The 56,344-nt window shown below is 60.9% G+C and carries 52 protein-coding genes (1 of these 52 cut by a window edge); 20 read left to right on the top strand and 32 right to left on the bottom strand.

The annotated features are described in order from the left end of the window. The 4 genes from RNA01_RS04290 to RNA01_RS04275 all read left to right on the top strand — a co-directional run. Positions 1 to 1,304, top strand: the 3' portion of a protein-coding gene (locus RNA01_RS04290) for a putative bifunctional diguanylate cyclase/phosphodiesterase (RefSeq protein ID WP_147178726.1). It extends 790 nt beyond the left edge of the window; the window shows 1,304 of its 2,094 coding nt (coding positions 791-2,094); its start codon lies off the left edge, out of view; its stop codon occupies positions 1,302 to 1,304. Positions 1,305 to 1,439: 135 nt separating this feature from the next. After that, positions 1,440 to 2,399, top strand: a complete 960-nt coding sequence (locus RNA01_RS04285) for a helix-turn-helix domain-containing protein (RefSeq protein WP_147178725.1) — start codon at positions 1,440 to 1,442, stop codon at positions 2,397 to 2,399. A gap of 140 nt (positions 2,400 to 2,539) precedes the next feature. Continuing rightward, on the top strand, positions 2,540 to 4,054 hold the full coding sequence (gene adh / locus RNA01_RS04280) for an aldehyde dehydrogenase (RefSeq protein WP_147178724.1): 1,515 nt from the start codon (positions 2,540 to 2,542) through the stop codon (positions 4,052 to 4,054). Positions 4,055 to 4,159: 105 nt separating this feature from the next. Then, positions 4,160 to 4,558, top strand: a complete 399-nt coding sequence (locus RNA01_RS04275; RefSeq protein WP_147178723.1) for a DUF779 domain-containing protein — start codon at positions 4,160 to 4,162, stop codon at positions 4,556 to 4,558. Positions 4,559 to 4,623: 65 nt separating this feature from the next. Here RNA01_RS04275 and RNA01_RS04270 read toward each other — a convergent pair whose 3' ends face one another. The 7 genes from RNA01_RS04270 to lgt all read right to left on the bottom strand — a co-directional run bounded on the left by RNA01_RS04270 (position 4,624) and on the right by lgt (position 13,064). Then, positions 4,624 to 6,903: a methyl-accepting chemotaxis protein gene (locus RNA01_RS04270; RefSeq protein WP_147178722.1), complete on the bottom strand. Its 2,280-nt coding sequence runs from the start codon at positions 6,901 to 6,903 to the stop codon at positions 4,624 to 4,626. Between the two features lie 119 nt (positions 6,904 to 7,022). Further along, on the bottom strand, positions 7,023 to 7,955 hold the full coding sequence (locus tag RNA01_RS04265; RefSeq protein WP_147178721.1) for a ribose-phosphate pyrophosphokinase: 933 nt from the start codon (positions 7,953 to 7,955) through the stop codon (positions 7,023 to 7,025). Between the two features lie 116 nt (positions 7,956 to 8,071). Beyond that, positions 8,072 to 8,905: a hypothetical protein gene (locus RNA01_RS04260; protein ID WP_147178720.1), complete on the bottom strand. Its 834-nt coding sequence runs from the start codon at positions 8,903 to 8,905 to the stop codon at positions 8,072 to 8,074. A 119-nt stretch (positions 8,906 to 9,024) separates the two neighbouring features. Then, complete coding sequence (locus RNA01_RS04255) at positions 9,025 to 10,176, bottom strand: M24 family metallopeptidase (RefSeq protein ID WP_147178719.1); 1,152 nt, start codon at positions 10,174 to 10,176, stop codon at positions 9,025 to 9,027. Position 10,177: 1 nt separating this feature from the next. Further along, positions 10,178 to 10,972 carry a peptidoglycan editing factor PgeF gene (pgeF, locus tag RNA01_RS04250; RefSeq protein WP_147178718.1) on the bottom strand — a complete coding sequence of 265 codons (795 nt, stop codon included), beginning with the start codon at positions 10,970 to 10,972 and terminating at the stop codon, positions 10,178 to 10,180. Between the two features lie 124 nt (positions 10,973 to 11,096). Continuing rightward, positions 11,097 to 12,197 (bottom strand): class I SAM-dependent methyltransferase, encoded by a 1,101-nt coding sequence (locus RNA01_RS04245; protein WP_147178717.1) that lies wholly within the window; start codon positions 12,195 to 12,197, stop codon positions 11,097 to 11,099. Between the two features lie 21 nt (positions 12,198 to 12,218). Continuing rightward, positions 12,219 to 13,064: a prolipoprotein diacylglyceryl transferase gene (gene lgt / locus RNA01_RS04240; RefSeq protein WP_147178716.1), complete on the bottom strand. Its 846-nt coding sequence runs from the start codon at positions 13,062 to 13,064 to the stop codon at positions 12,219 to 12,221. A 191-nt stretch (positions 13,065 to 13,255) separates the two neighbouring features. On the opposite strand from lgt, the gene RNA01_RS04235 reads away from it, so the two are divergent. From RNA01_RS04235 to RNA01_RS04220, 4 genes are all read left to right on the top strand, one after another. Then, positions 13,256 to 13,516, top strand: coding sequence for an accessory factor UbiK family protein (locus RNA01_RS04235; protein WP_147178715.1), 261 nt, complete (start codon positions 13,256 to 13,258; stop codon positions 13,514 to 13,516). Positions 13,517 to 13,985: 469 nt separating this feature from the next. After that, positions 13,986 to 14,486, top strand: a complete 501-nt coding sequence (locus RNA01_RS04230) for a type III secretion system chaperone family protein (protein ID WP_147178714.1) — start codon at positions 13,986 to 13,988, stop codon at positions 14,484 to 14,486. Between the two features lie 2 nt (positions 14,487 to 14,488). Then, positions 14,489 to 15,307 carry a pyrroline-5-carboxylate reductase gene (gene proC / locus RNA01_RS04225; RefSeq protein WP_147178713.1) on the top strand — a complete coding sequence of 273 codons (819 nt, stop codon included), beginning with the start codon at positions 14,489 to 14,491 and terminating at the stop codon, positions 15,305 to 15,307. Further along, positions 15,304 to 15,663, top strand: a complete 360-nt coding sequence (locus tag RNA01_RS04220) for a tRNA-binding protein (protein ID WP_147178712.1) — start codon at positions 15,304 to 15,306, stop codon at positions 15,661 to 15,663. Before proC ends, RNA01_RS04220 begins: the two co-directional genes overlap by 4 nt. Positions 15,664 to 15,756: 93 nt before the next feature. Here the strand turns inward: RNA01_RS04220 and RNA01_RS04215 are convergent, their stop codons facing one another. Genes RNA01_RS04215 through RNA01_RS04205 form a run of 3 tightly spaced genes read right to left on the bottom strand, consistent with a single transcriptional unit; the run spans position 15,757 to position 18,347 of the window. After that, on the bottom strand, positions 15,757 to 17,136 hold the full coding sequence (locus tag RNA01_RS04215; protein WP_147178711.1) for an ATP-binding protein: 1,380 nt from the start codon (positions 17,134 to 17,136) through the stop codon (positions 15,757 to 15,759). 31 nt (positions 17,137 to 17,167) lie between these two features. Further along, a complete protein-coding gene (locus RNA01_RS04210) occupies positions 17,168 to 17,869 on the bottom strand; it encodes a response regulator (RefSeq protein WP_147178710.1) in 702 nt (233 codons plus the stop codon). 1 nt (position 17,870) lies between these two features. Continuing rightward, positions 17,871 to 18,347 carry a MarR family winged helix-turn-helix transcriptional regulator gene (locus RNA01_RS04205; protein ID WP_235916427.1) on the bottom strand — a complete coding sequence of 159 codons (477 nt, stop codon included), beginning with the start codon at positions 18,345 to 18,347 and terminating at the stop codon, positions 17,871 to 17,873. A 293-nt stretch (positions 18,348 to 18,640) separates the two neighbouring features. Here RNA01_RS04205 and RNA01_RS04200 point away from each other — a divergent pair, with 293 nt between their 5' ends. After that, entirely contained in the window at positions 18,641 to 19,288 is a 648-nt protein-coding gene (locus RNA01_RS04200; RefSeq protein ID WP_147178708.1) for an MBL fold metallo-hydrolase, read from the top strand. Positions 19,289 to 19,365: 77 nt separating this feature from the next. Here RNA01_RS04200 and RNA01_RS04195 read toward each other — a convergent pair whose 3' ends face one another. The 6 genes from RNA01_RS04195 to RNA01_RS04170 form a co-directional block, all read right to left on the bottom strand. After that, positions 19,366 to 19,794, bottom strand: a complete 429-nt coding sequence (locus RNA01_RS04195) for a BA14K family protein (RefSeq protein ID WP_147178707.1) — start codon at positions 19,792 to 19,794, stop codon at positions 19,366 to 19,368. Positions 19,795 to 19,939: 145 nt separating this feature from the next. Further along, complete coding sequence (locus RNA01_RS04190; protein ID WP_147178706.1) at positions 19,940 to 20,155, bottom strand: cold-shock protein; 216 nt, start codon at positions 20,153 to 20,155, stop codon at positions 19,940 to 19,942. Between the two features lie 458 nt (positions 20,156 to 20,613). Then, positions 20,614 to 21,504 carry a DMT family transporter gene (locus tag RNA01_RS04185; RefSeq protein ID WP_147178705.1) on the bottom strand — a complete coding sequence of 297 codons (891 nt, stop codon included), beginning with the start codon at positions 21,502 to 21,504 and terminating at the stop codon, positions 20,614 to 20,616. Between the two features lie 102 nt (positions 21,505 to 21,606). Further along, complete coding sequence (locus RNA01_RS04180; RefSeq protein WP_170253351.1) at positions 21,607 to 22,773, bottom strand: PQQ-dependent sugar dehydrogenase; 1,167 nt, start codon at positions 22,771 to 22,773, stop codon at positions 21,607 to 21,609. Positions 22,774 to 22,997: 224 nt separating this feature from the next. Beyond that, entirely contained in the window at positions 22,998 to 23,459 is a 462-nt protein-coding gene (locus RNA01_RS04175) for a hypothetical protein (protein WP_147178704.1), read from the bottom strand. Between the two features lie 162 nt (positions 23,460 to 23,621). After that, entirely contained in the window at positions 23,622 to 24,545 is a 924-nt protein-coding gene (locus RNA01_RS04170) for an EAL domain-containing protein (RefSeq protein ID WP_147178703.1), read from the bottom strand. A 216-nt stretch (positions 24,546 to 24,761) separates the two neighbouring features. On the opposite strand from RNA01_RS04170, the gene RNA01_RS04165 reads away from it, so the two are divergent. Then, positions 24,762 to 25,964, top strand: a complete 1,203-nt coding sequence (locus RNA01_RS04165) for a pyridoxal phosphate-dependent aminotransferase (protein WP_147178702.1) — start codon at positions 24,762 to 24,764, stop codon at positions 25,962 to 25,964. A 75-nt stretch (positions 25,965 to 26,039) separates the two neighbouring features. Here RNA01_RS04165 and RNA01_RS04160 read toward each other — a convergent pair whose 3' ends face one another. After that, the gene (locus tag RNA01_RS04160) at positions 26,040 to 27,260 is read right to left on the bottom strand and encodes an OpgC family protein (protein WP_147178701.1); all 1,221 of its coding nucleotides are present in this window, start codon (positions 27,258 to 27,260) and stop codon (positions 26,040 to 26,042) included. Positions 27,261 to 27,439: 179 nt separating this feature from the next. Continuing rightward, on the bottom strand, positions 27,440 to 28,525 hold the full coding sequence (locus RNA01_RS04155; RefSeq protein ID WP_147178700.1) for a calcium:cation antiporter: 1,086 nt from the start codon (positions 28,523 to 28,525) through the stop codon (positions 27,440 to 27,442). A gap of 146 nt (positions 28,526 to 28,671) precedes the next feature. Between RNA01_RS04155 and RNA01_RS04150 the strand changes: the two genes are divergently transcribed. Then, positions 28,672 to 28,938, top strand: a complete 267-nt coding sequence (locus tag RNA01_RS04150; protein ID WP_147178699.1) for a DUF2188 domain-containing protein — start codon at positions 28,672 to 28,674, stop codon at positions 28,936 to 28,938. Here the strand turns inward: RNA01_RS04150 and RNA01_RS04145 are convergent. Beyond that, a complete protein-coding gene (locus tag RNA01_RS04145) occupies positions 28,935 to 29,411 on the bottom strand; it encodes a bleomycin resistance protein (protein WP_147178698.1) in 477 nt (158 codons plus the stop codon). The genes RNA01_RS04150 and RNA01_RS04145 overlap by 4 nt on opposite strands. A gap of 11 nt (positions 29,412 to 29,422) precedes the next feature. Beyond that, on the bottom strand, positions 29,423 to 30,313 hold the full coding sequence (locus RNA01_RS04140) for a LysR family transcriptional regulator (protein ID WP_147178697.1): 891 nt from the start codon (positions 30,311 to 30,313) through the stop codon (positions 29,423 to 29,425). Between the two features lie 88 nt (positions 30,314 to 30,401). Between RNA01_RS04140 and RNA01_RS04135 the strand changes: the two genes are divergently transcribed. After that, on the top strand, positions 30,402 to 31,454 hold the full coding sequence (locus RNA01_RS04135; protein WP_147178696.1) for an NAD-dependent epimerase/dehydratase family protein: 1,053 nt from the start codon (positions 30,402 to 30,404) through the stop codon (positions 31,452 to 31,454). A 132-nt stretch (positions 31,455 to 31,586) separates the two neighbouring features. Here the strand turns inward: RNA01_RS04135 and RNA01_RS04130 are convergent, their stop codons facing one another. The 4 genes from RNA01_RS04130 to trxB form a co-directional block, all read right to left on the bottom strand. Next, positions 31,587 to 32,687 carry an alkene reductase gene (locus RNA01_RS04130; RefSeq protein ID WP_147178695.1) on the bottom strand — a complete coding sequence of 367 codons (1,101 nt, stop codon included), beginning with the start codon at positions 32,685 to 32,687 and terminating at the stop codon, positions 31,587 to 31,589. A 60-nt stretch (positions 32,688 to 32,747) separates the two neighbouring features. Then, a complete protein-coding gene (locus RNA01_RS04125; RefSeq protein WP_147178694.1) occupies positions 32,748 to 33,041 on the bottom strand; it encodes an ArsR/SmtB family transcription factor in 294 nt (97 codons plus the stop codon). Between the two features lie 386 nt (positions 33,042 to 33,427). Continuing rightward, complete coding sequence (locus RNA01_RS04115; protein ID WP_147178692.1) at positions 33,428 to 34,324, bottom strand: LysR family transcriptional regulator VtlR; 897 nt, start codon at positions 34,322 to 34,324, stop codon at positions 33,428 to 33,430. 19 nt (positions 34,325 to 34,343) lie between these two features. Beyond that, a complete protein-coding gene (gene trxB / locus RNA01_RS04110; protein WP_147178691.1) occupies positions 34,344 to 35,318 on the bottom strand; it encodes a thioredoxin-disulfide reductase in 975 nt (324 codons plus the stop codon). A gap of 223 nt (positions 35,319 to 35,541) precedes the next feature. Here trxB and RNA01_RS04105 point away from each other — a divergent pair, with 223 nt between their 5' ends. Genes RNA01_RS04105 through RNA01_RS04095 form a run of 3 tightly spaced genes read left to right on the top strand, consistent with a single transcriptional unit; the run spans position 35,542 to position 37,581 of the window. After that, entirely contained in the window at positions 35,542 to 36,009 is a 468-nt protein-coding gene (locus tag RNA01_RS04105) for an Lrp/AsnC family transcriptional regulator (RefSeq protein WP_147178865.1), read from the top strand. Between the two features lie 19 nt (positions 36,010 to 36,028). Next, positions 36,029 to 36,874, top strand: a complete 846-nt coding sequence (locus RNA01_RS04100) for a glycosyltransferase (RefSeq protein WP_147178690.1) — start codon at positions 36,029 to 36,031, stop codon at positions 36,872 to 36,874. A 56-nt stretch (positions 36,875 to 36,930) separates the two neighbouring features. Then, positions 36,931 to 37,581, top strand: a complete 651-nt coding sequence (locus tag RNA01_RS04095) for a glycosyltransferase family 29 protein (RefSeq protein ID WP_170253350.1) — start codon at positions 36,931 to 36,933, stop codon at positions 37,579 to 37,581. Positions 37,582 to 37,590: 9 nt separating this feature from the next. Here RNA01_RS04095 and RNA01_RS04090 read toward each other — a convergent pair whose 3' ends face one another. Further along, on the bottom strand, positions 37,591 to 38,613 hold the full coding sequence (locus tag RNA01_RS04090) for a polysaccharide pyruvyl transferase family protein (RefSeq protein WP_147178688.1): 1,023 nt from the start codon (positions 38,611 to 38,613) through the stop codon (positions 37,591 to 37,593). Between the two features lie 163 nt (positions 38,614 to 38,776). Here RNA01_RS04090 and RNA01_RS04085 point away from each other — a divergent pair, with 163 nt between their 5' ends. Beyond that, positions 38,777 to 39,700 (top strand): glycosyl transferase, encoded by a 924-nt coding sequence (locus RNA01_RS04085; protein WP_147178864.1) that lies wholly within the window; start codon positions 38,777 to 38,779, stop codon positions 39,698 to 39,700. Here the strand turns inward: RNA01_RS04085 and RNA01_RS04080 are convergent. The 4 genes from RNA01_RS04080 to RNA01_RS04065 all read right to left on the bottom strand — a co-directional run bounded on the left by RNA01_RS04080 (position 39,658) and on the right by RNA01_RS04065 (position 43,839). After that, complete coding sequence (locus RNA01_RS04080) at positions 39,658 to 40,851, bottom strand: capsular polysaccharide export protein, LipB/KpsS family (RefSeq protein ID WP_147178687.1); 1,194 nt, start codon at positions 40,849 to 40,851, stop codon at positions 39,658 to 39,660. The genes RNA01_RS04085 and RNA01_RS04080 overlap by 43 nt on opposite strands. 11 nt (positions 40,852 to 40,862) lie before the next feature. Then, on the bottom strand, positions 40,863 to 41,915 hold the full coding sequence (locus RNA01_RS04075) for a glycosyltransferase family 4 protein (protein WP_147178686.1): 1,053 nt from the start codon (positions 41,913 to 41,915) through the stop codon (positions 40,863 to 40,865). Between the two features lie 22 nt (positions 41,916 to 41,937). Then, positions 41,938 to 42,414, bottom strand: coding sequence for a transcription elongation factor GreA (greA, locus tag RNA01_RS04070; RefSeq protein WP_147178685.1), 477 nt, complete (start codon positions 42,412 to 42,414; stop codon positions 41,938 to 41,940). Between the two features lie 135 nt (positions 42,415 to 42,549). Continuing rightward, positions 42,550 to 43,839 (bottom strand): T6SS phospholipase effector Tle1-like catalytic domain-containing protein, encoded by a 1,290-nt coding sequence (locus RNA01_RS04065; protein WP_147178684.1) that lies wholly within the window; start codon positions 43,837 to 43,839, stop codon positions 42,550 to 42,552. A gap of 121 nt (positions 43,840 to 43,960) precedes the next feature. Between RNA01_RS04065 and RNA01_RS04060 the strand changes: the two genes are divergently transcribed. Next, the gene (locus tag RNA01_RS04060) at positions 43,961 to 45,004 is read left to right on the top strand and encodes an endonuclease/exonuclease/phosphatase family protein (RefSeq protein ID WP_147178683.1); all 1,044 of its coding nucleotides are present in this window, start codon (positions 43,961 to 43,963) and stop codon (positions 45,002 to 45,004) included. 28 nt (positions 45,005 to 45,032) lie between these two features. On the opposite strand, the gene RNA01_RS04055 is transcribed toward RNA01_RS04060, so the two are convergent. The 3 genes from RNA01_RS04055 to RNA01_RS04045 all read right to left on the bottom strand — a co-directional run bounded on the left by RNA01_RS04055 (position 45,033) and on the right by RNA01_RS04045 (position 51,800). Continuing rightward, entirely contained in the window at positions 45,033 to 45,488 is a 456-nt protein-coding gene (locus tag RNA01_RS04055; protein ID WP_235916411.1) for an SRPBCC domain-containing protein, read from the bottom strand. Positions 45,489 to 45,631: 143 nt separating this feature from the next. Then, positions 45,632 to 49,129 (bottom strand): carbamoyl-phosphate synthase large subunit, encoded by a 3,498-nt coding sequence (carB, locus tag RNA01_RS04050; protein ID WP_147178682.1) that lies wholly within the window; start codon positions 49,127 to 49,129, stop codon positions 45,632 to 45,634. Positions 49,130 to 49,427: 298 nt separating this feature from the next. Beyond that, positions 49,428 to 51,800 (bottom strand): methyl-accepting chemotaxis protein, encoded by a 2,373-nt coding sequence (locus tag RNA01_RS04045; protein WP_147178681.1) that lies wholly within the window; start codon positions 51,798 to 51,800, stop codon positions 49,428 to 49,430. Positions 51,801 to 52,011: 211 nt separating this feature from the next. On the opposite strand from RNA01_RS04045, the gene RNA01_RS04040 reads away from it, so the two are divergent. The 3 genes from RNA01_RS04040 (at position 52,012) to RNA01_RS04030 (ending at position 56,331) form a co-directional block, all read left to right on the top strand. Further along, a complete protein-coding gene (locus RNA01_RS04040) occupies positions 52,012 to 53,496 on the top strand; it encodes an amidase (RefSeq protein ID WP_147178680.1) in 1,485 nt (494 codons plus the stop codon). Between the two features lie 349 nt (positions 53,497 to 53,845). Next, on the top strand, positions 53,846 to 54,772 hold the full coding sequence (gene ypfJ, locus RNA01_RS04035; RefSeq protein ID WP_147178679.1) for a KPN_02809 family neutral zinc metallopeptidase: 927 nt from the start codon (positions 53,846 to 53,848) through the stop codon (positions 54,770 to 54,772). Positions 54,773 to 54,930: 158 nt separating this feature from the next. Then, the gene (locus RNA01_RS04030) at positions 54,931 to 56,331 is read left to right on the top strand and encodes an MATE family efflux transporter (protein ID WP_147178678.1); all 1,401 of its coding nucleotides are present in this window, start codon (positions 54,931 to 54,933) and stop codon (positions 56,329 to 56,331) included. Positions 56,332 to 56,344 lie beyond the last annotated feature (13 nt).

Here is a 56,344-nt window from a genome sequence, read left to right as displayed (position 1 = left end):
GCATGGGTTTTCTTGAACACACCAGCCGCTTGCTTGCCGGACCGAACGGTAATGCCGTCAGGCTTGCGATCCTGTCCTTTGATCTTGATCGGTTCAAGGAGATCAATGACGTCCACGGCCATGCCATGGGTGATGACGTGTTGCGGGTTGTCTCGGAGCGTCTTTCGGCCAAATTGCGGGATGGTGAGTTTCTGGCACGCATCGGCGGCGATGAATTCGTCGCGGTCTCCTCCCGCTATTTCAACCGCGGTGACGCCACCCAATTGGCCCAGCGCCTTATCCGTGAAATCAGCCGGCCGATCGTACGCAATGGGGTCACGGTGAATGTGGGATCGAGTTTTGGTATTTCGGTTTATCCGGACAATGGCGAGACATTGGACGATCTTCTCGCGCAGGCGGACGTCGCCATGTATCGCGCCAAGGCGAGCGGGACGAATGAGATCTGCTTCTACGACATATCGATGGACAGGCAAGCCCGCGAGAGAAATGCGCTGGCCATGGAGATGCGCGAGGGGTTGGAGCGTGGCGAGTTCGAACTGGTCTACCAGCAGCAGAACAATGCCAAGAGCGGTGAGGTCATCGGCTTCGAGGCCCTCTTGCGTTGGAACCATCCCAGTCGCGGGCGGGTGCCGCCGTGTGATTTCATTCCGATCGCCGAGAAGAATGGTTTCATCATGAAACTTGGCGAGTGGGTATTGCGCGAGGCCTGCCGTGAGGCTTCGACCTGGCGGCGACCGCTTCGGCTTGCTGTCAATGTGGCGCCTCAGCAACTCGCCAAGGGCAATCTGCCACGGCTGGTCGAGGAAGTTCTCGCAGACAGCGGTCTGGCGCCGCAGCGGCTTGAGCTTGAGATCACCGAGTCCGGTATTATCGCCGACCAACAGAATGCGCTTCAGATCATCAGGCAACTGAAGGCGCTGGGCGTCAAGGTTGCCATGGACGACTACGGCACAGGATATTCGTCGCTCTCGACGCTACAGCTCTTTCCGTTCGACAAGATCAAGATCGATCGTGCTTTCATCGATCAGGTGGCGACCAACCGCCAGTCCGCGGCGATCGTGCATTCGACACTCATTCTCGCGGCGAGTCTTGATATTCCGGTGCTCGCGGAAGGCGTGGAAAGCGCCGAGCAGATCGAATTCCTGATCGGTGCCGGCTGCGAGCGCGTTCAAGGCTTCTACTACGGCAAACCGTTGTCCAGAGCGCAGCTGGATGCCTGCATTGGTTTGCCTTTGCCGCCGGCTTTCGAGGCGCGACCGGGTGAGGACGGCAGCTGTGGGCCGGCCAAGAAGGAGGCGGCATAGGCGCAAGGCTTGCTTTGTGAGGATCTGTCGCATATGTGCGACAGATCCTCACACAAATATCGCGGACCGCTTGCCTTGGGTGGTTGTGGTTGAAAGATTCCTCCTTCGCATGCATGATCGCTTTGGGAGGAGCCGATGCGCCAGCAAAACAGCCATTCGGACTTGGTCTATACAACCGCGTTGCAGAACTCGGCTGCGGCAAGCTCGCCGATCGCTGCATCATGGCGGCGTTGCATCAATCTCCACCAATTGGCGCCCGAGGAGGGGCGTAAACCGTTTCAGGTCGACGATACCGTGTTTCGCATGGCACGCGAGCGCATGGAGCAGCTTATCCTGGCATGCAGCGACGAGGTGGATCGTCTCTATCAGACCGTTGGCCGTTCCGGCTGTTGTATCGTGCTGTCCGATCGCGATGGGATACTGCTCGATAGGCGGGCTGCCGCCGGTGACGAGGCGGATTTTCACGGGCTGGGCCTAAGGCCGCAGAATGTCTGGAGCGAGGCGAGCGTCGGCACGAATGGCATCGGCACGGCGCTCGCTGATGAGCGTTCCGTGATCATCCATCGGGACCAGCATTTCCTCAGCTCCAACATCGAGTTGAGTTGCGCCACTGCGCCGATCCGCGATCATATGGGACGGGTTACCGCAGCGCTTGATATTTCCACGTGCCGCACGGATGTCACCGACATGACGCTGGCCATTCTCTCGCAGGCGGTGCGCGATGTCGCAACGCGCGTCGAGGCGACGCTGTTTCGCCAGGCTTTTCCCGGCGCGCGTATCGTTATGGTGCCAACGGCCCAAGTCGCGACCGCCGCACTGATCGCGGTCGACTACGACGATCTCATCCTTGGTGCGACGAAAGCTGCACGGGCGGCATTGAAGCTTGACGACACACGCATCGCCCAAGGGGTTCCCGCCGCCGATGCCTTACGCGAAAGCCGGGGCGAGGTGGGGTCCGATCTTAGTGACGCGGAGCGTGCGGCCTTGCGGCGGGCCCTCACGCGCGCCAACGGCAATGTCTCGCAGGCGGCGCAGATCCTCGGCATCAGCCGGGCGACCCTTCACCGCAAGATCAAGCGTTTCTCGCTACAATAGCGCGGCGTCTGGCATATGTCGCATAACTGAAACAGTGTGCGCTGCGGTATGAGTTTGCCTCTCTATCGCCCGCCGCCTTTCCCCGCAATCATCCTCACACCGGGTCCGTTGGAGGGACCTTATCCAGGGAGGATGACAGCATGAATATCCAGGTGCAGACGACGAGCCAGACCCCGTTCAAGCTCCGCTACGGCAATTTCATTGGCGGCGAGTGGCGCGAACCGGTCAATGGCCGCTATTTCGATAACACCACGCCGGTTACCGGTGGCAAGCTCTGCGAGGTCGCCCGTTCCGACGAGCATGACATCAACCTCGCCCTCGATGCGGCCCATGCCGCCAAGGACAAATGGGGGCGTACGTCATCGACCGAACGCGCCAATATCCTCAATAAGATCGCAGATCGCATGGAGGCCAACCTCGAGCTTTTGGCGCGCGCCGAGACCTGGGACAATGGCAAGCCGTTGCGCGAGACCATGGCCGCCGACATTCCGCTGGCGGTCGACCATTTCCGCTATTTCGCCGCCTGCGTGCGTTCGCAGGAGGGTACGATCGGCGAGGTCGATCACGAGACGATCGCTTATCACTTTCATGAACCGCTTGGTGTTGTCGGGCAGATCATCCCGTGGAACTTCCCCATCTTGATGGCGGCCTGGAAGGTCGCACCGGCACTCGCCGCCGGCAATTGCGTCGTGTTGAAACCGGCCGAGCAGACACCGGCCTCGATCCTCGTTCTCGCCGACCTGATCGGTGACCTCCTGCCGGCGGGTGTCCTCAACATCGTCAACGGTTTCGGACTCGAGGCCGGCAAGCCGCTCGCCACCAGCCCGCGCATCGCCAAGATCGCCTTTACCGGCGAAACCTCGACCGGGCGGCTGATCATGCAGTATGCCTCACAGAACCTCATTCCCGTGACGCTGGAACTCGGCGGCAAGTCACCCAATATCTTCTTCGAAGACGTGATGCGCGAGGACGACGACTATCTCGACAAGGCGCTCGAGGGGTTTGCCATGTTCGCGCTCAACCAGGGCGAGGTCTGCACCTGCCCGAGCCGCGCGCTCGTCCACGAGAAGATCTACGACCGCTTTATGGAAAAGGCACTCAAGCGCGTCGAGGCGGTGATTCAGGGTGATCCCCTGCAGATGTCGACGATGATCGGCGCGCAGGCCTCGAACGAGCAGTTGGAGAAGATCCTGGCCTATATCGACATCGGCAAGGAGGAAGGTGCGGAGATCCTGACTGGTGGATATCGCAACGAATTGTCGGGCGACCTGGCCGGCGGCTTCTACGTCAAGCCGACCGTCTTCAAGGGGCACAACAAGATGCGTGTCTTCCAGGAAGAGATCTTTGGGCCGGTCGTTTCAGTCACGACCTTCAAGGACGAAGCCGAGGCGTTGGAAATCGCCAATGACACGCTCTATGGCCTCGGCGCCGGCGTGTGGAGCCGCGATGCCAACACCTGCTACCATTTCGGCCGCAACATCCAGGCCGGTCGTGTTTGGACCAATTGCTACCACGCCTATCCGGCCCATGCTGCCTTCGGTGGTTACAAGCAGTCGGGTATTGGTCGCGAAACCCACAAGATGATGCTCGATCACTACCAGCAGACCAAGAACATGCTGGTCTCCTACAGCCCGAAGGCGCTCGGTTTCTTCTGAGCAAGCCCTCCCTCCGGGAGGAACCCTTTGCCCCCGCCTGGGGTTCCTTCCGTCCCTCATCCTGCTCTTGCAGGGTGAGGGAGCTTTTCTTCAGAGGAGGCATGCATGATCGATGAGAGCGATCCGGCGCAGCCGCGGGTGGTCGCCACGCAAGCTGCCCTGGATTTCCTCCGGGAGATCCAGGGGGATCATCCAGATATCCTGTTCCATCAGTCCGGCGGCTGTTGCGATGGCTCGTCGCCGATGTGCTATCCGACGAGCGATTACCGGGTCGGCGAGACCGATGTGAAGCTCGGCGAAATCGGTGGCGTGCCGGTCTATATCAGTGGCTCGCAGTTCGCGGTGTGGAAGCATACCCAGTTGATCATCGATGTGGTGCCGGGGCGAGGGGGCATGTTCTCCCTCGACAACGGCCGCGAACGTCGCTTTCTGACGCGGTCGCGATTGCTTGCCGGTGGCGAGGCGTGTCCAGTTCCCGCCGTCACGGTGCCCGTGGCGCAATAGGCTGGCAAAACAAAACCCGCGAAGCGCGAGCTTCGCGGGTTCTTTTCAAGGGAGGCCGGATGGTTTCAGGCGGCACGGCGTGCCGTGACAGCCGGGCGTTGCCCGATGGAGAAGCTGCTGACCTGTTCGGTCAGGCCGTCCGCTTCGCTTGCCAGCGCAAAGGCGGCGGCCGTTGTCTCCTCGACCATAGCGGCGTTCTGCTGGGTCACCTGATCGAGATCGTTGACCGAGGCGTTGATCTCGCCGAGACGCTGCGACTGTTCGCGGGATGCGTTGGCGATCGAGCCGATATGGTCGTTGATCGTATCGATATTGCCCTCGATCTTGTGCAGGCTCTCGCCGGTCTTCAGCACCAGCGCCACGCCGTCGGCGACGTCGGTGGTCGAGGTGTTGATCAACTGGCTGATGTCACGGGCCGCAGCCGAGGAGCGCTGCGCGAGTTCACGTACTTCCTGGGCGACGACGGCAAAGCCCTTGCCGGCATCACCGGCCCGGGCCGCCTCAACCCCGGCGTTCAGTGCCAGAAGGTTGGTCTGGAAGGCGATCTGGTCGATCACGTCGATGATCTGGCGGATCTTGGCTGACGAGCTTTCGATCCGCTCCATGGCGACGATCGCCTCGTTGACGACGGTCGAAGAGGTCTTCGCATCGAAGAGCGTGTCGGCGGTCACCTTCACGGTTGTCTCGCAGCGGCGAAGGGCGTCGTTGACCGAGCCGGTCATCTCGCCGAGAGCTGCGGCTGCTTCCTCCAGCGAGGCGGCCTGACGCTCGGTGCGGTGGGCAAGGTTTTCCGATGCGCCCTTCAGGTCCGAGGAACCGGCACGGATCGTATCGGCGCTTTCGGCGATGGTGCGGATCGTTTCCTCCAGGCGTTCGACAGAATTGTTGAAGTCGATGCGGAGATGATCGAGCGACGGCACGAACGGACGCTCGATGCGCAGGTTGAGGCGGCCGCTCGACAGGTTCTGGAGGCCGCTGGCAAGGGCAGATACGGCATCCTCAAGCTCCTGGGCACTGCGAGCCTTCTCGGCCTCGCGCTGGCGGCGCTCATCATCGATCTGCGTGCCGCGTTCGACGGCCTCTGCCTCCATGCGCTCCTTTTCGAGGGCGTTCTGGCGGAAGGATTCGAGCGCCCGTGCCATTACGCCGATCTCATCGGCGCGGCCAGCCGCAGTGATGTCGATGTTCTTGTCGCCCTGGTTCAAGCGATTCATCAGGCCAGCGAGGTCGGTGAGGGGCCGGGTGAGGCTCGAAGAGACCATGATGCCGACGCCGCCCATGCAAACGAGGACCGCGACTGTCGCCAGCAGCGCCCACCAGGCGAGGTCGTTGGCGGAGGCGAGAACCTTGGCCTCGTCCTGACCCACGACCAGCAGATGCTTCTGACCGAACAAAGTGACGGGCAGATAGGAATAGAAGGATGAATGGTCGCCGGAAGCGGCGAATGTCGAACCTGTTTCGCCGGCCGCAGCCGCCTTGGTAAGTTCGGGGGCGATCGCGGTATCCGTGCCGCCGCTTACCGTGCCGCCGCGCACGGTTCCGTCCGCGTTGAGCAGGAAGGCGTCGTCGATCGTGGTTCCGAGCCCATCGGGCGCTACCATGGCGGAGAGCTTGGCGGCCGAAATACGAATGATCACCACGCCCTTCTTCACCGTCTCACCCCAGACCGAAATGGCGAGCGGTCTGGCGATGAACGCCGAGGGGCCGTCGTCACCCTGAGGGTAGTCGGTGAAGCCGGAGACCTGCGTGTCTTCCAGTTTGCCGGCATTGGTACGATCGTAGATTTCCTTGATCGCTACGTTTTCTGGATCGGCAACGGTGGAGAGGAATTCCTTGCCCTTGGTGACGGTGTAGACAACCGTTCCGGCATTGTCGACGATGATGATGTCACTGGCATTGATGTTCTTCCAGGCACTGGCGACCGTTCCGTGGAAACCGGCGTGACGCACGCCGTAGAGTAGCTTCTGCTTGGAGCCATCGATGGCGGAACGCTCCTCGGCCGTCGAGCCGGTGGGCTGGAAGACAAGCCGGATGTCCTTGGCTTCGAGAGGAATGATATTGACCATCATGTCTGTCGCTTCGCCGATCGCCGTATTCTGGGCGAGGTCGAAAAGCGACTGCTCGATGCGCCGGGTATAGGCACCGAGATCTTTGGACTGGGTCTTGGCTACGGATTCGAGCCTCAACTTGCTGGCTTCGATCAGGCCGCTTTTGCCGACCTCATAGCTTAGAATGCCGACGGCGAAGCAGGATACGAGCGTCGCACCTACGACGAGACTGGCGAACTTGGCTTTTACAGATGACAGGGCTCCGGCTTTTGGGGCCCCCAAATTGTTTCGTGACATAAATTACCTCCCACGGGCAAACAGCCCGCGGAAAGTGTCACGAAAATTGCTTACGGTCGGGTTAAACCCGCAGTAGATGATCTGGCAATTGCGGCGCCGGTCTTGGCGCCGCAATTGGCTCAGTCAAACAGGCTCGATACCGATTCTTCGGCGCTGGTGCGGTTGATCGCCTCGCCGAGCAGATTGGCCGTCGACAACACGCGGATGTTGTGTGCCGACTGGACGGCCGTTGTCGGCTGGATCGAGTCGGTTATCACCAGTTCACGCAGCTTGGAAGAGGTGACACGGGCAACGGCGCCGCCGGACAGCACGCCATGCGTGATGTAGGCGGTGACGCTGGTTGCGCCATGCTTCAGCAGAGCCTCGGCGGCATTGCACAAGGTGCCCCCGGAATCGACGATGTCGTCGATCAGGATGCAGTCCTTGCCGGCCACGTCGCCGATGACGTTCATGACCTCGGATTCACCCGGACGGTCGCGACGCTTGTCAACGATAGCCAAGAGACAGTCGAGCCGCTTGGCGAGCGAGCGCGCGCGAACAACGCCACCAACGTCCGGCGAAACGACCATGACATTCTTGGTGTCGTAGCGTTCCTTCACGTCGCGGGCGAGAAGCGGCACTGCGTAGAGGTTGTCGGTCGGGATATCGAAGAAGCCCTGGATCTGGCCGGCGTGCAGGTCCAACGTCAGGACGCGGTCGGCTCCGGCCTCGGTGATCAGGTTGGAGACCAGCTTGGCCGAGATTGGGGTACGAGGGCCAGGTTTGCGATCCTGGCGGGCATAGCCGAAATAGGGAAGAACTGCGGTGATGCGTTTCGCCGATGAGCGGCGGAAGGCATCGATCATGATGAGTAGTTCCATCAGATGATCATTGGTCGGAAACGAGGTCGATTGGACAACGAAAACGTCCTCGCCGCGCACGTTTTCCTGAATTTCTACGAAAATTTCCTGGTCTGCGAAGCGCCTGACGCTGGCTTTTCCGAGTGGTACGTTGAGATAATTGCAGATTGCCTCGGCGAGCTGCCGGTTCGAATTACCTGCGAAAACCTTCATTTTGGTCCGCCTGTTGTCATGCTGAGTTGGGCGCTTTTTAGCGCTCTTCCCCTCGAATGCAAGTGCTTTGGCGGAAATGGGGTTCTTTTTCGTGAAAACTTTGTAACAGCGTTCTGTCAGCCGCTGCGCGCCTGCCGCCAGGAGTTGTATTCGGCGATGGTTTTCGTTCCGATCTGCTGCATCAGCGAGGCCGGCACACCTTCCCATGGGTCCGTTGCCGACGAGGCTACTTTCTCTTGGCCCTGAATGCGGTGCAGGCGGTTGCCGCTGCTGTCGAGGACGTCCCAGACATAGACGACGGTCACTGTGCCATTGTCGCCGAAGGCGGAGAAATAGCCCTTGAGAATGTGCTCGCTTGCCGGGTCGCTGGCGCTCTTGATCGTCAGGCCTTTGCCGTGAGCCTCAGCGCCGAGCTGACGCGACAGCGGGGTCACGGCCTGGACCGGCGCGCCGATGATCGGCAAGAAGCGGATGGTTCCCGCGGCGCCCGCCGGAGCGAGCGCGGTAACGGCTTGTGTCGAGGGCGATGCAGGTTGGGCTTGCTGCGTCTGCTGGGTAAGGTCTGCGGTCTGTTGAGGCGGCTGCAACTGGGCCGGAGGCGCTCCAAGCGTTTGTTCGCTTGCGGCCGATGCCTCCGGATAGCCGGTCTGGCTTTGATAAAGCGGGGTGGATGCAGCCGGGTTGTTCTGCCCTGCGGCAAGGGCCGTCGCCTGGGCTTCCAGCGAATTCTGGGGCTGCCGAACATAACCCTGCTCGGAGAGCGGCGCGCTCTGATGGGAGGGTTCGGCATAAGCGCTTGTCTGTCCCTGGGACAGCGCCATGTCGCTCTCGCTCACCGGCTGGCCGCCGTCGCCGATCTCCATCGGCGGCACCATAGCGTCGGGTGTGTTGCAGGCTGTCAGTCCCGCCGCCGCAATAAGGGCGACCGTCGCCGTTCGGGAGAGTTTCATCGTCGCTACCGTCCTCGTGCACCTCCATCGGATTTGATGAGGATAACCTTAAAATCCTATCAATTCCTTAGAGCGGCGGGCACGGGACCGGCCAGTCGCAATGAGAGGGGGCCGAGCGCCTAGCGCTGAACCAGCGCGAGCGGGTGGCGAGACAGCGCCCGCGGTGCTTCCGCCGTTGTCAGGTAGGTATGGCCAAGCGTCATAGCCGTCTCACGCTCGCTATCCATGATGATCATGTGCACGAAGAGCGACATGTCTGGCAGGATCGGCTGGGCATTGCCGGTGTGGAACATCTGGTGCTCCATCCAGGAGGGCGAGAAACGGGCGCCGAGTGAATAGCCGCAGGCATTGAGGCGGTGCCGGGCCAGCCCGCGCTCGTCCATGATGCGCGCATGGGTATCGAATACGTCACCGAAGGTTTGGCCAGGCCGCAGGACTTCTTCGATCGCCTTGATGGCGTCATGGCAGGCGGCATAGAGTTCACGATGGCGGGTGCTCGGCTCGCCGATGACGATGGTCCGCATCATGGCCGCATGGTAATGCGCCTTCACGCCGGCCCATTCGAGGGTCAACTGGTCCTTGTCTGCGAGCGTCCGGCGCCCCGCCTTGTAGCGGCACAAAAGCGCATCCGGGCCTGAGCCGATGATGAATTCGTTGGCCGGATAGTCGCCACCGCCGGACAGAACCGCGCCTTGCATGGCGGCCAGGATGGCCGCCTCGTCGCCGCCGGCTCTGATCAGGGGCAGGGCGGCATCGAGGGCATCATCGGCAAGCGCGGCGGCCCGCTCGACATGGGCGATTTCCGCCGGGCTTTTGGTCAGCCGCAGTTCGCTGACGAGATAGGAAGCGTCGCTGGTCTCGCAGAAATTGGTCAGTTGGTTGTCGAGCAGACGGGCGATGCGGCCGGTCATGCCATGGGTATCGTATTCGATGCCGATCCTGGCGCCGAGCAGGTCCATCTCGCTCAACAGGTTGCGCAGGTCCACGGTCGGATCGGCTTTCATCCGGTCGACCCATATGACGATGTTGTCGATGTTGGAGGTCCGTTTGGCCTGACGCAGGTCGGCCGAGCGTGTCAGAAGTGTCATCGTCCCGTCGGCCTTGACAATCAACGTCTGGAAAAAGCAGTAGCCGAAAGTATCGTAGCCAGTCAGCCAGTACATGCTCTCCTGGGCAAACAGCAACATTGCATCAAGCTTCTGTTCCGCCATGCGGGCGGTCAGTCGTTCCATGCGGGCGGCGTATTCGCTCCGGTCGAAGTGCTGGGGCATCTCAGTCCTCCCTGATGGCGATCGCGGAAATCTGGCGTCCATAGTCCGGCTCGCCGGCATGGGTGGTGCGGCGATAGGAATAGAAGTTGTCGGGATCGGCATAGGTGCAGATCCCCAGGCTTTCGGCCCGGACACCGGCATCGGTCAATCGCTTCACCGTCAGTCCCTGCAAGTCGAACATGGCGTGCCCCGGCCTGGTCGAGGGCGTGAAGAATGCTTCGAAGCTGGGGTTTTCAGCGATGAAGCGGTCGACGAATTCCGGTCCGACCTCGTAGTTCACGCCGCAGATCGACGGGCCGAGGCAGGCGGTGATTGCTTCTCGCCTTGCGCCGAGTGAGAGCATGGCGAGGATGGTGTTCTCCAGAACGCCGCCGAGCGCGCCCTTCCAGCCGGCATGGGCCGCGCCGATGATGCCCGCTTCGGCATCGGCGAAGAGGACCGGACCGCAGTCTGCGGAAAGCACCCCCAGAATGATGCCGGGGGAGGCGGTCACAAGGGCGTCCGCCGCAGGTCGTGCGCCATCATGATCTCGCTCGACCACGACGACGTCTGCCGAGTGGACCTGATTCACGGTCGCCAGCTTCTCGGGGGCAAGGCCGAACCAAGCGCTGACGCGGCGGCGGTTTTCCTGCACCTTCTGCTTTTCGTCATTGGATCCGAGGCCGACATTGAGGCCGCGATAGATCCCTTCAGAAACGCCGCCGTTGCGGGTGAAAAAACCGTGGCGGATGCCTTTACTCTCGGCATCGGCAAAGAGGGCGCTGGTGATCGGCTCGGGCAATGGGTGCTCCTGCATGGCTGCCTCCGAGGCAAGGGGGCGGGCGATCGATTCGGCCGACTCGTTCCTGAAAACACTAGGGAAACAGGGCTCGCGCCGTGGTTTCAGACGGCGTAATGTTGGCGCATCGGCGCCGCCGCTGTCAATTGCCGCCCTTAAAGGGCGGCAGCGCCAAGGCCGGGCTTGAGATCGCCATGGCCTTGAAAAGCTCACCCATGCGGCCCTCGCCGGCGCCGGCCAGTCGCTCGACCGCCTTGACGATCTCCGCCTGCGTCTTGGTGTCCTTATCGCGACCGAGAGAGGCGGCGCGGTCCTCAATGCCGAGGCCGACCAGGAAGTCACCCTGATACATGCAGCCATTGACCTGAACGCCGGACGCCAGCGCGGTGCGGGCCAGGTTCTCGAAGTCGACGTGGCTGGTCAGGTCCGCCATGCCGGGATGGGCGAGCGGCGGATCGTATTCGTGCGCGAGAACCGCCTGCAACGTGTCGCCAAAGCCGGTGGCCATATGACCGTAGTCGATCACCAGGGCCGTGCCGTGGCACTTGAGAAGGCGCTCGCAGAGCGTGGTCATCACCGCCTGTCGAGCGGGCGCGATCTCGAAGATCTCTCCGTCCGGAGGGGCAATCCGCTGGGGCGGGAGAAGGGCCGGGTCAAGGGTTGCAACGCCTGCCGCGAAGCAGAGCTCATCCTCGGCGTCGAGCGCGATCACACGCTCGCGAAAGCCGGTCGGCGTCTTGATGAACTGGCGGATTGGAATGGCGTCGAACAGTTCGTTCGCCGCGATCAGGGTGAAGCCTTCCGGCACCTCGTCGAAGCTCGTGTGCCAGGCGATCTTGTCGCCGTGGGCGGAAAGCGTTTGGCGCTGCACGTCCTGGAGGGCCGGGCTCGTCTCCACGAGGTGGATACTCGCCGTCTCATAAAGGCGCGGCGCGAGACGGGCGATGACCCGCAGCATGTCGTTCATCATGGTGCCGCGTCCGGGGCCGATTTCGACGATCCGGGCATCGCCGGGCTCGCCGTGGCGCTGCCAGGCGACCACGAGGAAAACACCGATCATTTCGCCAAACAACTGGCTGATTTCCGGGGCGGTGACGAAGTCGCCAGCCCGGCCGAACGGGTTGCGGGTCTTGTAATAGCCATGCTCAGGATCCGCGAGGCAGAGCGCGAAGTAATCCGTGACGCTGATTGGGCCGTTGGCCCGTATCAGGGACTTGATCTTCTGGGCGAGGGCAGTGGTCATTCGGGGCGCCTCATATTCGCTTCACGACCGCGAGCCGGCGGCGCGCCAGGCCCTCAGGAGTGCCCAGACGCCGACCGCAAGCATCGGCAAGGACAAGAGCATGCCCATGGTCAGCCAGCCGCCGACGAGAAAACCGAGCTGCGCGTCCGGTTCGCGGAAGAATTCGACGGTGATACGGGACAAGGCGTAAAGAATAACGAAACAGCCCGTGACCAGGCCGGGAGCGCGAAAGCCTCCGAACAGGCGACCGACGACTTGCAGCACGATGAAGGTGAGGAGGCCTTCGAGCAAACCCTCGTAGAGTTGGCTTGGGTGGCGCGGGAAGGGGCCGCCGGTGGGAAAGACCATGGCCCAGGGCATGTCGGAAGGCCGTCCCCAGAGTTCGCCGTTGATGAAGTTGGCGAGGCGGCCAAACAGGATGCCAAGCGGCGCAACGCTCGCGACGATGTCAAACAGGCTCCACAGCCGAATGGAGTTGCGCCGGGCGAAAATAACCATAGCCAGCGTCGCGCCGACGAAGCCGCCATGGAACGACATGCCGCCGTTCCAGATTTCGATCGCGCGGATCGGGTCGGCGAGGATGGCGCCAAGGTCGTAGAACAGAATGTAACCGATGCGCCCGCCGAGAACGATGCCAAGGGCGACCCATACGAGGAAGTCGTCAAGATGGGTCGCGGTGCAGGGTGGCGTATCGTTCGGCCAGAGCTTCGGATTGCGCAGCATCCCGCGGGCGACGACCCAGCCGAGCATGATACCGGCGACATAGGCAAGGCCATACCAATGGACAGCGAGCGGACCTACCGAGAAGGCTACCGGATCGATTGCCGGAAAGGTCAGAATGGACAGGAGTTCGACAGCTGGCGGCAAGGGTGACCTTTCTCTAATCTCGCCGGAAAATGGCGTTCAGGCATGGCACGGTCAAGATGAAATCTTGCCGCGTCGAGACAGGAGGGCGCGCAAGTGGCGAAAATCGCTTGCAACGGCAAGGTTGAATGCCTACCTCACTTCTTGCTACCGAGGACATCGTCCAGGGATCGAACGCAAGAGGAGTCAATGCCATGTCGACGGGCCCGAACCGTATTATGGACGAATTCGCCAAGCTGATGACCGATGCGGCCGGCGCCGCCCAGGGGGTGCGCAAGGAGATGGAGACCGCCTTTCATTCCCAGGCAGAGCGTTGGCTCAACAGCATGGATCTGGTGAAGCGCGAAGAGTTCGAAGCCGTTCGCGAAATGGCCATCAAGGCGCGTGACGAGAACGACGCCTTGCTGAGGCGTATCGAGGCGCTGGAAGCCAAGCTGGCCGAAAAGGGCGCCTGAGTGGCGCCTTCCCGGTGATTTGAGTCACCGTGCGGAAAGCATGGAACAAATATCTCCATTATTTTCGATGACCCGCTGCGGTGTCCCGCAACGGGTCATTTTTCATTTTCACGAATGGTTGGGGCGGCGTGCGGCCGGCGTTTCATACAGGTTATTTTTCCACATCCCCGCCATCCGAAAAAAGCCAATAACCAGAGTCGTTTAAGCGCTTGTGCACAGGTTCTGCCGCAAGCGCTGTCCACAGACCCGTGCGGCAAAACGCTCGTCGGGGGCTGGTTCTTGATCTTGGCCATTATACACTGATTTTAAATGATGATTCTAAGCAGGCCTGCGTAAGTTTCGGACAGGGTGGGTATCGTATCCTGGGGTCCTAAGGGAATCATTCCTAGTGTTGTTTCCGGTGAAATTGTCTGTGTCCTTCGGTGTTGCCACTCGAATATCGCATTCATCCCGGTCAAAAAGGTGCCGCATGAGCCTCATGGAATTTGACTTCGAACGACAGTCCAACCCGGTCGACATGATCGAATTCGTCGCTTCCAACAACGATTGGTCGTTCGAGCGCTCGGGCGAGGACGAGCTTGCCATGACGGTCGCGGGTCATTGGGCCGATTACAATGTGTCCTTTTCCTGGATGGAGGAATTCGAGGCTTTGCATCTCGCCGCTGCATTCGATCTCAAGATTCCGGAAGCCCGCCTCAACGAGGTGATCAAGCTCCTGTCGTACGTCAATGGCCAGGTGCTAATGGGGCATTTCGACCTGTGGCGTCATGAGGATGTGGTGATCTTCCGCCAGTCGCTGTTGCTTGCCGGTGGTGCCGAGCCCACCAACCGCCAAGTGGAGGTCCTGCTTTCGAGTGCGGTCGATGCGTGCGAATCCTATTTTCAGGCATTCCAGTTTGTAGTCTGGTCAGGCATGGACGCCAAGAGCGCCATGGAAGCGGTTCTTTTTGAAACGGCCGGAGAAGCTTGAACATGAGTTATTCGTCGATGGGGTCGGTTGTGCTCGTCGGTGCCGGCAATATGGGCGGTGCCATGTTGTCGGGCTGGCTTAAAAACGGAGTGCCGGGTTCTTCGGTAACGGTGATCGATCCGGGCCCGTCGGAGGCCATGCTCAAGCAAATCTCCGATGCAGGGGCGACGTATACCAAGGACGTACCTGCCGGTCTCAAGGCCGACATTCTGTTCCTCGCTCTGAAGCCGCAGGTGATGGAGGCGGTCCTGCCGCCGCTGAAGTTGCTTGTCGGTTCGCAGACCGTCGTGGTCTCGGTGGCAGCCGGTAAGACGCTCGCCTTCATGGAGCAGCATCTCGGCGCCGCGGCTATGGTCCGTGCCATGCCGAACACGCCGGCGATGGTCGGACGGGGTGTTACCGGCGCTTTTGCCAACGCCACTGTCAGCGCGCAACAGCGCGACGCGGTCCATCGGCTTCTCAAGGTGTCCGGACCGGTCGAATGGCTGGACAATGAAGAGCAGATCAATGCGGTGACAGCCGTGTCGGGCAGCGGCCCGGCCTATGTGTTTTATCTCGTCGAATGCATGGCTGAGGCGGGCCGCAAAGCCGGCCTGCAGGCGGACCTGGCCATGCGTCTCGCACGGGAGACGGTCGCGGGGGCTGGTGAACTGCTTCACCAGTCCCCCGACGCCGCCGCAAAACTGCGGCAGAACGTAACCTCGCCTGGTGGCACCACGGCTGCGGCCCTTTCCGTGCTCATGGCGGACGAAGGGATGCAGCCGCTGTTCGATGCCGCGATCGAGGCGGCACGCAAACGGGCCGAGGAGCTGGCCGGATGAGCGAGGCGGCCAAGGTTCAGCCCGAAATCAGCTACGCTGATTTCGAGAAGGTGGATATTCGGGTCGGTACGATCATCGAGGCTGAGTCCTTTCCCGAGGCCCGCAAACCGGCGATCAAGATTAGAATCGACTTCGGACCCGAGATCGGGGTGAAAAAGTCCTCGGCGCAGATTACCGTACACTACACGCCTGAGAAGTTGATTGGCCGCCAAGTGCTGGGGGTGGTCAATTTTCCGCCGCGCCAGATCGGCCCGTTCCGTTCCGAAGTGCTGACGCTCGGCTTTGCCGACGATAAGGGTGCGATCGTGCTCGCGGCGGTCGAGCAGCCTGTGCCGAACGGCATGAAGATGATGTAAGGTCTGCCTGCGGCATCTGTGGATGTCGCAGTTAAGCAGATAAGCCACCTGAAAATGATGGGAAACCGCATAGAAGCCCGCAGGCTGCAGTTTTCAGGCGGGTACGCGGATCGTTGCGCGCAGACCGCCGAGAGGGCTGTCGCTCAAGGTGACATTGCCGCCGTGGCTGCGGGCGATGTCACGGGCGATGGCAAGGCCGAGGCCGGTGCCGGAGGCGTCGAGATTGCGGGCCTCGTCGAGGCGGAAAAAGGGCTTGAACACATCGTCGCGATAGTCGGATGGAATGCCGGGGCCGTCGTCGTCGAGGGTGATTGTCAGCCATTTTGCGCCGTGGGTCGCCTCGATCTCCAAGCGGTTGGCGTAGCGGAGGCTGTTTGAGGCGAGATTGGTGACGAGCCGGGTGAAAGCGTTCGGCCGAACCGTGACTTCCTCTTTGCCCTCGATGCGGTAGGTCAGTACCTTACCGTGCAACTCGAAATCCGCCTTCAGCTTGTCGAATAGTCCCGCGAGCTTGAGTTTCCCGACATCCTCCTCCGCCTCACCCCGGGCGAATGCCATGTAGCCCTCGAGCATGGTCTGCATGTCCTCGACGTCCTGATTGAGGCCTTGGAGGTCGGGATCGTCGCCGGCAAGCGCCAGTTGCAGCTTGAAGCGGGTGAGAATGGTGCGCAGATCGTGGCTGACGCCGGTCAGCATAGCGGTGCGCTGTTCCATTTGCCGTTCGATGCGCTCGCGCATCAGGATGAACGCCAAGCCGGCGCGGCGCACTTCATCGGCGCCGCGTGGACTGAAGTCCTCCGGTGGCTTTTGGCCCTTGCCAAAACTCTCGGCGGCCTTGGCGAGCGACAGGATGGGGCGGATCTGGCCGCGCAGGAAGAGGGTGGATATGGCGATCAGCACCAGCGACGTACCGACCATCCACAAGAGGAAGATATGCGTGTTGGACGCGTAGGCCGAGTTGCGGCGAGCAAAGATGCGCAGCACGCCCCGTTCGAGCGCGATACGGATCTCGATGAGACGGGAATCGCCCACCGTGTCGATCCAGAATGGCTTGGCGATCTGGCTTTTGATCTGGTCGGAGAGGATCTGGTCGAGGATGGAGAAGAACGGCCTGGGGCGCGGGGCAGGCAGATCCCCGCCGGCCTCCATCGAAATCGTCATGTTCAGCTTGTCCCGAGCGATCCGCACGATGTTCCTGAAATCACTCTCGGTGGGATAAGCTTCGATCAGCGCAATAATGGCGGAAATATCGTGCGTGACAGCACCGGACATGCGTTCGGTGACCATCTGCCAGTGGCGCTCCATAAAGACGGCGGCGAGCACTGTCTGAAGAATCAGCATGGGCAGGATGATGATCAGCAACGAACGGGCGTAAAGCCCCGTCGGCAGCTGATGCCTCAGCCAGCGCGACAGGCCCTTGAGGCCGCCGGGGGAACGGTCATTGTCCCTGCGGATGCTGTCGAACAGCGTCATATCGCTTCGCTTCCATTGGCACGCCGTGGCGCTAGTCCATGCTCAGCCGGTAACCGATGCCGCGCACGGTCTGCAGCCAGACCGGATTGGCCGGATCATCCTCGATCTTGCGGCGCAGCCGGTTGATCTGCACGTCGATCGTTCGCTCGCCGACTTCAGTGTCGCTGCCTATCAGTTCGTGGCGTGGAATGGTCTCACCGGCGCGCGTTACGAAGAGCAGCATGATCTCCTGTTCGCGATCGGTGAGCCTGATCACTTCCGCCCCACGCTTCAATTCCTTGCGCAGAATAGAGAACGTGTATGGCCCGAACATGACCTGCTCGATCTTCGGCACGTCCGACGCCAGATTGCGCTTCAAGATGTTGTTGATACGCAGCACAAGTTCGCGCGGGTCGAACGGCTTGGCAAGGTAGTCGTCCGCACCGGCCTCGAGGCCGGCGATGCGTGATTCCGCTTCCGAGCGGGCGGTCAAAAGGATGACTGGGATATGTTTCTCGGCTGCGATGCTGCGAGTCAGTGACAGGCCGGATTCGCCCGGCATCATTACGTCGAGCACCAGCAGGTCGAAGTGCAGGCCTTCGAGTTTACGCCTTGCTTCTCCGGCATCGGCGGCGACGGTTACCCGGAAGCCCTGTTCGGTGAGAAAGCGCTGCAAAAGGTCGCGGATGCGGGTGTCGTCATCGACCACGAGAAGATGGGGGGCATCGTCGGCTATGAAGACCTTGCGCGCCATGTCATTCGGCTCCGGCAGTGGATGTCGTCAAGGTATCGCAGGGTTTGCTCATGCCTTCGAGGAACCGGCGCACGGTTTGTCTCATCTCCGGGGTGAACCCTTCCAATGCGCCCTCGAGGCGCCGCGATTGCGGCTCGGAAAGCGCAAGCGCAAGTTCGCGCCCAGCCAGCGTGGGGTAAAGCCGGCGCTGGCGGCGGTCCGCCGGGCCGGCCATCTGGCGTATATAACCCGAATCGATCAGTTCTTTCAGAACGCGGGCAAGACTCTGCTTGGTGATCTGCAGGATCGCGAGCAGATCCGCAACGGTCATGCCGGGCCTGCGGCTGACGAAATAAACCACACGGTGATGGGCACGGCCATAGCCTATCTTGGCGAGAATCGCGTCGGGATCCGAGACAAAATCGCGGTAGGCGAAGAACAGAAGCTCGATCGTCTCGAAATCGATGGTCTTGTCGTCGACGACCGGCATTTCCGGCATTTCTTTACTGGCAGTCTTGCCCGCAGACTGTCGAGCCACGATGCTAATTCCTTGTTCTGGCTTGGCCGGCCGCGGCGGTCGCGCGAACCTGCCGCGGCAGTGGCTGCCGGTCATTCCTGATGCGGGCGCGAGGCGCTGAGCCTGGCCGCGGTTTTGTCGCAAAACTAAGCGCAGACGCGGAAAAACTCCAACGAAATTACCGGGATCGCACAGTTTACCGGCAGGATCGTGCGGATTTGAGTTCGGCCGCAGGCGTGTTATGCGCAAGGCTTATGAAAACAAGGAGGCGCCTCATGGGCCAAATGCAGGCCGGGATCATCCCGGTGACCCCTTTCCAGCAGAATTGCACGATCCTCTTTGACGACGAGACACGTGAAGGGGTTATCGTTGATCCGGGCGGTGATGTTGACGTCATTCTTCAGACACTCAAGGAGAATGACATTACGCCGAAGGAGATCTGGCTGACCCATGGCCACATCGACCATGCGGGTGGGGCGGAAGAGCTGAAGGAAGCTCTCGGCCTCCGGATCGTCGGGCCGCACAAGGGTGACCTGTCATTGCTGCAGAACCTCGAGCAGCAGGCGAAGATGTTCAACGTGCCGATGAAGGTGCGCAATACCGTGCCGGACCGCTGGCTGGAGGAGGGTGACAAGGTCTCCTTCGGCGAGCATGAGTTCGAGGTTTTCCATTGTCCGGGGCATGCGCCGGGCCATGTCATTTTCTTCAACCGCGCGCAGAACTTCGCTCATGTCGGCGATGTGCTGTTTTCCGGCTCGATCGGCCGGACGGACCTGCCCGGCGGTGATCATCAGACGCTTCTCGACTCGATCCGTGACAAGGTGCTGCCGCTTGGCGACGACGTGGGCTTCATCTGCGGCCACGGGCCGGGCGGCCGGATCGGCGAGGAGCGCCGCACGAACCCCTTTCTGCGCGGGATCTGAGAGCGATAGCTAAGGGATGAATGAAAAAATGCGCCGATGACGCGGCGCATTTTCGCATTTGCCTATCCTATGTCGGATCAGCCGGCGGTGCAGAAATGCGCCCGACCATCATAGCCGACATAGGTGCCGGAGCGGGGATTGAAGCTGCGGTAACGGGCCGAGCAATAGTCGTACCAATCCGGCGACCACGGCTCAACAGCGGCGCGATAGACCGGGCGCGGAGCCGGCGGATAGTCGTTGACATAGGCCGGTTCCGGCTCGACATAGACGCGGCGCGGTGCCCGTTCGACGTAGACCGGCTCGGGCTCGACGTAAACGGTGCGAGGCTGGCTGGCGATCACTGCGCCTGTGACCAGGCCGGCAGCGAGGCCGAGCGCGCCGGCAGCGAATGCATCATTGTGGTGGCGGCGGTGGTAGTAGTCGCCTGCCACGGCCTGGGTCGATGCGCCAAGCGGTGCGGCGGCGATCACTGCCGCCAGCAGGGTATATTTCGCGAAGTTCATCATGGGTTTGCCTTCCTGTGGCCAGCAATTGGAATTGCCGTTTTGAACCAGCAATGAGGGCAGGATAGGCATTCTAGGCTGAATGCAGTCTGAACGAAAAAAACCCGGCAAATCTGCCGGGCCGCAATGCAAATGCAAATTGGAAAGATCAGCCGGCGATCTGCAGGTTGACAGCCTTCGGGCCTTTGCCGCGACGATCCGGCTCCGTGTCGAAGCTAACCTTCTGGTTTTCAGAAAGCCCCTGCAGTCCGGATGCCTGAACGGCGGAAATGTGTACGAAGATGTCTGCGCCGCCATTGTCGGGCTTGATGAAGCCAAAGCCCTTGTCGGTATTGAAGAATTTTACGGTGCCAGTCTCGGCCATGCGTCAGGTCCTTATTCTCTCTGCCCAGTGTCGGCGGGGCAGCATTGCAATGTTACCCGTAACCGGGCGCTAGACAGGCATTTCTCGATATTTGAGGAAAGGTGCCCTGTTGTCGCAAGTCATCACTATATCAGTAAGTACACTTTCTGATATATACGATGTCCTGCCCGAAGCGCTTGGCGCCTCCGGTGCGCATGTATTTATAAGGTCTTCCCGTGCTCGCAAAATTGCCCGAACGCGCAAAGATTGCTTGGTTTATTAAAAATTGGCAAGCGAAAGTTTTCTAACCCCTTGCTGCGGTTGGCTCCCCGCCTTTGCAGCAGATGGGCGATTTTTGCGCGTTGTTGACATTTTTTTTCTTGTCGACGTCAATTGCATCGTCTGCGATTTAATTATTGGCCGAAAACCTTCCCTCATTAGGAAAAGTTGGCGCATTTTTGGACTTTTTAAAATACCTGTCAGGCTGGCGCGGCCCGTCGCCGGGTCAATTCCGGCACGAGTTCGACGAGCAGCATGGCGGCAAAGATCAGGGCGCATCCGACATAGCCGATCACCGGCAGAGTCTCGGCGAGCAGGAGCGCGCCGAACAGGGCGCCGAAAAGAGCCTCTGATGACAGGAAGATCGCCGCCTGCGGCGCCGTCGTATAGCGCTGGCCGATAATCTGGAGAACGAAGGCGAGACCAGACGAGAGGATACCGCCGTACAGGATTTCGGGCAGTGCCGACATTACGGCACTGGTACTGATCGGCTCCAGTGTGACAGCGCCGAGGCCCGCACCGAAAGCGCAGACGGCAAACTGCACGGCGGCGAGCGCCAGTGGCCGCCCGCTGATACCGACGGCGATGGGGGTCAGTGTGATCTGGACGGCCAGAAATGCGGCGCAGAGGATGATGAGGAGATCGCCGTCGCCGAGGGCAGACAGCGAGCCGCCGTTGAGCAGAAGGATGCCGATGACTGTCACCAGCGCTGTTGGCCAGATGATCCAGTGCGGCCTGCGGCGGAGAAACAGAACGGCGATCAGCGGAACGAGAATGACATAAAGGCCGGTCAGGAAACTCGCATTGGTGACGCTGGTCGACTGGATGCCGATCTGTTGAAGGGTCTGGGCGAACAGCAAGGAAAGGCCGACCAGCAGGAACCAGCCATAATCCCGGAGGGCGAGGGGCCGTCCGGCGCGCGTTCCTTCGCGTAGCGCGAAAGGAAGTACGGCGATGGTCGCGAGCGCGAAACGGAGCGCGTTGAACCAGTTCGGGCCAAGCCATTCCATCGCCTCTGACTGGGCGACGAAGCCGCCGCCCCAGATCGCGGCGGCGAGAAGCAGGACGAGATTGGCCTGGATGCGAGACATGGCGGTGACTGCACTTCTTGGAGGGGCTCGAAGAGGTGAGCGCTATCAGGTCGCCGTGCACGCGGCAAGCCGGCAGCGGCGGCCACGGTACGCTCCCGCTGATCAGTTAGCGGCGGCGCGGCTCACGCGCAGAAGTGCTCCGTCCTCCTCGTCCGTCAGCAGCAGGATTGAACCGTCCGGCGCTACCTTGACGTCGCGGATCCGGCCATACTCGCCGGAAAGCAGCCGTTCCTCTTTGGTGATCATGTTGCTTTCATCCCGCTCCATGCGGGCCAGCAACTGATACTTGAGGGCCGCGACGAGGAAGTTTCCCTCCCACTCCGGAAACATCGGGCCGCGATAGATCGCGATGGCACCTGGTGCGATCGACGGATCCCAGTAGTGAATCGGCTGCTCATATCCCTTGGCCGACTGGCCTATCCCGATTTCCGCGCCGGAGTAGTGTTTGCCATAGGAAATCACCGGCCAGCCGTAATTGCCCCCGGCCTTCGGGGCATTGATCTCGTCACCGCCGCGTGCACCATGTTCAACGGTATAAAGTGTCCCGTCAGCGGGATCGATCACGATGCCTTGCGGGTTGCGGTGACCGATCGACCAGATCTCTGGCAGTCCTTTCGCGCCGTCGGCGAAGGGGTTCCCCGCCGCCGGCTTGCCGTCCTGGTCGAGGTGCAGGATCGATCCCGCGTGATCCTTGGGGTCCTGGGCGCGATCCATCTCGCCGCGATCGCCAATGCCGAAGAACAGGCTGCCGTCTTCGGCGACGGCGATGCGCGAGCCGAAATGCTGGGTCGTACCGGTCAACCGGTTCATGATGAAAAGCCGGCGGACCTCCTGCAGCCTCTTTTCGTCAGCCGACAGTCTGGCTTCGAAGAGGGCCGTACCCTGACCGCCTTCGCCCGGAACGGAAGCGGTGAAGTAGAGCTTTCGGCTGGAGGGAAAGTCGTTGGAGAGCGCTATGTCGAGCAAGCCGCCTTGGCCGTCGACGAACAGTTCCGGCAGGCCTTTGATGGGTCCCCCTGATTTTCCACCGCGGATGATGCGCAGGCGACCGGGGCGTTCGCTGACGATATAGGCGTCGTCGGGCATCACTTCCACAGACCAGGGATGGTCAAGGCCAGCGGTGATCCGGCTCACCTCCAGTTCCACCATTTGCGAGGCAAAGCGATCAGCCGCGAAGACCGGCGCCGCGGCAATCAGAACTGCAAGGGAGGCGAGAAGGCCGGACCGGGCCGTATGGGCCATTCGCTTTCGTGATGTGTCTTCTGCCATGTGATCCTCTCCCTATGCTTCAAGGATCTATTTGGTCCCCCATCCTCCCGTGGCAAGGGGGCGGCACGAACGTGACGGCGAGAGGCTCCGCCTTCACTTTCATGTAGATGCCATCGACGACCAGCAGTATCCCCCCGATAGCCATAGCCATGAGAGCGGCGGCCACGGTGCGCTCCATCGGGCCGAGGCGGCGCCAGAGCGAGGGGTGGTCGGATGGCGGCCGCTCAGGCATGGTGGCGTTTGTCTTCGGCGCGCAGGATCTCCTTCAGGCTGCGCCTCCACAGCGCGAGGCTGCCGGCAGCCATGGCGGCGAAACACAGCATCAAAAGTCCGAGAAGGATGTAACGGTCGGAGAGCATCGGTTTTCCCGGCTGCGAGAGGGGAGAGGATGAGCTGAGCAGCAGCGGCGCGGAGATCGGGGTCGAGGCGGTAGCCATGGGATCGACCGCGAGTTCGTCTGAAGGGTGCGAGGTCGGGACAAAGCCGCCACCGCTTGGCTCCGTCTGGATGGGGGCCGCCACTGCGGCCGGAGCGTCCGACGGTGGAGTGGCCCCCGCATGGGCATTCGCGGCGAGGCTGATCAGTATGGCGGTACAGGCGAACATGCCGACGAAGGCGATGCGGCCACGTTGAACCATCCGTTGGAACCAAGGACGCGCTTCGGAACTCTCGTCATCCAGAAACATTCGTCATTCCTCGCATTGACTGATTTTAGTAGCTTGAGGAAAGACCTGTTTGAGGGCTTCACAGGGACCGAATTGTGGCTTCTCCCGGCAAATGTTGTGGCGATATAAAGGCAGGGCCGGCAATCGCCTTTCTGGCGGGCACTCTGCCTGTTGCGCAGCCATCTACAGTTTCTTGCCGAATACGCGACCTTGTCGCTGCATCGTATCGTGATGTGCGCCTGAAGCCTTGCTCGGGCGTGTCGGAGACCCTGATCCTTCGGGCGGTGCGAGGATGGGGCCGCCTGGTGGCAGAAGCATCTCCGGATAGTCCATGTTGAACGAGGTGGGGGTGAGCTGCGGGCGGGCGAAGGCGTAGCCCTGAAGCAGTGTGACGCCGAGTTCGAGGCAGAGGTCCACTTGCCAGGTATCCTCGATCCGCTCGAAGATCGGCTCGATTCCTTCGTCCTGCAATTGCCGAACGATAACCCGGAGCAGGGCGAAGCCCGCGGAGTCGTGGAGGTAATCGCGTACCCAGTCTCCGTCGAAGCGGACGAATTCCGGACGGAGTGCCAGAACGTCCTGGATGTCGTGCTCGCTTGCCTCGTAATTCGACATAGAGACGCGCAGGCCGGCGTGGCGCAGCTGATCAACGGTGCCCGCCATCAATTGGCCGTTGCCGGAACCGGCCGAGATGTCGCAGATGATGCGCTCCGGCGTCAGATTGGCCTCGTGGGCAATCAGACGGATTCGATCAAGCTCGTGACGGAGTTCCACGGCCTCTGTAAAGAGCAGCGGTTGGAAGCTGACCAGAACCCCCGCGCGCTCACGGTGCAGAAGCCCGGCGTTGAGAATGTGAATGCTGCGCAGCAGGCTGTCGACTGCCGACAGATCCTTCGGATCGACCAGCGGGAAGAATTGCGAGGGCGGATAGGTCTCGCCATTGCGCTCGGCGCGCACCAAACCCTGAAAAGAGTGAATGTCGAAAACACTGTCGGCCACCCGATGGAAGATCGGCTGAAGGGCGGAGCGCAGAACGAATGGGCCATAGGCTGTCGACCATGCGCCTCCGGCATTGACGAGCTGGGCATAGATGCTGGTCGTGCTCATGGCTTCGCGTCTTGATTGCCTTGAAGGTGTTCCGCACGTAATCTACCAGCGAAGGCTTACTTGCAAATTAACAAAGCCTTAAAAATGAAAACATTGTCGAATGCTGACGGATCGCCGCTTTCCACTTGAAACGAAGGGCCGATTTCGCCATAGAACTTGAACCTGGGGCCTTGCCCGATCGAGGTTCCGCCGATCAACAGCTTCAGGACAATCACAATGGCATTCATCGCCGACGCTCTTTCCCGTGTAAAGCCTTCCGCAACCATCGCAGTCTCGCAGAAAGCCCGCGATCTGAAGGCCAAGGGGCGCGACGTGATCGGCCTCGGTGCCGGCGAACCTGATTTTGATACGCCGGACAATATCAAGAAGGCAGCGATCGAGGCGATCAACCGCGGCGAGACGAAGTACACGCCGGTTTCGGGCATTCCGGAACTGCGCAAGGCGATCGTCGAAAAGTTCAAGCGCGAGAACGGCCTCGAATACAAGCCGGAACAGACGATCGTCGGCACCGGCGGAAAGCAGATTCTTTTCAACGCGTTCATGGCGACCCTGAATCCGGGGGATGAAGTCGTCGTACCCGCACCTTACTGGGTGTCCTACCCGGAAATGGTCGCGCTGTGCGGCGGTACGCCGGTCTTCGTCTCGACCAAGCAGGAAAACAATTTCAAGCTGACCCCGGCGGAACTCGAAAGCGTCATCACGCCGAAGACCAAGTGGTTCATTTTCAACTCGCCGTCCAACCCGTCGGGCGCGGCCTACAGCCATGACGAGTTGAAGGCCCTGACCGACGTGCTTCTCAAGCATCCGCATGTCTGGATCCTGACCGATGACATGTATGAGCACCTGACCTATGGCGACTTCAAGTTCGTCACGCCGGTCGAGGTCGAGCCGAAGCTCTATGACCGCACGCTGACGATGAACGGCGTCTCCAAGGCTTATGCCATGACTGGCTGGCGTATCGGCTACGCCGCTGGCCCGATCGAACTGATCAAGGCCATGGACATGATCCAGGGACAGCAGACCTCGGGCGCCTGCTCGATCGCCCAATGGGCCGCCGTCGAGGCGCTCAACGGGCCGCAGGATTTCATCCCGGCGAACAAGAAGATCTTCGAAGGCCGTCGAGACCTCGTTGTTTCCATGCTCAATCAGGCGACCGGCATCAAGTGCCCGACCCCGGAAGGTGCCTTCTATGTGTACCCGTCCTGCGCTGGCCTGATCGGCAAGACGGCGCCGTCGGGCAAGGTTATCGAGACGGACGAAGACTTCGTCACGGAACTGCTGGAAACCGAGGGCGTTGCCGTCGTCCACGGTTCGGCCTTCGGCCTTGGCCCGAACTTCCGCATTTCCTATGCGACCTCGGAAGAACTGCTCGAGGAAGCCTGCAAGCGTATCCAGCGCTTCTGCGCGTCCTGCAGGTAAGCGGACGGATTGCCAAGTTTATCGAAAGGGCGGGCCTGATGGTCCGCCCTTTTTTGATTGGACTGCCTCCAGGACTCAGCTCGCGGTCGTTTCCATTGCCGCCGCAGCCTTTGCCTGTGTTGTCTTGGCGGGCGGGGCCTGGCGGTTGCGTTCACGCCAAAGGGCCGGGAGGCTTAGAAGCGCCAAGGATCCGAAGGTGATCGCGGTCTTGGTCAGGTCCGAGAAAGCACCGAAACGGCCGTCGATATAGACGACGCCGTAGACGATCAGCACGTGCCAGACATAGATCTGCAACGAGTGGCGACCGAGCAGCTGGAGATAGCTCAGCGAGAAGAGGCCGTTGAGACCCGCCGCGATCTTGCGGATTGCGGCATTGTCATGCCGCGGGCCGGCAATCAACAGCCAGCACAGGCCATAGGTGACAGCCGCGAAATTCAACAGATAGACCGGACCGAAGTCGGCACGCACTTCCATCGGGCCGAATTTTTCCAACACGACGCCCGGCATCATGCCGTGGGCCGTGAGGATGCGTAGCGGCAGGAAGAAGGCGCAGACGGCAAGTGCCGCCTTGGCGAGGGAATCCTTTTGCGGGTCGAAGACGCTCTGCCAGTCAACCTTCTTCAGCGAGGTCAGTGTGCCGGCGATCAGGCCGGCGAAGAAGACGATCTGCCAGCCGAAAAGATTGAAGGAAGCGCGGATGCCTTCCTTGTTTTCGCCCCCGGCCAGCCAATTGCTGAGCGGATAGGTGAACAGGCGTTGCAGGCCGAGTTGGGCCGCCATCCAGACAAGCACCGATATGATCGCCACCGTCTTCCAGCGCCCTTGAATGCAGAGCCAGATGATGGCCGGGGCGAAGAACATGTAGACGACATATTGCGGCAGGATGTCCATGAAGGTCGGCTGGAACAGGAAGCTGGCGATGGCAGCCAGGCGTAGCAGATCATCAAGACGTGTGTTCCCGAGCCAGTTGGCCCAAATCGCAGCCGCGTCCGGAAGGAGGATCTGGAGGCTGAGAATCACCAGCACGATGCCGATCGCATAGCGATAGAGTTCGAAGACGCGCGACCATATCCGATTGCGGCCGGCCGCATGGCCGTCCTTCATCATCTTGCGCGCATAGACCATCCCCGTCAGCAGGCCGGACAGGAAGACAAAGCCTTGCGCATCCTCGACAAATGCCAGGTTGCGATGATTGATCTGGACGAGCCAGAGGCCGCCGGTGAAGACCAGGTGGTTGATTAGCATGAAGAGCAGAAAATAGCCGCGCATGCCGTCGATAACGTCGAGTCTTTTCAAGCTTCGGCTCCTGATTTGCCCCCCTGCGATCCGTGTTCTTCTCCGTCAACGTGGTGAGAATGGGGCGAACCTTTACCAAGCTGGGGATCGTGTCTGGAACTGAGGATCGTGTCATAGCAAAGCGGGAAGGGTGCCGAAGGTTCCGGGAAAAGTGCGAGGTCCCTTGTCGCGCCGTACCGTCAGAGGCCGAGAAAGGACAGCATGATGAAGGTGGCGAAGAGGATGAAATGGGTCATGCCCTCGATCGCGTTGGTCTCGCCGTCGTTGAGGTTGATCGCTGCTGCAACGAGGGTGATCGCCACCATCACTGTCTGCACCGGCGTCATGGCCATGACGAAGGGCTGGCCGGTGTAGAGAGCGATCGCCTCCATCACCGGCACGGTCAGAATGACGGTGGATAGCGAAGCGCCCATGGCGATGTTGACCGTCGCCTGCATGCGGTCGGAAAGCGCGGCTCTCAGCGCCGTCAGGATCTCTGGACCGGCGGAAATGCCGGCGACGAGAATGGCGGTGAGGGCGATCGGGGCGCCGATCTCCCTGAGACCTGTGGCCATGAAGGCCGACATGAATTCGGCCAGCACGCCGATCAGCACCACGCCGAACAGGATCACGCCGATCGAACGGGTGGTCGGTTCATCCGTTTCCGCGGTGCTATGTTCATCCGCGCCATTTATCTTGCCGTGGGAGTAGCTGTAGCTGAAGAAATAGCTGTGCGATCCAACCTGCATGCGCAGGAAGAGGCCGTAGAGCGCGACCATGGCAAATATGGTGAAGACGGAGAAATACCGCCATTTGTCGGAGGGAACGAACTCCGGAACGACCATCGAAATGCCCATGGCCGTCAGGATCATCACGCCATAGGTCTTGCCGGAATCGTCGTTATAGGGTTGTTCGCCGTGCTTCAGGCCGCCGAGCAGCGCGGCAAGGCCGAGGATGCCATTGATGTCGAGCATCACCGCCGAATAGATCGTGTCGCGCACGAGCGTGGGGGAACCGTCGTTGTTCATCATGATGGCGAGGATCAGCACTTCGACGGCCACGGCCGAGAGTGTGAGGATCATCGTGCCGTAAGGGTCGCCGACCTTGACGGCGAGCACTTCGGCATGGTGTGCCACCCGCAGCGAGGCGACGACGATGGCGCCGATCAGCATGGCCGCTGCCGCGAGCGAGACGGCGGTTCCCAGGGCGAGGATCTCGTGTTCGAAAGTGAATCCGAGAACGGCGAGAACGATTGGAAAGAGAAGGGTTTTCTCCTGTTTCAGCATGGACGGTCCGGCGCCTTTTCAATCAGTGTCAGAGACAATATTCCGCTCGAAATGGATGAGGTCGGGAAAGGGATCCTAGATCCATCGGTTTGCGGTTTGCAGTGCTTGATGCGATACTGTTACCATGGTTGCGAAAGGAGGACATCATGACCAAGGTTGCCTACGAAATCGTTCCCCATGACGGGGGGTGGGCCTACAAGCTCGACGACGTCTTCTCCGAGAGTTTTGCCAGCCATGAGCAGGCTCTGGAGGCTGCACGGATCGTGATGCTGGAGCAGCAGGTCGGCGACGAGCCAGTCAAGATCAGCTATCAGGACGAGAAGGGCAAGTGGCACTACGAATACAGCGATGGCGGCGACCGGCCGGAAGTGGAGATCGTTGATCTCTATCAGCCAGGGGAGCGCCCGGACTAAGCTGTTGGCCGTCCGCCCAGCGACTGGGAAAAGCGGATGAGATATCCATCAGGATCCTGAACGAGGAATTCCCTGCTGCCGGTTTCGCGAGTCGCGCCAGTACGATACCAGTTTTCGCTCACGTCCTCGAAAAGCGGCCAAGAGGCCGCCCGCAGCGCATCGAGGATCGATTCCAGGTTGTCGGTTTCGATCTGGAAATTGACGCCGCGGCCAAAGGGGCGTTCCAGCTTTCCCGTTTTCCAGTTCCCGTTGATCTCGCAGAGCATGATCTGCGCGCCCTGTCGTTCCAGATAGGCGAACTTCGCCTGCGGTCGGTCGTAAGCGACCCGAAAGCCGAGGCAGTCGCACCAGAAGGCGAGGCTTGCCGCCAGGTCTGTCACGTCAAGTTCTGGCACGAGGGCGGCAAACCCGCCGGTCGGGCCATCACCGGTGCCGGCAGAGTTGTTGCGCTCGGCGCGAGAAAGTTCGGTCATAGGCTTGATCCTCATCGAGAAATGTAATCGCGCAGGCCGGCCACCAGTGCATTGAAGGTGACACGGCAGCGCGGTGCGGTTTTCAGGTTTTCGTGCATCACCACGTATGTGTCGAGAGACAGTGCCAGCACGCCGGGCAGAATGGAGACGAGATCGGGAAACCGCCGCGCCAGGCCCTCCTGACATATGCCGATTCCGCCTGCGGCCCGGATCGCGGCAAATTGCGTAAGGTTGCTGTCCGAGCGGAAGGCGAAGCGGGTTTCGGCAAGATCGGGCTTGGCTGCGAGAAAGCTGCGCACATAGGCGAGGGGACGGTCAAAGCCGATGAGGCGATGTCGGGAAAGGTCCGCCAGGCTTTCCGGTGTTCCATGTCTTTCCAGATAATCCCGGTGGGCATAGAAGCCGAGGGGAATCCCTCCAATTCGCTGCGAGATCAAAGCATCCTGGTTGGGCTCGAGCATGCGAATGGCGATGTCTGCCGCCTGATTCAGAAGGTCCTCAACCTCATCCGACGGCGAGAGCTCGATCGTGAGCTCGGGATACTGGTCTTGAAGTCTTGCCAGAATAGGCGGCAGGACCTCTATGGCGATCACTTCGCTGGCGCTGATGCGCACGGTTCCCGAAACGCGATCGGAATTCCCCGAGGCTGCGCGGTTGAGCGCTGCGACGGTGGCGGCCATCGTTTCGGCGTGTGGCAGCATCTGGAGGGCGGTCTGCGTCGGCAGGAGCCCCTTTGGCGTGCGCAGGAACAGAGGTTCGCCGCTCGCCGCCTCAAGCGCATCGATATGCCGGCCGACGGTTGGCTGGGTGAGGCCGAGTGCGCGGGCCGCTCCAGACAGAGAACCCTCGCTGATCACTGCGAGAAAGCTCCGATAGTAATCCCAGTTCAGATCGCGCTTCATCAAAATATGTATAGCAGCCAAAGAAATTCTGGCAATTCCGTATAGTGGCAGTCTGGACGATCATCCGACCATCAAAACCCCGGAAGAGATGATCATGACACAGACAGACGATAGCAGGCAGCGGCCAATAGCATTGGTGCTCGGCGCGACCGGCGGAATAGGCGGTGCGCTGGCGGCCAAGCTGGTGGAGCGCGGCTATGAGGTTCGTGCCCTCCACCGAAGTGCCGCCGAGATGCAGGGCAAAGTGCCGCAATACGATTGGGTACAGGGCGACGCGATGAACCGTGCCGACGTGGTCGCCGCAGCAGAAGGCGTCGAACTGATCGCCCATGCGGTCAACCCGCCCGGTTACCGGAACTGGGGCGAACTGGTGCTGCCGATGATCGACAACACCATTGCGGCCGCCAAGGCATCCGGCGCGCGGATCGTCATGCCCGGCACCGTCTACAATTTCGGCCCGGATGCCTTTCCTGTCCTCGAAGAGAGCAGCCCGCAGAACCCGGTGACGCGCAAGGGTAAAATCCGTGTCCAATTGGAAGAGCGCCTGGAGGCAGCCAGTGGCGAGGGGGTGCCGGTTCTGATCGTCAGGGCAGGCGATTTCTTCGGCCCTGGCGCCGGCAATACCTGGTTCGCGCAAGGGATCGTCAAGCCCGGCAAGCCTCTCTCCTCCATTACCAATCCAGGTATAAGGGGCGTCGGCCACCAATGGGCTTACCTGCCGGACGTGGCCGAGACCATGGTCCAACTGATCGAGCAGCCTGATCGCATTCCACGGTTTGCGCGCTTTCACATGGATGGCTTTTATGATCCTGATGGCAGGCAGATGGCCGAGGTCATCCGGCGGGTGAGCGGCAAGCCGGACCTGAAGACCAAGGCCTTCCCCTGGTGGCTGGCGAGCCTTGCCTCGCCCTTTGTGCCGATTTTCCGCGAGCTTCTGGAGATGCGCTATCTGTGGAATTTGCCGCTGAGGATGACCAATCGGCGGCTCGTGAGCTTCCTTGGCGCGGAACCGCATACGCCAATCGATGAGGCCATGCGGGCAACGCTCGCAAGCCTGGGATGCCTGGAGGCCACTATAGACCCGCATGCGGACAGCGGGCGCCTGGCGCGCCGCGCCGCAATGCACGAAAGCGCGTCCTGACAAGCGAGTTCGAAAGGATGGCCATGATTGGACCTGCGCATTGCGGTCTCGTCTGATCTCCGATCCGCCAAACGAGAAAGCCCCGCTGTCGCCAGCGGGGCTTTCGTCTTTGTGACGTGCGTTCGCGCCGGCTCAGGCGAGTTTCGGATAGTCGGTATAACCTTCGGCGCCGCCGCCATAGAAGGTGGCTCGATTCGGTGCATTGAGCGGCGCATCGGCCTTCAAACGTGCAACCAGATCGGGATTGGCAATGAACAGCCGCCCGAAAGAGACCATGTCGGCCCGGCCCGAAGCGACAGCATCCATTGCCGTAGCGCGGTCATAGCCGTTGTTGACCATCCACACCGCCTTGCCACCCTTGGCCCGGTAGGCAGCCTTCATCGCCGCCCAGTCGAACGGCAGGTTGTCGCGGTCACCGCCGGTCGCGCCTTCGATCACGTGGATGAAGGCGAGATCATAAACCGCCAGCTTTTCCACCAGAAGGTTGAATAGCGGTTGCGGATCCGGGTCGGAGACGTCATTGGCCGGTGTGACCGGAGAAATGCGGATGCCGGTGCGCTCGGCGCCGATTTCCTTGACGATCGTATCGACAGCCTCGATGGCAAAACGCGTCCGGTTCTCGATCGATCCGCCATAGGCGTCGCTGCGGGAGTTGGAGCTAGACCGCAGGAACTGGTCGATAAGGTAGCCATTGGCGCCATGGATCTCGACGGCATCGAAGCCGGCGTCGATCGCCGCGCGGGCGGCGCGACGGTAGTCTTCGAGAATGGAGGGGATTTCGTCGAGAGCAAGCGCCCGCGGCTCAGAAGTGTCGACGAAGCCGCCGGTTCCATCATCGTTGATAATGAAGGTCTTGGACTTCGCCCGGATCGCCGAAGGTGCGACTGGCTGGTCCCCATTCGGTTGAAGCGAGTTGTGTGAAATCCGGCCGACGTGCCAGAGTTGGGCGGCAATCCGCCCGCCGGCCCCGTGTACGGCGGCCGTCACGCGCTTCCAGCCCTCGATCGATTCAGGCAGGTAAAGGCCCGGAACCTGCGCATATCCCTGGCCTTGCTGGCTGATCGGTGTGCCTTCCGAGATCAAGAGGCCGGCAGACGCGCGCTGCTCATAGTAGGTGACGTTGAGGTCATTGGGAACGGCGCCAGGGGAACGGTTTCGGGTCAGCGGCGCCATGGCGATGCGGTTTGAAAGTTCTACGTGTCCGAGTTTGATCGGATCAAAAAGACTGGTCATGAATATCTCCAGATTGGCTGGCGAATGCGACGGCTACGCCAGCCAATACCATCTGGGGCTTCACAGCACGGCGTTCAAGGCACGGAGGAAGGCGCCGATGACATCTTCGTTGCGGCGGTAGAGAACCCACTGGCCGACGCGGGTGGAGGAGATCAGGCCGGCACGTTGCAGGGTTGCGAGATGGGCGGACACCGTCGATTGCGATAGGCCGCAGCGCTCGAACTGGCCAGCGCTCACGCCCAGAGCCAATGGTTGCTGTTGGGCGGCAAAATGGCGCTCCGGGTCCTTGAGCCAGGTCAGGATTTCGATCCGAGCGGGGTGCGCGAGCGCTTTGAGCGTTTCGTCGATATTCATCAGCAATGGGTCCGTCTGGCTTTGTGCCGTCTGACATATGGTAGGAATTGCCAAGGTCAACTCACGCCTACGTGAAAAAACATCAAAAGGTGTCCAATTTTGATACACTTTTGGATGCGAACATTCAGCCGATCTTGCGCCTGTTGTCCGAGCTGTCCGCACGCTCAAAAAAAAAGGGCCACCGGATTTCTCCAGGGCCCTTGAAGTGTGAAGGTCAATAAACCTCCAGAGGGGAACAGCTGCTGCGGTGGAACTGGGAGGAAAAAGCCACCATGTGCATCAGCTGTGTGCGATATGATGGTTTTTTGTGCAGTGAACAATGCTTTTTTATGCATGTCAGGCATGCGGTAGTCGCAGGTCTTGGCTTTCGCTTTGCTATGTGTGGCCTAAAAGTTCCAATTGCGGGCTTTGGTGACAATGAAATCGCGAAAGGCCTTGAGCTTCGCCGCGTTTTTCATTTCGTCCGGATAGCAGAAATAGGTGTCGAACGACGGCACGTCGGCGCTGGTCACAAGTTGTAGCAATCCCGGATCGCGGCCAACGATGTAGTCCGGCAGCATGGCGATGCCGATTCCGAGCAGGGCAGCGCGCTTGATCGAGGTCAGGCTGTTGATCTGCAGATGCGGTTGACGCGGATTGTCTGAGGTGCGGCCGGCGACCTCCAGCCAGTTGACGTCAAGCAGATAACCGGGGGCGGGTTCGCCGAATGTAATGATGCGGTGGTTGTCCAGTTCCTCGATCGACTGCGGCTCGCCGTAGCGGTTGATATAGGAGGGAGCCGCATAGACATGCATGTGCACGGTGAACAGTTTGCGCTGGATGAGGTCCGACTGCTGCGGCTGGCGAAGCCGGATGGCGCAGTCGGCATGGCGCATGTTGACGTCGAGTTCCTCGTTGTCGAGAATCAACTGGATCGACATGTCCGGATATAGTTGCAAGAACTCTTGCACCTTGTCGGTGAGCCAACCCTGGCCGAGGCCGACGGTCGTCGTGACGCGCAGCTTCCCGCTCGGCTTTTCGGTCGTCTCGGTCAATTGCATCTTGACCGTTTCGAGCTTTAGCAGAACGTCATGGGCGGTGCGGTAGAGCAATTCGCCTTGTTCGGTCAGGATAAGGCCGCGCGCGTGGCGGTGGAACAGCTTGACGCCGATATCCTGTTCCAGCGCGCTGACCTGGCGGCTGATGGCCGACTGGGAAAGGTGCAGCTTGTCGGCCGCATGGGTGAAAGACCCAGCTTCGGCGGCCGCATGAAAAATGCGCAACTTGTCCCAATCCAACGGCATGCCGCCCCCTCTCATGTTCTTACTCCGCCGCTTTGGCGCGGACCGGGGCGGCCGACAGGAAGCGCTCGGCCTCAAGGGCCGCCATGCAACCCATTCCGGCGGCAGTAATGGCCTGGCGGTAGATATCATCCGTTACGTCGCCAGCGGCGAATACACCGTCGACGTCGGTGGCGGTCGAGTCGGGTACCGTCCAGAGATAGCCGTTGGGCTTGAGCTTCAGCTTGCCCTTGAACAGCTCGACGGCCGGCGCATGGCCGATGGCGACGAAGACGCCGTCGATCGGCATTTCGGTGATCGCGCCGTTCTGGGTGTCGCGCAGCTTGACGCCCGAGACTGACGGCGGCATCGGTGGCTTGGCCGGCGTACCGGTGATCTCGGCCACTTCGGTGTTCCACATCACGCGGATGTTGTCCTTGGCGAACAACCGCTCCTGCAGGATCTTCTCCGAGCGGAACGAATCACGGCGGTGCACGACGGTGACCGACTTGGTGATATGTGAGAGATACAGCGCCTCTTCGACGGCCGAATTTCCGCCACCGACGACGATGACATCCTTGTTGCGATAAAAGAAGCCATCGCAAGTGGCGCAGGCGGAAACGCCAAAGCCCTGGAAATGCTGTTCGCTCTCGATGCCGAGCCATTTGGCCTTGGCGCCGGTGGCGACGATCAGCGTATCGGCGGTCCAGACGGTGCCGGAATCGGTCCGGGCGGTGAAGGGGCGGTGCGACAGGTCGACCTCGGTGACCAGGTCGTTGACGATCTCGGCGCCGACATGGGTTGCCTGGTGGAGCATCTGCTCCATGAGCCAGGGGCCCTGAATCGGATCGGCGAAGCCCGGGTAGTTTTCAACATCCGTGGTGATCATCAATTGGCCGCCCTGTTCCATGCCGGCGATCAGGACCGGCTTCAGCATGGCGCGGGCGGCATAGATCGCTGCGGTATATCCGGCAGGGCCAGAACCGATGATCAGCACCTTGGTATGGCGGGAGGTCATGGCAATTCCTTTCAAAGCGGCGGAGGGAAAGGCGATATAAGCTCGCGCGCCGCTTCCTTGTAGGCTCATTTATGATTGGTCCATGCATTTATTCAAGGTCAGCATTGCAATACCAACAAGGCATTCCGTTGCGCGGTAATTTTTGTGCTCAATTCCGACAGATTCTTGCCTATTCGTGCAGTTCAGCTAGATAACAGATGACCATCCCATGAAAGGCCGATCCGTGTTGAGAGCCGAGCTGGACGCTATTGATCTGAAAATCCTGCGTGAACTGCAATGTGACGGGAGAATGACGAATGTCGAGCTCTCGGAGCGGGTCGGGATCTCGGCGCCACCCTGTCTTCGGCGGGTGCGCAAGCTGGAAGAGGCGGGGATTATCGAGGGCTATCATGCCATGTTGAACGCGCCGAAGCTCGGTCTTGATCTGGTTGCCTTCTGCATGATCGGCCTCAAGCATCAGTCAGAGAGTAATCTCAAGGCCTTCGCCGCCGCGACCGACGGCTGGGCGATGGTCCGTCAGGCCTGGATGGTCTCCGGCGACAGCGATTTCCTGCTGCATTGCGTGGCCGAGAACCTGACGAAGTTTCAGGATTTCGTCATCGAGGTTTTGACGGCGAACGAACACGTCCACACTGTGCGCACCATGCTGACGATCCGCCAGGTCAAGAAGGTCGGCCTGGTGGAGATTTGATTCAAGGACATCCGTTGCAATGCTGACATCGAAAAACGTGCTGCTGTGCATTTTCTCCTACAATATGGGGACAGCCTTGGAGCGTTGCATCCAGTCGACCTTCAAGATGTGTCCGGGATTCGACGTCGCAGTGATCGACGACCAGAGTGAGGATCCCGTCACGCGGGCGATTATCGAAAAATACCGTCCGCGGCTGAAGCTGTGCGTGGCATCGACGGAGGATAAGGAAGGTCGACGTCATGGCAACCTCTACAGGAATATCCAGAGGATGTGTGGCTATGCACAGGATGAAGGATATGAATTCATATTCCTTATCCAGGACGACATGCAGTTCGTCAGGCCGTTCGATGAGCCCATGCAGAAACAGTACGGTCAGCTTTTCGCGTCGGATGATAAGGTTCTACAGGTTGATCCTCGCTTTTTGCGAAAAGGGTACCCCTACGAGATCCTTGAAAAGGTCAGAGCCTATCGGTTTCCGGACGGTGACAACCGTCGCTCATATGCTGATGTTGGCATTCTTCGCCTGTCGACGCTGAAGGGACTCGGCTGGGTTTTCCGGGAGAGCGAATCGGCAAACAAGAAGGATCTTGCCCAACTAGGATATGTCCGGCTTTTTCCATTCTCTCCGGTCGTAATGCATGTGCCATTTCCGAAGACCTATCGGTCCGGAAGACGCAAGAGGTCACTGCTTCCACTCAGGCGAGGCGCCTACGAATTTCATGAAATGACGGACCGTGAACAGGAGGAAATGGACCGGCGCGACCTGCACGATATCCCCTATTTTCGGCGCTATTTGCGAACCAAGGGAATGTTGCTGGCGCGTTTGGTCTACGCTATGGTTACCGATGCGTCGGCCCTTCGCTGACGAGAGCGGAAAAACGCTCTAGAATCAGGGGTAAGACACTGTCTATTTGGTCGATCTTGAAGAAGAAGTATGAAAAGAAGCGCCTTCGCTTCATTGGTGCTTGGCGTCGGTTCCTCGGCTTGCAATACAGCTCACCACTGACCGAACAGGATGTTTTCGATTTGGTTCGGCAAAAGCGGGTTGCTGTTGTGGGGAACGCCAGATCGCTTGCCGACTCAGCCTTCGGAGCGGAGATTGATGACCACGATCTGATCATTCGCTTCAAATTCTCACCAATCCCGTCCACGGTCTCCCACGGTAGCCGCACGGACGTGATTGCAACGAGCTTCGAGGTGGACCCGTCGCTGATGATCGAGCGAGGAGCGAGCTATATCTTCTGGATGTCGCCCCCGCGCCATGCCTTGCCGCGCTGGATCCTGCGATCACCATCCTTTTTCCTTTATCCGCGCGAGCGCCATCAGGCCCTATGTGCCCAGGTCGGCAACCCTCGGCCGACAAGCGGACTAATGATGATTGACTTGCTCAGCCGTTCGCCATGCAAATCGATGGATCTCTACGGTTTCGATTTCTATCAAAGCGGTTCCTTCTCGGGAGGGCAGACCAAAGAAACGACCCCGCACGACTACGATACCGAGGAAGACTTCGTCTTGCGCCTCGTGGGCTCGGATGCTCGCTTCTCGCATCGGCGATCTGGAATGGATTCCTAAACGGGAATTCTATGTGCGCTGCGCCGCATCGGCGATGTCGTCGAAGAGCTTGGCCGCGCGTGTTTGGCACATAGCGATTCCGTTCTCGATCGCCCGCATCTCCTCTGTGGAAAAGGCGAGCACGTCAGGCATCGTGAGTTGGCCGGGCAGCTCCTCGATCCGGACCAGTCGTCTCGTACCGAGACCGAGATCGTTCATCAGCGCCTCGATCTTCCAGGAATTGGACTCGATCGCAAGGAACGGCGTCTTTGTGAAGAGGCAGAAGCAGACTGCGTGGAAGCGACCGGTTACATGAAGGTAACCGTGCTGGAGGGTGTTGATGAATCCGGCTTCGTCCTTGTTGAACAGGACATTGCCGTGCCTCCAGCCGAAAGCCCTGGCATGAAGCCGGATATAACCCTCCCGCAATAGCCTGGTTGGCGCCGAAAAGTGCGGCTTGCTTGCCTTGATCGTCTTCAGGATCGGAAGCAGGCGGGCGTCTGCACGTGAATCGGCAAGGGCGAGGAGCTGGCGTGAGATGTCGCGCGAAACGGAGTCACCGAGTAGCAGCAGATCGCGCGTCACATTGGGGGGGGCTTCAGTGAAGCCGCCGGAAAGGGAAAGATCCGGGACAAAGCCAACGGGCCGGGCGGCATGGCGGCTGGCCTCTTCGGCGCTCCAGGAATCGCGCGTAGAGATGATGGTCATCTTTTGGAGATAGCGGGACCATTCCGATGGGTTTTCCTGGTATATCGCATTGATCAGCGCGACCGGTTTGCCGCTGCGGGCCGGATGATCGGTGACGCGCAGAAGGCGGGCTCCTGCCTTGGCGCCGTGATGGAGTGTCCCTTCGCCGTTGATGACGATGATGTCGCTCTTGGCCATTGCACTGAGGAACGGCCGGTCGTTTTCCCAGTCGTTGCGCACGCCGCTACGGGCCAGTACGTGAATGCCCCGGTTTGCGAGGTTTTCCTCGATGAGCCGCATGACCCGGAAACAGCCGAAGTGGTTGTCGCCGCGGGTGTCGTTCAAAATGACGGCTTTGATTGGCAAGGGATTGATCTTTCGCGTATGCCGGAACGGCTGCCTCCGGCCGGGCCATGCTTGAATTGGCCAGCATTTAGGCGCAGAGGCGCGGTACAATCAAGTCTCTTGCCGGCGGCACGGTTGCGGGGCTTTGGGACAAGTCCCAGGAATGGAGAGAGCGGCGTTGAAACTGAAATCTGAGCGGCCATTCAAGCGTTCGATCGTCAAACTCGCTACGACCGTTTTCTTTGGTAAGGCCTGGGCGCATGCGCAGAACTGGATTCCGGGGCTGGACTTGCGGTTGCCGGAGGCCCTGGAGGGGGAGGGGACGATCCGTTTCAGGGGAGAGCCGGTTGGCCGGCTCTACCATGCGGACCTGCTGCGCCGCGCCGCGCGTGGCACGGTTCATATCGTCGGTTCCGGGCCATCTATCGCCGGAGTCGACTTTTCCAAGGTCGGACCTGGAGAAGCGATCCTTCTCAACGGCGCGATCAACCTGATCGGGAGCCGGATCGCCGAACCGTTGGCGATCGCCATTGAGGATGAGCGCTTCGTCTGGCGACATTTCGCGCTGATGCGGGAAAAGATCGTTTCCGGAGCCATCTGCTTGTTATCGGTCGGTGTCATCCGGGCGATCTGCGAAAACGATCGGGGCTGGCTTGCCAATAAAAGGGTGATCTTGATCGACGATCTCCGTAAGCCCTATCGGACCAGGCGGCGCTCCGATGAGGAAATAAGGGCACTGGACTTCGCCGTGCTCGATGATGGGGGAGCAGGTTTTTCCCGTGACCCGGCGCGTGGTGTTTTTCAGGGCGGCTCGGTTGCCGTGTCGGCGCTGCAATTTGCCGTCTTTTGCCAGCCACGCAGCATCGGCCTGTTTGGTATCGATATCTCGAATGCGGGCGATCCGCGCTTCTACGAGAAGGTGGGCGATACGGCAGGATCGGGCATTGCCGGTGCGGCGGGACGCATTGTCGCGCATTTCTTGCTTGCGCGTCAGCTCTGCGCCGAGCGCAATATTGAAATCCGGAATTTCTCGCCGGTCTCCGCGCTGATCGGCGCTGGTTTCCCCTATGATTCGCGCTTCGCTTTGGCAAAGGCCGTCAACGCCTGACGGTGTCGATCAGTGCCGGCAAGGCGGGTAGCGATCATGTCAGGAAGCTGCTGGTCGGGATTTCTCAGCTCGCCTTGCAGCAGGAAAATGTTCTGTATGTAGCGGATGACCCGTTCGCGCAGCTCCGGATCTGGCTGCCACCGGACGAGCGAGCGGAATACCGCGAGCAATGCCGCAGCATCGCCTGCCTTCAGCGCCAGCCCTTCGATGTCATAGGGGGCGAGGCCTAGTGTGATGACCTTTTTTTCCAGTAGCACCGATTCAAGACCCACGGTGGAATTGACCGTGATCACGGCATCGGCGCCTTCGATCAGGGTCTGAGTATCATGATGGTTGGCGAAGTGGATGCGCGGATGGGGGGTGACTTCGCCTCGGACAGACAGTGGAAAGCTCGGGTGTTCCTTGATGACGAAATGGCTTTGCCTCTCCGCCTCGGCCAGCTTGAATATCTCCTCGTAGAGATGCCGCATGTCGCGAATCCAGGGTGACAGTGCCAGGATCTGCATATCACTCGGCACCTGGAAGGGGACAAAGACGTAGCGGGCGGGTAAAGACGTGGGGCCTTCGTCCTTGAGCTTGGACTGGCGCTTGACCAGCGCGGTCGGTTTGTCGCCGAGATCGGCTGGATCTAAAGCGCGGTAGAACGCCGGATCGCGTGGCAGCGAGCTCTGGTAGTTGATGCCAGCCGGGTCGCATTGCAGGGTGCCGGGAAAGAAGCCCTTTTCCAGGAAGACCATTGAACGCTTATGTTTGGCCGCAATCGCCGCAAGGATGGAATCCGGCATGAGGTAGCCGTTGAAGACCACGACGCTGGCCCGCGGGTTCTGCTCAAGCCATGTCTCGAAGGCGCGAGCGGTCAGCCGGCACTGGACCTGTGTCGCTTTGCGATAGGCCCAGGCGACCAGTGGGTTCGAAAACACGGCGCGAAAGCGGATCTGCCGGCGTTTCAGGTTGCGCTCGGTCAGCGCATCGAGCACTGGGTCATCATTGACGAAGATGGCACGCAGGAGGCCCGCCACCCCCTGGCTGCCCGCAACGCCCATGGTCGTGCTCTTCAGGTCTGAGGGTAGGGCGGCCACACGATCCCCAAAGCGTGAGATGAAGCCTCGTAGGTGGCTGGTCCGGCAAATGATGAAATCCTTGTCGCCCATCGCCTTGCCTGTCAGTCCGCGTCGAGAAGCTGGTTATAGACCATCTCAAGCGCGCGGGCCTCCCGCTCCAGCGCGAAATTCTCGACCACATGGGCCCGCCCACGTTGGCCCGCCTTGATGGCTTCGGCCGGATCGGCGAGATAGACGGCGATCGCATCGCGGAGGCGCTCAAAGTCGTTAGCTGGAACGACCTTGCCCGTTTCACCTTCGGCGATCAGTTCGGCATAGGCGCCGGCATCGCTGGCGACGGAGGCGGTCGCGGAGGCCATGGCTTCGAGCGGGGTGAGGCCAAAGCCCTCGTTGCGCGAGGGGGCGATGTAGAGTGTGAGCCGCCGGTACCAAGGCTTGATGTCGTCCACCTCGCCGAGGAAGACGATGCGCGATGCAAGTCCGGCGGCTGCGATGTCGGCCTGGAGCTGGTCGGCGAAGCCCTGGTTTTCCCCCGTGACGCGGCCGCTGACGACCGCTGTCCACTCTGGATAGCGCGGCAGGAGTTCGATCATGGCGCGCACAAAAAGATCCGTGCCCTTTTGGTGGCGCACCCTCCCGAAGCAGCCGACGAGGTATTGTCCCGGCAGGCCGGTGGCCTCAACCGTGTCGGTTGTGCCGTCTCCCGGACGGAAGCGGTTAATGTCGACGCCGTGGCGGATCACCTCGTGCGGTACCTTGAGGAAGGAACCGGAGCGGGCGCTCGTCGCCACCACGGCATCCATCTTCGAGATCAGCCAGCGGGTATAGCCGGTGTGATGTCGCTGGGCTGCAGAGGTGAACAGCAGTTTCAGCGGCATGCGCAGAACGTCGCGCAGGATGATCCCGAGCAGCATCTCGTTGTTACGGCGGGCGTGCCAGACGCGGTTCTTGGCTGATTTCGGTCTGCGCCAGAGGGCCGGCAATTGGTTCCAGGCCATCTTCGGCAGGTCATCCGGCAGGCCGGGGCCGAGCGTGACGATACCGCGCCCGATCCGGCGTTGCTCGGGTATGAGCTGCACGACGGTCGAGGTCACGCCGGAAAGGCGCCGCTTGAAATGCGGCGCGATCACGGTGATGTCGTCGAGGGGACGCAAAGGCTAGCCTTTCGGGCGGAAATCAGCCCCAGTGGATCGAGAGGATCTCGTAGGCCTTGGAACCGCCGGGGGCGACGACTTCGATATTGTCGCCGACTTCCTTGCCGATCAGGGCGCGGGCGATCGGCGAGGAGATCGAGATGCGACCAGCCTTCACATCGGCTTCCTGGTCGCCGACGATCTGATAGGTCTTGTGTTCCTCTGTGTCTTCGTCGACCAGCTTGACGGTCGCACCGAACTTGATCGTGGAGCCCGACATTTTCGAAAGGTCGATGACTTCGGCACGGGCGATCAGGTCTTCCAGCTCGCCGATACGGCCTTCGTTATGGCTCTGGGCTTCCTTGGCCGCGTGATACTCGGCGTTTTCGGAAAGGTCGCCATGGGCGCGCGCTTCGGCGATCGCCTCGATGATGCGCGGCCGTTCTTCCTGCTGGCGCCAACGCAGCTCCTCGTTCAGCTTCGCAAAGCCGGACTGCGTCATAGGTACCTTTTCAACCATGTCATTTTCCTTCGCATTTCATGCCCGCATGACGCTGGACATAAAAGAAAACAGGTCCCGAAGCGAAGCCACGGAACCAGTTCAAATCAACGATGTGCAAACTATAGCAGATTGGATCGCGCAATTTCCAGAGATTTAATTTTCGCCGTTGGCGGAGAGGGCGGCCGAAGTTCCGGCGAGGGATCCCCACGGCTCTATCCGGTAGCTTTCCGGCAGATTGGTTGGGCGATAGGGGCCATCGGCCGGCGTGCCGTGCAGTCGGTCGACCACTGACTGATGGATCAGGGCACCCGGCGGGATGTAACGTGGGTCGGAGAGCGGCAGGTAGATGCCGCCGCTCTTGCCGCCGTGGCGCCAGGATGAGGACGGCACGCGGCGCGGCAGGAGTTCGACCACGCGCCAGGCAAGGTTCATCGAATCATGCGCGCGCGCCATCGCGTCGGGTTTGACGTAGGACTTCTTCGCATTCTTGCCGAGCACGATCTCGTTGACCGTGCGTGTCGAGTAGTCGAGGCCCATGGCCTTCGTCTCCTCGATCATCCAGGCGAGCGGCACCTTGATCAGGGCGCTCTCGCTTTCGGGTGATCCGCCGCCGACATCGCCATGGACGCCGGTGAACCAGACTTCCTTGCTGTCCTGCGGCACAACCGGCCGGTCTTTCGACGGCGGGAAGGGGCTGCCCCAGAAGGACTGGTCCGGCGTCCAGACCTCGGCCCTGTACATGGTGCGGCGCTCGTCGATCGCAACGGCATGACGGACCGCCCGAACACTCGGGTTGCGGTGGGTGAAAGCATGCGTCTTGAGCTTGAGGCCGACCTTGCCGGATTCGATCACCGAGGCGACGGTGTCGAACAGGCCGAGAAGTTCGATCGCCGGGCGATAGCCTTTCAGCGTACGCTCGTAGATCCGCATGTCGGCAAAGGCGGATCCACCGTCGTCGTCGCCACCGTCTGAACTGTCTGCGGCGGGTTTGTGATCGGAGATGCCCTTGTAGGTCCGATAGGCGTAGTCGAGAAGATTGAGCTGCTGTGGCCGGATTAGCCCAAGGCTGTGGATGAAGCCGGCAAGGATCCGCGCCGTATAGGCACCGCGGCTGAAGCCGAAGAGATAGATGCGGTCGTCTTCGCCGATCTTCTTGCCGTCCTTATCGCGCGCAGCGGCCTGATAATTCTCGACGATGAAGCGATAGGCCTGTTTGACATTGGCGTCGATACCCCAGCCGGTTGCCAGTCCCCAGACTTCCACCGTCTTGCGCCAAACGCGCGACCAGGCGTTGTCGGCGCCAAAGGTGCCGACGCCGGGGTCGTAGTAGACGATCTGGTTGTCTGTTCGCCGGAGGGTGCCGAACAGGCGCAGGACATTGGTACGGTCCGCCGCGATCTCGTTCGACGTTCCATCGAACAGGAGAACGATGTTCTTGCCCATGTCTACCCCCATCAGCGCGATGGCCGCGAGACTATCACGTGCCTGTCATGTTTACAATTTTAAGTGGATGTTCCAGCATGTCGATATGTGCAAGGAGCTCGTCGAGCAAGGGAGGACGAACATGCCTGATTTGAAAGTCGCCACCTTCAATCTCTATCACTTTGCCGAACCGGGCATCTTCTGGCACGAGCGCAAGGCGAGCGCGACCTATACGCCGGAACAATGGGCGGCCAAGCTCGCCTGGATCTCCGGCGTGCTGGCGAAGATGGACGCCGACGTGATCGGCTTCCAGGAAGTGGTCTCCGACGAGGCGCTGCGGACGCTTACCCAGGCGGCGGGTTATCCCTACTTCTACAATGCGGCGCGCGCTATTTTCGATCCGGACGACGCCGCGGTCTATGTGAATGCCACCGTGGCGATTGCCTCGCGTCTACCCTTCACGGCGGTGAACGATCTCGCAGGCGTTGCCGGCGTTCCGGAGGATACGGTCATCGACGCAGGCTTCAGCTTCTCGCGCGTGCCGGTTGAGGCTGTGGTGGCGGCACCAGGGGTTGGCGAGATCAGGATCTATGTTTGCCATCTGAAGTCGCAGGGCGCCTTCGTCGATCCAGACGAGATCGACGTGGTGAGCGAGTGGGCGGAAAAAGTCAAACGCTACTATGCGCTTCGGGCCATGGCCGGTGTCGACCAGGTGGCCAAGCGAGCGGCCGAGGCGGGCGCACTCTACCGCACTTTCCGACGCACGCTCGATGTCGACCCGGAGGCCGCGGTCATCCTGCTCGGTGACATGAACGAGGATCCCGAATCCCATACGCTCGGCATTCTGACCCAGGGCGAGCGGGTTTTCTCGTGGGGCAGCGTCGCCGGCGATGCGATCCCGGAGGCGTTCGCCTATCTCAAGCACGTCTTCAAGCTCTACGACGCTTGGCATCTCGTGCCGACGCAGCAGAATAGCCGTCCGGTGACGCACAGCAGCTTCGGCCACGGCTCTGTTCTTGATTACGTGATCCTGTCGAACGGCCTCAATCCGAAGAATCCGCGGCGCCATGGCACAGTCAGCAAGATCGAGGTTTTTGATGACCATTTCCGCGACGGGCCGCCGCGCGGCATCGCCTCGGATCATGCGCCGGTTGTTGCGACCATCGCCAGCGCCGCCACCGTTTGAGGGGAGGGGTGCGGATTGACGGACGCGATCAGGCGGTTAAGGCGTTCGTCAACCCCAAAACTCGCTCCAGCCGATCGAAGTTCTGCTCGTTGGCGTAGGCGATGAATGCCTTGAACTTGGTGTTTTCCTCGTTCGGTTCCATCAGCATGCGCCATGAGAGTCGAGTGCCGCCGTCCTCCGGCCGAAAATCCATTTCCAGCGTGAACACGTGGATCGGGTCGTGATGCAGGAAGACGATTCGCTCAGGTGCCAAGACCTCCTGGAAGGTTGAGTGGTTGAGGAATTCCGCTCCCTCTTCAGTCTTCATCAGGATGACCCAGCGGCCACCGGGGCGCAGGTCGAACTCATGGATTTCGTTGGTGAAGCCATCGGGACCCCACCACTGCGCGAGCTTGACCGGATCGGCAAAGGCTTCGAACAGCATCGAAGGAGCGACGCCGAACAGGCGGGAACTCAGGATTTCGACGTGATCGGTGACAGCCACGGGTGTTTCCTTGGCGCTCTGCAATGGGCATTTCCGCTTGGTTAGCGTTTGGATCGATCCGCGCAAGCGATTGATGCAGCCCCTTGTCGCTCAAAAGACAAGCCCCGCGGTCTTGTGCCGCGGAGCTTTGATCGCGTGTCCGATCAGGCGAAATAGCTCTGCAGCGGACGGACCTCAAGCTGGCCCTTTTTCAAGGCGCGGATGGCTTCGGCGGCGGCAAGCGCACCGGCCATCGTCGTGTAATAGGGCACCTTCTGCATCAGAGCGGCACGACGCAGCGATTTCGAATCCGAAATCGCCTTGTTGCCATCGGTAGTGTTGATCACCAGCTGAACCTGACGGTTGCGAATAGCGTCCTCGACATGCGGACGGCCTTCCAGAACCTTGTTGATCTTGATCGCCTCGATGCCCTTTTCGGCGAGGAAGCGCTGGGTGCCACCGGTCGCCATGACCTTGAAGCCAATCTCGGCAAGCAGGCGCACGGCCGGCATCACACGTTCCTTGTCCTCGTCGCGGACCGAGACGAAAACGGTGCCTTCGCGCGGCAGTTCGACGCCGGCGCCCAGCTGGCTCTTGGCGAAAGCCAAAGCGAAGTCGGTGTCGAGGCCGATGACCTCGCCGGTCGAGCGCATCTCAGGCCCAAGCAGCGTGTCGACGCCGGGGAAGCGGGCGAAGGGGAAGACGGCCTCCTTGACGGCGATATGGGTCAGGTTACGCGGGTCGGGCTTCTTGCCATAGGCGGCGATCGCCGCATCGAGCTTTTCGCCGGTCATGATGCGGGCGGCGATCTTGGCGATCGGCGCTCCGATGGTCTTTGCGACGAAGGGCACCGTGCGCGAGGCACGCGGGTTGACTTCAAGCACGTAGATCACACCGTCCTTGATGGCGTACTGGACGTTCATCAGGCCGCCGACATTGAGCGCCTTGGCCATGGCCTTGGTCTGGCGTTCCAGCTCATCGAGCAACTCGGGGCTAAGCGATCGCGACGGCAGCGAGCAGGCGCTATCGCCCGAATGGATGCCGGCCTCCTCGATATGCTCCATGATGCCGGAGACGAAGACGTTCTCGCCGTCGCACAGCGCGTCGACATCGACTTCAATGGCGTTGGTCAGGTAGCTGTCGAACAGAAGCGGGTTCTTGCCGAGAAGCGTGTTGATCTGGCCGGTCTTGTCGTTCGGATAACGCTGCTTGATGTCTTCCGGAACCAGGCCCGGAACGGTGTCGAGTAGGTAAGACTGCAACATGCTCTCATTGTGAATGATCTGCATGGCACGACCGCCCAGAACGTAGGACGGGCGCACGACCAGCGGGAAGCCGATCTCGGAGGCGACAATGCGGGCCTGCTCGACCGAATAGGCGATGCCGTTGTTCGGCTGCGTAAGGTCGAGCTTCATCAGAAGCTTCTGGAAGCGGTCGCGGTCTTCGGCAAGGTCGATCATGTCGGGGGCTGTGCCGAGGATCGGGATGCCGTTCTTTTCCAGCGCCTCGGCGAGCTTCAGCGGCGTCTGACCACCGAACTGCACGATAACGCCGACGAGCGTGCCCTTTTCTTGCTCGGCGCGCATGATCTCGATTACGTCTTCGGCCGTCAGCGGTTCGAAGTAGAGGCGATCGGAGGTGTCGTAGTCGGTCGAGACCGTTTCCGGGTTGCAGTTGACCATGATGGCTTCATAGCCGGCATCCTTCAGCGCGAAGGCGGCGTGGCAACAGCAGTAGTCGAACTCAATGCCCTGGCCGATGCGGTTCGGGCCGCCGCCGAGGATGACGACCTTCTTGCGGTCGGAAACCTGTGCCTCGGAGCGCGCGGCACCGACGAAGGGCGTCTCATAGGTCGAGTACATATAGGCGGTCGGCGAGGCGAATTCGGCCGCGCAGGTGTCGATGCGCTTGAAGACTGGCCGCACGTTCAGCGCGTTGCGGATTTCGGCCACTTCCTTTGGGCGCTTGCCACTGAGGCTGGCCAGACGTGCGTCGGAGAAGCCCATGGCTTTCAGCATGCGCAGGTTTTCGGCATCGTCCGGAAGACCGTGCTCGCGGACGCGGGCTTCCATGTCGACGATCGCCTTGAACTGGGCGATGAACCATGGGTCGATCTTGCAGCCCTCGTGCACCTCTTCCGGCGACATGCCGAGACGCAAGGCCTGGGCGACCATGCGCAGGCGATCCGGGGTCGGCGTGCCGATGGCGGCGCGGATGGCGTTCTTGTCGTCGCCACCGTCGCCATTGCTGCCGAGGCCGGGGATTTCGATTTCGTCGAGGCCGGTGAGGCCGGTCTCCAGGCCGCGCAGCGCCTTCTGCAGCGATTCCGCAAAGGTACGGCCGATCGCCATGACTTCGCCGACCGACTTCATCGCGGTGGTCAGTGTCGGCTCTGCGCCGGGGAATTTTTCGAAGGCAAAACGCGGGATCTTGGTGACGACATAGTCGATCGACGGTTCGAACGAGGCCGGCGTCGCGCCGCCGGTGATGTCATTTTCCAGTTCGTCGAGCGTGTAACCGACGGCGAGCTTGGCGGCGACCTTGGCGATCGGGAAGCCGGTGGCCTTGGAGGCGAGCGCCGAGGAGCGCGACACGCGCGGGTTCATTTCGATGACGACGAGGCGGCCGTCCGCCGGATTGACGGCGAACTGTACGTTCGAGCCGCCGGTCTCTACGCCGATCTCACGCAGCACCGCGATCGAGGCGTTGCGCATCATCTGGTATTCCTTGTCGGTCAGGGTCAGCGCGGGCGCCACCGTGATCGAGTCGCCTGTGTGCACGCCCATCGGATCGATGTTCTCGATCGAGCAGATGATGATGCAATTGTCCGCCTTGTCGCGGACGACCTCCATCTCATACTCTTTCCAGCCGAGCACGGATTCCTCGATCAGCACTTCAGTGGTCGGCGAGGCATCGAGGCCGGATCCGATGATTTCGAAGAATTCCGAGCGATTGTAGGCGATGCCGCCGCCTGTGCCGCCCATGGTGAAGGAGGGGCGAATGATCGCCGGCAGACCAACGACATCAAGCGCCTGGGCGGCGACTGCCATGGCGTGGTTCATGTAGCGCTGCTTGCGATCGGTCTCGCCCAGGTTCCACTGGTTCTCCAGCGCGTCGAGCGCCTTGTCGAGTTCAGCGCCGGAGAGCCTGGACTTCAGTTCTGCACGCGCAGCCTCATGGGTCTTGCGGTCAGCATCCTTGATCTCGGTGGCATTCGCCAGCATCGACTTTGGCGTTTCAAGACCAATCTTGGCCATGGCTTCGCGGAACAGCGCGCGATCTTCGGCCTTGTCGATGGCGGCGGGCTTGGCGCCGATCATTTCGACATTGTAGCGGTCGAGCACGCCCATGCGTTTCAGTGAAAGCGCCGTGTTGAGCGCCGTCTGGCCGCCCATGGTCGGGAGCAGCGCGTCCGGGCGTTCCTTGGCGATGATCTTCGCCACCACTTCCGGGGTGATCGGCTCGACGTAGGTGGCGTCGGCCAAGCCCGGGTCGGTCATGATGGTCGCCGGGTTGGAGTTGACCAGGATAACCCGGTAGCCTTCCTCCTTCAGCGCCTTGACGGCCTGGGTGCCTGAATAGTCGAATTCGCAAGCCTGACCGATGACGATCGGACCGGCGCCAATGATGAGGATGGACTTTATATCTTGGCGCTTGGGCATCGGCGTCTTCCAATTTTCAGTTGCGCGAAAGGCCGGCCAGGGTGAATTCACCGGCCGGGGCGCGCATCGAGGTCTTTTAAGGCTAGAAGCGGCTTATAGGGAAATCTTTGCCGCAAACCAACCCCATAAATGAGCGCTCGGCAGGAAAGTTGGGGAGGGAGGTTCGGCGGTGATTTTTGTCACTGCTTGCCAAGGTCGAACTTACATCCGGCCGCCAGAGCGGGCGTGTGTCATAGGCTCCGCGCAAAAAAATGGCGGGCCGTGGCCCGCCATCTGTCTTTTCGGATGTTGTCTCGTCTCAGAACTCTTCCCAATCGGCGGATGCCGCGCTGTTCTGGGCACCGACGGCTGCGGCCAGGCGATTGCCGAGTGCGCGGGCCGGCGAGGGGACCGGAGCCGTGTTGCGCGAGGCACTGGCAACGGGCGGGCGCGGGGCCAGCGGCTTGGGGGCCGGTGCCCGTGCCGGGGCGGCGGGCGCCGTGGCACGCAGGTTTGCGGCAGGGCTGTTACCGAGATTGAACTGGGCAAGCCGGGCTGAAAGCGCGGAGACTTCCGATACCAGCGTATGCGAGGCCGCGTTGGTTTCCTCGACCATTGCCGCGTTTTTCTGCGTGCCCTGGTCCATGATGTTGACGGCGGAGTTGATCTCGCTGAGGCCCGTCGACTGGTCGCGTGCGGCCAGCACGATCGCCTGGACGTTGGTGTTGATCTGCTGGACCTCCGTCACGATCGCCCGCAGGGCCTCGCCGGTCTGGCCGACGAGCGAGACACCATGTTTGACCTGCTCACCGGAGGCGGTGATGAGCGCCTTGATTTCCTTGGCGGCATTGGCCGAGCGTTGTGCGAGTTCACGCACTTCCTGCGCCACCACGGCAAAGCCCTTACCAGCTTCGCCGGCCCGTGCTGCCTCGACACCGGCGTTGAGCGCCAGAAGGTTGGTCTGGAAGGCGATCTCGTCGATCACGCCGATGATGTTGGAAATCGACTGGGATGACTGTTCGATGGCACTCATCGCGTCGACAGCGGCGCTGACCACTTCGCCTGAGCGCTCTGCGCCTTCCTTTGTGCGGTTCACCTGCGCGCCGGCGTCTTCGGCTCGCTGGGTCGATTCGTGGACCGATCGGGTGATTTCGGCCAATGCTGCCGCGGTCTCCTCGACAGAGGCCGCTTGCTGCTCGGTGCGGTGGGCAAGGTCGTCGGCGGCGGAGCGGATCTCGTTGGAGCCGTTCTGGATGGTCGTTGCGTTGTCGCTGAAGGAGAGCATGGCGGCCTGCAGCGCCTCGACCGACTCGTTAAAATTAGAGCGGATCGCGTCGAACGCGCCGTTGAACGGCTTGTCGAGACGAACCGTCATGTCGCCTTTGGAGAGACGTGCCAGCCCATTGCCGAGTTCGGAGACGACGAAGCGGACTTCTTCCTCCCGCGCAGCATGGCCATTCGACCGCTCTATTCGCTCGAGTTCTTCCTGGGCGCGATGAGCCTCGGCCTCATTTTCAAGCTGAACCTTGCGGCGGTTGTTTTCCAACAGGATTTGCAGTGAACGGGAAAGGTCGCCCAGTTCGTCGGACCTTTCGCGGTCAGTCAGTTCGACGTCGAGCCTGCCATCGGCGATCTGTGTGGTCTGGTCGATCACGCGGTTGATGCGGCCGATGAAGCCGCGAGCGAGTACCCAACCGGCGACGACCAGCAGGAGCGTGGCAAGCCCGATGACCAGAACGGAGTTCCAGACAACATGACTGAGGGCGGCAAAAACGGTGGCGCTCGGAACGGAGACGACAACGTTCCACACGGTGCCCTCAAAGGGTGTGATCGGTACGGCGACGGCCAGATGTTCCGTGCCGTCGGGTTGGATAATAGTCCGGGCCTCACCCGGAGATTTCACCGCGCTCTCCCAAGCCTTGGCGTCGACGCCGCTGTCCTTGAGGGACTTACCCATCATAGCCTTATCGGGATAGCTGACGAAGGCGTCGGCGGATGAAAGAAGCGCGATATAGCCGTTGCCCAGCGGATGTTTGGCGGCAAGATCCGCAGCCGTTTTGTTGAGGTCGATGTCGGCGCCCACATAGGCGACGGTTTTGCCGTTGTCCTGGATCGGTATCGACAGAGTGGTCATCAGCACGTCCTTGCCGTCGACCGGATAGACGTAGGGTTCCATCAGTACGGTTTTGCCGGTCTTGACCGGCAACTGGTAAAAGTCGCCGGCGCCAGGCTTGTCGTAGTCGACCATGACCTCCGTCTTGATCTCGCTGCCGGCGCGGTAGACGTAGGGCACAAACCGGCCCGTTGCGTCGTGCGTCGGCTTGTCGACATAGTCCGCGTCCTTGCCGTCGAAGGCATTCGGTTCCCACCCCGTGGACAGGCCGAGCGCACCAGGGTAGCCCTTCAGCGTCGTGGTCATCAGCGCGATGATGTTGTCTCTGGTGGCTGAGCCGCTCTCGCGCAACGATACGATCGACATTCGCACGCCGTCTACCATCTGATGACCGTCGCCCAGGCTGGCTTCGATCTCCGCGGCAGCCTCAGTTGCTGCTGCGCGCATCTCGTTGATACTTGCCGTGCGGACGTTGTCGTAGGAAATCGTCACCAGTGTCGCTGCAACGCCGATTGTGGTCACGACACCGAGTGCGACAGTGGAGAATATGTTGCGGCTCGTGGCCGATTTGAAAAGCATGGACACCTCTTGAGGACGTTTATTGCCATTGCGCTTCGCGCTCCAGCATGCTGACGGCAAGTCTGGGGATGTAGTCGATGAAGCTTAGCTGTCTCGTGGTTAAGCAGGTGTTTAAGTTAACGTATATCTGGGCTGTTTCGCGCTTTGACTTGATTTATTGCATTGTCGACTGCTCCTTGCCTGCTAGTCTGCATGAAAACGGGGGCATGCGATGTATTCTTCCTATTTGAACTACGATGGACTGGGCTTGGCGGACCTGGTTCGACGTGGCGAGGTCAGCGCGATCGAGCTTGTCGAAACGGCGATTGCGTCGATCGAGCGGCTCAATCCGGACCTGAACGCGGTCATCCTGCCGATGTTCGAGCAGGCGCGACAGGCCGCCGCCGGGCCGGTCAGCGACGGCCCCTTTGTCGGCGTGCCCTTTCTGCTGAAGGATCTGCTGTCGCAGGTCGAGGGTGTTCCCACGTCGCAGGGCAATCGGCTCTGGGCGAAGATAAAGGCATCCGGCGACAACGAACTGGTGAAGCGCTGGAAACGGGCAGGCCTGATTATCGTCGGCAAGACCAATACGCCGGAATTCGGCCTTACCCCTTATACCGAGCCGGACACCTTCGGTCCGACCCGTAATCCCTGGGATTTGACGCGCACGCCTGGCGGCTCCTCCGGTGGATCGGCCGCGGCTGTGGCTTCGGGCATGGTGCCGCTCGCCTCCGGTGGCGACGGCGGCGGTTCGATCCGCATTCCGGCCTCGGCCTGCGGTCTGTTCGGCATGAAGCCGACGCGCGGGCGCAATCCGGTGGGTCCGTTCATCGGCGAGGCCTGGTCAGGTTTTGCCGGCGAGCATGTGTTGACGCGATCGGTTCGCGATTCCGCCGCCATGCTCGACGCCACGCACGGACCTGATGTCGGCAATCCGCATCCGCTGCCGGAATTTTACGGATCATGGCTCGAGGCCGTCGGGCGCGCACCGAAGCGTTTGCGGATCGCCGTGTCCGTCGACCCCATGCTTGGCAAGGTTGTCGCGCCGGAGGTCCTCGCGGCCTTTGATGAAACTGTGCGCCTGCTTGAAGATCTGGGACATGAGGTGGTGGAGGCAGCGCCTTCCGTTGAGCGGGAGCGGTTCTCGCTCGCCTTTCTAACTGTGTTGGCCGCCGAGCTGCGTGCCGACATCGAGTTCATCGCCGAACTGAGCGGTATTCGAGTGCGGCCGGAGGATTTCGATGCCGCGTCCTTTGGTCTTGGACTTCTCGGCCAGGCTTTCTCCGCCGCCGAACTCGCCGCGGCCCTGCGCTACCTTAAGCTCTCGGCACGATCGATCCTCGGATTTTTCGAAACGCATGACGTGCTGATGACGCCGGTGCTGTCCAGCCTGCCGGTAAAGATCGGCGCACTTCAGCCTAAGCCGATCGAGAAGACGTTGATCCGTTTCATGGGGCATATCCATGGCGGTTGGCTGTTGAAGAAGCTCGGCATTGCCAACCAACTCGCGGCGCAGACTTTCGAATTCATCCCGTGGACGCCGGTGTTCAACGTCACCGGCCAGCCCGCCATGTCGGTGCCGCTGAACTGGTCGCCCGAGGGATTGCCGATCGGCATGCATTTCGTCGGACGCTTCGCCGACGAGGCAACGCTGTTCAGCCTGGCTGGGCAGCTGGAGCAGGCGCGCCCGTGGAAGGACCGGCGTCCGCCGGGCTGACTCCAGCAAAGATCGCGTCGACCAGGCGTGCCGGTACGACTGGCCTGTATGTTACGCGAGCCGGCACATTGGCATGCCGCCGCTTGGCGCTTGTTTGTCCAGCCGTGTCCATGACGTTGCCCGATGATTTCATGTGTCGCCGAGGCTCGGGTGCGCGCACCGCAAAACATGAAGGCGAACCGTGCGATCGGCTTGTCAAAGCGCGCTTGGTGCACGGCTGTGTCTACAGCTCGACGAGAGCCGAACCGGTAGCTGGTGAAAACAATTGTTTGCTAATTTGTTTGGTCCTGCGGAACGCTTTGCTTTATGACGTATTTTTTCCCGCAGGCTCACATAATGGAGTTATGGAATGGAATGGAAGGGCCGGCGTCAGTCGGATAATATCGAGGATCGGCGCGGAACGTCCGTCGGTCGTGGCGGCACCGGACGCAATCCGTTCGGCCGTTCCGGCATCCAGATCCCGATGGGCAGCGGCCGCCGCGGCGGTGGCATGAGCATCGGTACGATCATCGTCCTCGTCGTCATCTACTTCGTGCTCAAGATGATGGGCATCGACATGTTGCAGGTGCTGGGCGACGGCTCCACACAGCAGTCCGGCTACGAGCAGTCCACCGGAGCGCGACCGTCATCTCCTGCCGCCGATGAGATGACCGCCTTCGTCAGGACCGTACTGGCCGAAACAGAGGATACGTGGAACGGCATTTTCCAGGCGTCCGGCGAAAAATATCAGGAGCCAACCCTGGTTCTGTTTTCCGGGCAGGTGCAGTCGGCCTGCGGTTTTGCCTCCTCGGCATCGGGGCCGTTCTATTGCCCTGGCGATCGCAAGGTTTATCTCGATACCGCCTTCTTCCAGCAGTTGGAGCAGCAGTTCGGTGCATCCGGCGACTTCGCCGAGGCTTATGTCATCGCCCACGAGATCGGCCATCATGTGCAGAACCTGACGGGCGTCCTGCCGAAGTTCAATAAATTGCGCCAGCAGATGAGCGAAGTGGAGGCCAATAAGATGTCGGTCCGCGTCGAGTTGCAGGCCGACTGTTATGCCGGGATCTGGGGGAGCTATACCGAGCAGAAGGGCCTGCTCGATGCCGGAGACCTGGAGGAGGCACTTAACGCCGCGCACCAGATCGGCGATGACACGCTGCAAAAGCGTGGTCAGGGCTATGTGGTTCCCGATAGCTTCAACCACGGCACTTCGGCGCAGCGGGCGAAATGGTTCAAACGTGGCTTCGATAGCGGCGAGGTGTCAGCCTGCGATACGTTCTCGGGGGCGATCTGAGGCGCAGTCGCCCTTTCATCAGCCTTTGTGATCAATCGACGATATTTTCTGCATGAACCCGCTGCGGCTTGCTACCGTAGCGGGTTTCTTCTATCCAGATAGAACACGCCGCTCACCAGTATCCTCTGGAAGCGGCTTTTTTCGTCTTGGGTAAGCTTATGTCTAGCCATTATGTACACGCGGGAGCAGGAAAAGCGGCCAGTAGCTGGGCCTCGCATATCCTTGCGACTCTCTCGCTCGGTATTCCCTTGATCGGCGCGCAGCTGGCGCAGCTCGGCATTCACACCACTGACGTCGTCATCGTCGGGCAGCTCGGTGCACAGTCGCTGGCGGCCATGGTGCTGTCCGGTCAGTTCTTCTTTACGATCTTCATCTTCGGTTCGGGCTTCTCGATCGCTGTCGTGCCGATGGTGGCGCAGGCCTATGGCCGCGGTGACGTCGTTTCGGTGCGCCGTGCGATCCGCATGGGGATGTGGGTATCGATCGGTTATACGCTTCTTACAGCGCCCCTGTTCTTCAATGCCGAGACGATCCTGCTGGCGCTCGGGCAGAAGCCCGAGGTCGCGGCGCTCGCCGCGGACTATGTGATGATCGTCCAGTTCGGTCTGTTGCCGGCGCTGCTCTTTGCCGTCTTGCGTGCTCTGGTCAGTGCGATCGGCCGGGCTGGCATTATTCTCTACGTCACGCTCGCCGTGCTCATGCTCAATGCCATGCTGGCCTATGCACTCGTCCTTGGCCATTTCGGGTTGCCGCGGCTTGGCATGATCGGGGCGGCGATCGTTGCGGTGATCGTCCAGTGGGCGAGTTTCCTGTTCATGGTCGTCTACATCGAAACGCGCGAACAAACACGGCGCTACGAATTGTTCGTTCGCTTCTGGCGCCCGGACTGGCAAGCGCTCCTTGAGGTGCTGCATCTCGGACTGCCGATCAGCATCACCGTGCTTGCCGAGGTTAGTCTGTTTGCCGCAGCCTCGCTGATGATGGGGAAGATCGGCACGCTCCAGCTTGCCGCGCATGGCATCGCCCTTCAACTGGCCTCGATTGCCTTCATGATCCCGCTTGGCCTGTCGCAGGCAGCAACGGTCAGGGTCGGCGTGGCCCACGGGCGTGGCGATTATCCGAACCTGATGCGCGCGGCGATTTCCGTGCTCGGGATCGCCAGTGCGATCGCGATTGCCGGAGGGATAGTTTTCTATTCGATGCCACGCTTGCTCAGCAGCGTCTTCATCGATGCAAGCGCGCCTGAGGCTGCTGCTGTGCTCGATTTCGCTGCGCCGCTCGTGGTGATCGCCGGTATCTTCCAGCTCGTGGACGGTTTGCAGGCGATTGCCAGCGGGCTGCTGCGCGGTTTGAAGGATGCGCGCATTCCGATGGTGATGGCGCTGGTCTCCTACTGGCCGATCGGCTTTTTCCTTGCCTGGGTGATGGCCTTCCCGCTGGGTATGGGCAGCATCGGCATCTGGCTCGGTTTCCTCATCGGCCTGATCAGTGCCGCGCTTTTGCTGTGCCTGCGGTTTTTCCAGAGAATGCGTTTCGAAATGAAAACGGCCCGGGTCTGACTGGGCCGTTCCG

The sequence above is a fragment of the Paenirhizobium naphthalenivorans genome (genome assembly GCF_007992095.1).
In the GTDB taxonomy this organism is placed as follows: Bacteria; Pseudomonadota; Alphaproteobacteria; order Rhizobiales; family Rhizobiaceae; genus Allorhizobium; species Allorhizobium naphthalenivorans.
The sequence above is the reverse complement of the archived record's forward strand: the minus strand, read 5'-3'. Positions and strand labels throughout refer to the sequence as shown.

What these genes read in the sequence shown, in the direction of transcription:
- pgeF (WP_147178718.1), bottom strand. Translation starts at nt 10,972, where the DNA reads ATGCAGGAGCACCCATTGCCCGAGCCGATCACCAGCGCCCTCTTTGCC.
- RNA01_RS04170 (WP_147178703.1), bottom strand. Translation starts at nt 24,545, where the DNA reads ATGAGCACGACCAGCATCTATGCCCAGCTCGTCAATGCCGGAGGCGCA.
- RNA01_RS04195 (WP_147178707.1), bottom strand. Translation starts at nt 19,794, where the DNA reads ATGATGAACTTCGCGAAATATACCCTGCTGGCGGCAGTGATCGCCGCC.
- RNA01_RS04185 (WP_147178705.1), bottom strand. Translation starts at nt 21,504, where the DNA reads ATGTCTCGCATCCAGGCCAATCTCGTCCTGCTTCTCGCCGCCGCGATC.
- RNA01_RS04175 (WP_147178704.1), bottom strand. Translation starts at nt 23,459, where the DNA reads ATGTTTCTGGATGACGAGAGTTCCGAAGCGCGTCCTTGGTTCCAACGG.
- RNA01_RS04265 (WP_147178721.1), bottom strand. Translation starts at nt 7,955, where the DNA reads ATGAAGGTTTTCGCAGGTAATTCGAACCGGCAGCTCGCCGAGGCAATC.
- RNA01_RS04205 (WP_235916427.1), bottom strand. Translation starts at nt 18,347, where the DNA reads ATGCCGGAAATGCCGGTCGTCGACGACAAGACCATCGATTTCGAGACG.
- RNA01_RS04130 (WP_147178695.1), bottom strand. Translation starts at nt 32,687, where the DNA reads ATGACCAGTCTTTTTGATCCGATCAAACTCGGACACGTAGAACTTTCA.
- RNA01_RS04270 (WP_147178722.1), bottom strand. Translation starts at nt 6,903, where the DNA reads ATGTCACGAAACAATTTGGGGGCCCCAAAAGCCGGAGCCCTGTCATCT.
- RNA01_RS04135 (WP_147178696.1), top strand. Translation starts at nt 30,402, where the DNA reads ATGATCATGACACAGACAGACGATAGCAGGCAGCGGCCAATAGCATTG.
- trxB (WP_147178691.1), bottom strand. Translation starts at nt 35,318, where the DNA reads ATGACCTCCCGCCATACCAAGGTGCTGATCATCGGTTCTGGCCCTGCC.
- RNA01_RS04215 (WP_147178711.1), bottom strand. Translation starts at nt 17,136, where the DNA reads ATGACGCTGTTCGACAGCATCCGCAGGGACAATGACCGTTCCCCCGGC.
- RNA01_RS04245 (WP_147178717.1), bottom strand. Translation starts at nt 12,197, where the DNA reads ATGACCACTGCCCTCGCCCAGAAGATCAAGTCCCTGATACGGGCCAAC.
- RNA01_RS04140 (WP_147178697.1), bottom strand. Translation starts at nt 30,313, where the DNA reads ATGAAGCGCGATCTGAACTGGGATTACTATCGGAGCTTTCTCGCAGTG.
- adh (WP_147178724.1), top strand. Translation starts at nt 2,540, where the DNA reads ATGAATATCCAGGTGCAGACGACGAGCCAGACCCCGTTCAAGCTCCGC.
- carB (WP_147178682.1), bottom strand. Translation starts at nt 49,129, where the DNA reads ATGCCCAAGCGCCAAGATATAAAGTCCATCCTCATCATTGGCGCCGGT.
- RNA01_RS04065 (WP_147178684.1), bottom strand. Translation starts at nt 43,839, where the DNA reads ATGGGCAAGAACATCGTTCTCCTGTTCGATGGAACGTCGAACGAGATC.
- RNA01_RS04285 (WP_147178725.1), top strand. Translation starts at nt 1,440, where the DNA reads ATGCGCCAGCAAAACAGCCATTCGGACTTGGTCTATACAACCGCGTTG.
- RNA01_RS04125 (WP_147178694.1), bottom strand. Translation starts at nt 33,041, where the DNA reads ATGAATATCGACGAAACGCTCAAAGCGCTCGCGCACCCCGCTCGGATC.
- RNA01_RS04100 (WP_147178690.1), top strand. Translation starts at nt 36,029, where the DNA reads ATGCTGACATCGAAAAACGTGCTGCTGTGCATTTTCTCCTACAATATG.
- RNA01_RS04155 (WP_147178700.1), bottom strand. Translation starts at nt 28,525, where the DNA reads ATGCTGAAACAGGAGAAAACCCTTCTCTTTCCAATCGTTCTCGCCGTT.
- RNA01_RS04115 (WP_147178692.1), bottom strand. Translation starts at nt 34,324, where the DNA reads ATGCCGTTGGATTGGGACAAGTTGCGCATTTTTCATGCGGCCGCCGAA.
- RNA01_RS04030 (WP_147178678.1), top strand. Translation starts at nt 54,931, where the DNA reads ATGTCTAGCCATTATGTACACGCGGGAGCAGGAAAAGCGGCCAGTAGC.
- RNA01_RS04040 (WP_147178680.1), top strand. Translation starts at nt 52,012, where the DNA reads ATGTATTCTTCCTATTTGAACTACGATGGACTGGGCTTGGCGGACCTG.
- RNA01_RS04150 (WP_147178699.1), top strand. Translation starts at nt 28,672, where the DNA reads ATGACCAAGGTTGCCTACGAAATCGTTCCCCATGACGGGGGGTGGGCC.
- RNA01_RS04275 (WP_147178723.1), top strand. Translation starts at nt 4,160, where the DNA reads ATGATCGATGAGAGCGATCCGGCGCAGCCGCGGGTGGTCGCCACGCAA.
- RNA01_RS04255 (WP_147178719.1), bottom strand. Translation starts at nt 10,176, where the DNA reads ATGCCCCAGCACTTCGACCGGAGCGAATACGCCGCCCGCATGGAACGA.
- ypfJ (WP_147178679.1), top strand. Translation starts at nt 53,846, where the DNA reads ATGGAATGGAAGGGCCGGCGTCAGTCGGATAATATCGAGGATCGGCGC.
- RNA01_RS04165 (WP_147178702.1), top strand. Translation starts at nt 24,762, where the DNA reads ATGGCATTCATCGCCGACGCTCTTTCCCGTGTAAAGCCTTCCGCAACC.
- RNA01_RS04220 (WP_147178712.1), top strand. Translation starts at nt 15,304, where the DNA reads ATGAGCGAGGCGGCCAAGGTTCAGCCCGAAATCAGCTACGCTGATTTC.
- RNA01_RS04190 (WP_147178706.1), bottom strand. Translation starts at nt 20,155, where the DNA reads ATGGCCGAGACTGGCACCGTAAAATTCTTCAATACCGACAAGGGCTTT.
- RNA01_RS04230 (WP_147178714.1), top strand. Translation starts at nt 13,986, where the DNA reads ATGAGCCTCATGGAATTTGACTTCGAACGACAGTCCAACCCGGTCGAC.
- RNA01_RS04045 (WP_147178681.1), bottom strand. Translation starts at nt 51,800, where the DNA reads ATGCTTTTCAAATCGGCCACGAGCCGCAACATATTCTCCACTGTCGCA.
- RNA01_RS04235 (WP_147178715.1), top strand. Translation starts at nt 13,256, where the DNA reads ATGTCGACGGGCCCGAACCGTATTATGGACGAATTCGCCAAGCTGATG.
- RNA01_RS04080 (WP_147178687.1), bottom strand. Translation starts at nt 40,851, where the DNA reads ATGGGCGACAAGGATTTCATCATTTGCCGGACCAGCCACCTACGAGGC.
- RNA01_RS04180 (WP_170253351.1), bottom strand. Translation starts at nt 22,773, where the DNA reads ATGGCAGAAGACACATCACGAAAGCGAATGGCCCATACGGCCCGGTCC.
- greA (WP_147178685.1), bottom strand. Translation starts at nt 42,414, where the DNA reads ATGGTTGAAAAGGTACCTATGACGCAGTCCGGCTTTGCGAAGCTGAAC.
- RNA01_RS04200 (WP_147178708.1), top strand. Translation starts at nt 18,641, where the DNA reads ATGGGCCAAATGCAGGCCGGGATCATCCCGGTGACCCCTTTCCAGCAG.
- RNA01_RS04260 (WP_147178720.1), bottom strand. Translation starts at nt 8,905, where the DNA reads ATGAAACTCTCCCGAACGGCGACGGTCGCCCTTATTGCGGCGGCGGGA.
- RNA01_RS04060 (WP_147178683.1), top strand. Translation starts at nt 43,961, where the DNA reads ATGCCTGATTTGAAAGTCGCCACCTTCAATCTCTATCACTTTGCCGAA.
- proC (WP_147178713.1), top strand. Translation starts at nt 14,489, where the DNA reads ATGAGTTATTCGTCGATGGGGTCGGTTGTGCTCGTCGGTGCCGGCAAT.
- RNA01_RS04145 (WP_147178698.1), bottom strand. Translation starts at nt 29,411, where the DNA reads ATGACCGAACTTTCTCGCGCCGAGCGCAACAACTCTGCCGGCACCGGT.
- RNA01_RS04210 (WP_147178710.1), bottom strand. Translation starts at nt 17,869, where the DNA reads ATGGCGCGCAAGGTCTTCATAGCCGACGATGCCCCCCATCTTCTCGTG.